The organism is Massilia pinisoli, assembly GCF_024753285.1.
Lineage (GTDB): Bacteria > Pseudomonadota > Gammaproteobacteria > Burkholderiales > Burkholderiaceae_D > Telluria > Telluria pinisoli.
This window is the reverse complement of the sequence record NZ_JANUGW010000007.1, coordinates 1-57,671: the sequence shown is the minus strand read 5'-3', so window position 1 is coordinate 57,671 and position 57,671 is coordinate 1. Positions and strand designations below refer to the sequence as shown.

Here is a 57,671-nt window from a genome sequence, read left to right as displayed (position 1 = left end):
CTGGAACGATGGGATGCCAATTCTAACGGATGCGCATGAAAAAGCCGCCGCGGCCTCGTGGGCACGCGGCGGCTCCCGCAGGATAGCGGCCGCGGGTTACGGCCAGCCTACGGCCAGATCGCCTTCAAGAGCGCGGCCAGGTGATAGCCGCCCTTGATGATCTGCGTCTTCGCCAGCGCGGAGCTGGGCACCGGATAATCTCCCGGCACTTCCAGGCTCCACGTGTAATACGTTGCACCCTTCTTGTCGACTTGCGGCACGATGGCCCCCGCCGTGACGCCGGCGAACGCCGTCTTCGACACGGCCAGCGTGTCGTCGGCCCACTGGTAAGGCCACGTCGCGGGATCGCCCGCGCTCTTCGCGACGGCCGGTTTGGCGGCGATGACGGCCCGGGCGAACTGCTCGGGCGTCTTCGTGCGGATGCGGCGGAACGCATAGTCGACCGTCGTGCTGTCCCAGTACGAGTGGAACGGTTTCGTCAGCGCCTTCGGCACACCCGGCTTCTCCGGCTTCGGTTCGCCCGGCGGGATCAGGTTGGCGGACATCTGCTCGATTTTCGCGTCGTCCAGCAGGAAGTTGTTGCCGCCGCGCGAATCGAAGACGGCGGTCTCGTCGATCTCGGCCTTCGTCGTCGGCACGACGAAATGCCCGTCCTTGTCGACGAAGGCGGCGCCCACGTGCAGCGGCTGGACGATGTCGCCGGCCAGGTGCGTCACGAGGATCAGAGCCTGCCGCTGCGTGAAGTTGTGCGGGTTCGTCACCGGGGTGTCGTTGCCGCGCAGGACGGCGATGCACTCCTTCAGGGTCTGCACGATGTCGTCGTCGGCCGTGCCGGGCGCGCCGTCGTGGTAGTGGTCGAGCTGGAACGGCACGTCCGTGTAGTGGTACTCGCTGTGCTTCGGATTGGCGGCCACGTACGCGATCATCTCCGGCGTCTGCGGACCGCACCAGTTGCCCTTCACGCAATCGGGCCACGTGGAGACGGCTTCCAGCGATTCGCCCGGCAGCAGCATCGCCTTGACGCGGCGCTCGGCATGGGTGCCCTTGATCAGCTGGTCGGCGATGGCACCCACGGCGCGGTGGCCGTCCGTGCCCCACGCGGCTGCGTCCAGCGACACGGAGGCGCCCGCGAGCAGCAGCGCGCAGGCGATCGTTTTCATCAGAACTTTTCGTTTCATATCGTTTATATCGTTATCGGATTTTGCGGATACGCTGCTGTGCCACCATGCCCGCGGCGCCCGTCTCCGGATGCTTCTGCAGCCAGGCGACCAATGCGTCGAGGTCGCGCACGCCCGTGTCCGCACGGCGCGTGCCCTTGGCGAACGCGGGGAAGTTGTCGCCGCCGCCCGCCAGGAAGTTGTTGGCGACGACGCGGTAGACCTTGTCGTCCGCGAGCGGCACGCCGTCGACCTTCACGCTGCCCGGCACGACGCGCCGGCCCGGCGGCTGCGTGCCGTCCCAGTCGTACGCAAGGCTGCCCGACACGGCGAGGATCGATGCGCCGGATGACGCGGGCCGGTCCCACTGTTGCTCGAGCAGGGTGCGCAGCTGCGCGCCCGTGAGGTCCATCACGACAAGGGTGTTCCCGAACGGGAGCACGGCCTGGGCCTGGCCGAACGTGACGACGCCGCCCTCGCCCGACTCCAGATCCTTGCGGATGCCGCCCGCGTTCATGAAGCCGATCTGCACGCCCTGCTCGCGCGTGGCGGCGACGGCCGCGTCGGCGATCGCGTCGCCCAGCGGCGACTCGCCCGACGGCGCCTCGTGGCGGGACAAAGCGCCCGCGATGCGCGCCACCGGCTTGCCCAGCTCCGCGCGACTCTTCGCGCGCACGTCGGCGAGATAGGCGGACAGGCCGACGTCCGGCTTGAATGCGTCCGGTGCCATCACGACGTTGCGCACCTGGATGTCCTCGACGTCCTTCGTGACGGGATTCAGCGTGAGCTTGATGCGCGACAGCAGGTGGCCGTAGGCGTCGGCCTGCGTGACCACCTTGCCGTCCACCTTGCACAGATAGCCCGTGTGCGAATGGCCGCTGATGACGAGGCGGATCGCGGGGTCGAGTTGCTTCGCGATGGCGACGATGGGACCGTGCAGCGTATTGCAATCGGCCTTGTCGTACGGCTGGTCGGCGAAGCCGCCTTCGTGGATCAGCACGACGAACACCTGGGCGCCCTGCGCGCGCAGCGCCGGCAGCTGGGCGTTGATCGAGGCCGCTTCGTCGCGCACGTCCAGGCCCTGGATCGCCGCGGGCACCGTCACGGACGCCAGGTCGTGCAGGACGGCGCCGATCAGGCCGACCTTGACGCCCTTGACGTCGACGACGCGCGAGCCGGGCACGAGATTCTTGCCCGTGCGCGCATCGACGACGTTGGCGGCCAGGTACGTGAAGCCGGCGCCCTTGAAGTCGGGCGAGTAGCGGCAGGCCTTCGCGGGACGCGGCGAATCGCAGCCGCCGTGCTGCTGGCGCAGCAGTTCTTGCGGGCCCTGGTCGAATTCATGGTTGCCGAGCGAGCTGGCGACGAGGCCCATGCGGTTCAGCGCCTCGATGCTCGGTTCGTCGGCGAACATCGACGACACGGCAGGGCTCGCGCCCACGAGGTCGCCGGCGGCGACGAACAGCAGATCGGGGTCCTCGTTGCGGAAAGCGTCGAGCGCGCCTTTCAGCACGTCGATGCCGCCGGCCTGGATCGTGCGCGGTGCGGTGGCGCCGGGCGGCGTGTACGTGTACTTGCTGGGTTCGAGGTTGCCGTGGAAGTCGTTCAGGGCGACGAGGTTGATCTCCAGCGGACCTGGCGGCCGGGCCGGCGTGCCGGCGCAGCCGGACAGCAGCAGTGCCGTGCCCAGGGCCAGCAGGGACGGACGGATTACGATCATGGATAGCCTTTTAGGGTGCTGACAGCAGTCGTCGATTATGGCATCGGCGCTTCTGCCCCGGGTCTTTACGGACGGCGAAATTACAACGAAAAAAACGGCCGGTGTCGCCACCGGCCGTTTCGTCACGTCATGCGACGGCGTTCAGATCGAAACGATCAGAACTCGTACTTGACGGTGACCTGTGCCGACCACTGAGATTCGCCTTTGACCTGGCGGATCTGCAGCGGATCGACGGTCGAGCGCACGGCGTACACGTAGTGGCCGTTCGCATCCAGGCCGGCATAGTCGACGAAGCCGCGGGTCTGGCCACCTGCCGAGAAGAACGGCGCTTCGTTGATGTGGCCCCACTTCTTGTTCAGCAGGTTGCCGAAGTTCAGGATGTCGAACGAGATCGATGCCTTGTTACGCTTGAACATGCCCGGGATTTCCTGGCCGAGGCGCAGGTCGAAGCTGTTCGTCCACGGCGAGAAGTCGCCGTAGCGGGCCACGACGCCGCCGGCCGCCTGACGCAGCGACTTGTTGGCGTTGACGATGTCCCAGAAGCGCTGTTCGGCGGCGTGGTTGGTCGCCGTATCGCCCGCGAACACGACCTCGCCCGAACCGAACGCTTTCGGGATGTACATCAGGTCGTTGCTGCTGGTGCCGTCGCCGTTCGCGTCGTTCTTGAAGGTCCAGCTGTACGGCTTGCCGGTACGGCCTTCGTAGAACACGCCGAAGCGGGTCTTGTACGTGCCGAAGAAGGCCTTCTCGAAGTTCACGAGGGCGTTGATGCGGTTCTTGACCAGGTAGGCCGAGTTGGCCGCGACGTTGTCGTTCGGGTTCAGTGCCGAACGGGCGCCGTAGTTCGAACCGGACGTCGACGACGTCAGGTTCGACACTTCCGTCGCGTACGTGTGGCTCGCGGCGATCGACCAGCCCAGGCCCTTCGTCATCGGATACGACAGCGCCAGCGTCGAGACGCGGTTCTCGCCCTTGTCCGTGTTGGTGACCTTGATCACGTTGCCGAACGCGGAGTTGGACAGCGACTTGTTCGTGTTGGTGCAGCCCTTCGTCGTGCTGACGGTGTTGTTACCCACGCTCCAGCAGTTCTGCGACAGGCCGTTCGCGTTCCAGAACAGCTGGCGGCCGTCCTGGCCGATCTTGGTCGGCTGGCCCAGGTTCAGGTTCTGGAAGAAGATCGCGTCCTTCGTGTGCGCGTACAGCACCTCGGCGCTGGCGACGAGGCCGTACCACGGCAGTTCCGTCTCGAAGGCCAGGTTGGCTTTCCACACGGACGGCTGCTTCACGTTCGGATCCAGCAGGTCGACGCTGGCGACAGGCGGCGTCGAACCGCCCAGCTTCGGCTGGTTGTTGACGTCCGTGCTGAACGCACCGGTCGCCGTGCCGGCAACCGCCGGGCACTTCGTCGTGGCGGTTGCCGAGCAGGTGATCTGCTGCGTCGTCATGCCCGTATTCTGGTACGGGTTCGCGAGCCAGACGGACATCGCGGCGCCCTGGAACAGGCCGAAGCCGCCGCGGACCTGCATGCGGCGCGGGGTGTCGAAGTTGTAGTTGAAACCGAAGCGCGGCTGGAACAGCTTGGTGCCGTCGATGGTCTGCTGGTTGTTGTAGCCGAAGCCGCCGGTCTGGCGGGCGTTCGGGTTCAGCACGGCGGCCTGGGCCACCTTCGGATTGGCGATCGGCTGGCCGCCTACGCCCACCTCATCCACGCGGAAGCCATAGTTCAGGGTCAGCTGGCGGTTGAACTTCCAGGTGTCCTGCAGGAACAGGCCCGTGTTCGTCATGTTGAACTGGGCGACGGCGTCGTTCAGCGTGAGGCCCGGTGCGGCGACCTGCAGCGTGTACGACGTGTAGCGGCCCGTGCGCAGGTTTTCCAGCACGGCGGCTTCGACCTGGGCCTGCGACGCGGTCGTGCAGTTGATGCTGCCGAACGAGTAGGTCAGGTTGTTGTCGCAACCGAAGGTATAGTTGCCGTATACGTTCTGCAGGAACGCGTTGTAGATCTTGTTCTTCTGGTAGTCGGCACCGAACTTGATCTCGTGATCGCCCAGCGTCCAGTTGGCGCCCGTGTAGTAGTCCTGGGTGCGGGTGCGCAGCACGTTGAACTGGCGCGAGTTGTCCGTGCCCAGGAACAGAGTGCGCGAACCGGTCGTCACGCCGCTCGGGGTGCCGGCCGGCACCGCGCCCGTGAACTGCACGCCGATGCTCGGCAGGGTCGAGTTATTGGTCGGGACGGAATCGTAGTTACGTGTCGAGGCCTTGATTTCGGTCGCGAAGGTCGGGGTCCAGTCCGAGAACAGCTGGGCCACGGTCGTTTCGATCTGCTTGCCCTGCGACCAGTAGGCGGAATCCAGGCTCAGGCCGGTGGCGCTGAACGTGGAGTACTGCGGCTCGGCCTGCGTGGTGCGCTGGTAGCGGACGTTGGCGCGGTGGTTGTCGCTGATGTTCCAGTCGACCTTCAGCATCTGCTCGCGCGACACGAAGTTGCCGCCGCCTTGCGCCAAGTTGCCGGCGTTGACGCCGTAGCGGGTCTTCATGATGTCCTGCACCGCGGCGATCTCGGCCGGGGTGATGGCGACGGTCGTGCCATTGCTCGAACCGACCGGGCCAAAGTCCGGCGCACTGCGCGAGGAATTCGTCTCTTCCGACAGCGCGTACAGGAACAGCTTGTCCTCGACCAGCGGGCCGCTGGCCCACACGCCCTTCGTCGTTTCCTTGAACGGCACCGGATCCGAATACGTGTTGTTCGCCGAGTTGTAGCGCTGGCCGGCCAGGCGGTCGTCGCGGTACACGTAGTACACGCCGCCCTTCCACTGGTTCGTGCCGGACTTCGTGACGGCGTTGATGTTACCGCCCGTGTAGCCCTTCTGCGTGACGTCGTAGTTGGCGACGTTCACCTGCGTCGACTGGATCGCCTCGATCGAGATCGGCTGGCGCGTCGTCGGGCTGCCGTTGGCTTCCAGGCCGAACGTGTCGTTCACGTTCACGCCGTCGATGGTGATGGAGTTGTAGCGCGAGTTCTGGCCCGCGACGGACAGTTCGCCGCGTTCCTTGTCGGTCTGCGACACGCGCGGGTCCGCACGGGCGTAGTCCTGCAGGTTGCGGTTGACCGACGCCTGGATCTGCAGCTGGGTGTTGCTGATCGCGGTGCCGGCACCCATATTGGTGCGGTTGAAGATTTCGGAACGTGCGCGGCTGCCGGCGATGGTCACGGTCTGCATCGGTGCGCCGACGGTCGCGTCGACGGTGGCGGTTTCCGCCAACTGCAGGTAGATGCCTTCACGTTTTTCCGTGACGCCGTCCTTGGTGATAATGATCGTGTACGGACCGCCCGTACGCAGGCCGCGCGCGACATAGCGGCCTTCCGCGTCGGTGACGACGTTGCTGACCGAACCGGATTCGGTGTGGACGATTTGCACCGATGCCCCTGCGGCCGGACGGCCGTCAGCGCTCGTGATACGACCGCCGACTGCCGACGTGGTGTTCTGCGCGAGCGCCGGCGCTCCGGCGAGCGCGATCGACAGAGCCAGCGCCAGCTTGGTCAGCTGAATCCGTTTTTGATAGATCATTGGAAACCCCAAATAGACTTGATGTTATGGTCGGGAACGGACGTTCCCCTCTCTTAGTACTGCAAACACTCAACGGGCGCGCTTGTGGCGGCCTGTTTTTATTCGGTCGATCTGCTGTTTCGTGGTGCGGTCGTTGATAAGAATGCACCGGCAAAAAGCAGCGCAGGCGAGTCTAGCGGTTAATTATTTCCAGGCTATTACACCCAAAATCCGCTCTTTTTATCCGACGTTGGCTTATTAAAAGGCCAATATGCATGAAGGTTCTTTTACAGACAAATACGTTTTCTTTTTGGAATTTATAGCTTGCGCGTATAAGTCGCTTAAAAACCATGCATTTAGTCGCGTGCTGACTGCCTGTTCCCTACAAAACGGACACGGGCGGATTATAAATGCGGCATTCCGTAATGAAATTCTTTCGCTTGTTTTTTAGGCAAAGGGAACGCGAATTCGCGGATTCTGTAGCGAGTTGGCCACAGCTTCCACATATGCATGGCTCATTTCGGCGTGCCGGGCGGGCGCCGATCGGCAGGAGGGGGAACGCCGGCGGCGGGGCCGCCGCCGGCTGGAGGGATGACGCGGCTGTGTTCAGTGCTTCACGGTGGTGCGGTCGAGGGCCGCGATGTTCGCCTCGAAGCGCGCATAGCGGGCGTCCAGCTGGTGCATCAGGCGCGCCTTGTCCGCTTCCGGCAGGAAGCTGTAGCGGATGCCGTTGTACGACGCCTTCTTGATTTCCGCATAGGTCGGCTTGTAGCGGCTGGCGAACAGCACGTACTCGTTCGCCAGGTTGTGGCGCGTGACGCCGGCGTCGTCCGTCGAGATCACGTACGGCACGCCGTATTTGCGGTACAAGGTGATCGGGTGGTTCTCGCCCTGCACGCCTTCGATGAACGCGTTGGACGTCAGGTTGATCTCGACGGGGATGTCCTTCGCCTTCATCGTCTTCATGATGCCGATGGCGTTCGTCTCGTGCGCGAGGTCGATGCCGTGGCCGATGCGCTGCGCGCCCGCCACGTTCAGCGCCTGGTCGATGTGGTACTTGAGGTCTTCCGGCGGCACGTCGCCCAGTGCCAGCTCGCCCGCGTGCATCGCGACGTTGACCTTCGGGTACGCCTTCTTCAGGAAGCGGAACATCTGCATGTGCAGCGTGTAGTCGCGCATCGAGACCATCTGGCTTTCCTGGCCCACGATGTTCACGCCGACGATCTTGCCGCCCCGCGCCGCCGCCTCGAACGCCGCGAGCATCGACGAGAACACGCGCGACGGCGAGAACAGGCGCACGACATAGGTCTGGTAGCGCATCGTGAAGTTCTCGTCGTCGATGCCCTGCGACGCGTCGTCGACGGTTTTCACGAACGCGTCGACAGACGCCTTGAACGAGGACGTCGCGTCGAGCTTCTGGCGGGCGGCCTCCAGCAATTGCGCGAACTTCGCGTCGTCGCGGGCGCTGTCCCATGCGCGCTTGTCGAACTCCGGATCGGACACCGTCTCCGGGCTCTTGAACATCGTCTCGATATAGCTCACGTTCTCGGCCAGCGCGCGGTTCTTCAACTCGAGCAGGCCGTCGTGGAAGCTGTGGTCGGAGACGGGGCCGAAGTAGCCGAAGGTCTGGAAGAACTGGCGGTCCGGCGGCGGCTGGATCGCGCCGTGGTTGTTGAAGTCCTTGCTGGACCAGCGTTGCAGCAGCTCGCGCCACACGGCATCGTCGGCGTACACGTCGGCCGACGACAGGCACGTTCGGTCCTTCGCCTGCTTGGCGCGCTCGCTGTCGACGACGCTCTTCTCCGTCTCGATGCGGTACGTGACCTTGTTGACGCAGGCGCCCTGCTTGTCGAGCCAGTCGACATAGGTCTCCGCATAGATCGCGCCGGAATAATGGTGGTGCAGGTCGCCGCCCTTGGGCATCTGCGAAAAGAACAGCACCAGTTCCGCCGTCTTCGGCCTGGTGCCATCGATCAGGGCGGCATAGTGGCGCGCGGTGGCCGCCTCGTTCGGGCCGGACGCCGGGGTGCGCGCGGAAGCGGCGGCCGCGAGGGCCGCCAGGGTGATCAGCAGGCTGCTGCTCAGGGTTTTCGTCATCATCGTCTCGGCTGTGAAAGGGATTCGTTCAGGCAGCCGGGGCGCCGGGGCTCAGCGCGCCCGCTCGTGCACCTGCTTGCCGGCCGCGTAGGTGGCGCGGATCGCGCGGTCGTCGCCCAGCAGCGCCAGCGCGAACAGGGTTTCCTCGAGCGAGTCGCCGTTCGCCGTACGGCGCGCCAGCAAGGGCGTCGCCTTCGGGTCGAGGACGACGAAGTCTGCCTCGGTGCCGGCGGCAAAATTGCCGATCGTCCCTTCGAGCTGCATGCTGCGTGCGGCGCCCAGCGTGGCCAGATAAAACATGCGCAGGGCCGGGAGATAGCTGCCTTTTAGTCGCGCAACTTTATACGCTTCATTCATTGTTTGCAACATCGAGAACGACGTGCCCGCGCCGACGTCCGTCCCCAGCGACACGTGCGCACGCGCGCTGTCGGCCTTCGCCACGTCGAACAGGCCGCTGCCGAGGAACAGGTTCGACGTGGGGCAGTGCGAGATCGCGGCGCCCGTATCGGCCATCAGCGCGAAGTCGACGTCGTCGAGCCAGATGCAGTGGCCGAACATGGCGCGCGGACGCATCAGGCCATAGTGCTCGTAGACCTGCAGGTAGCTGCGGTTGTCCGGGTACAGGCTCTTCACCCATGCGCATTCGTCGCGACTTTCCGACACGTGCGTCTGGATGTACGTGGTCGGGAACGCGCGCGCCAGCTCGCCCGCGGCGCCGAGCTGCGCCGCCGTGGACGTGGGCGCGAAGCGCGGCGTGATCGCATACAGCGCGCGGCCGTTGTTGTGCCAGCGGCGGATCAGTTCTTCGCTGTCGCGCAGGTCGGCCGTGTCGCGCAGGAAGTCCGGGCAGTTCCGGTCCATCAGCACCTTGCCGCCGGCCATGCGCAGGTTGCGCGCGGCGCTCGCCTCGAAGAACGCGTCGACGGATTCCTTGTGCACCGTGCAGTACACGAGCGCCGTCGTCGTGCCGTTGCGCAGCAGCTCGTCGAGGAAAAACTCCGCGACGGTGCGCGCGTGGACAGGGTCCTTGAACTGGCGCTCGGTCGGGAACGTGTAGTTCTCCAGCCAGGGCAGCAGATCCGGCGCGGGCGAACCGATCATGTCCGTCTGCGGGAAGTGCAGGTGCGTGTCGATGAAGCCGGGCGTGATGATCTGGCCGCGGTAGTCGACGATGGGCGTGTCGGGCGGCAGCGTCGAAATCAGCTTGTCGTAGTCGCCGGCGGCGAGCACGCGGCCGTTCTCGACGACGAGCAGGCCGTCTTCGTGCCAGGCGTGAGCGTTCTCGGAAAGCAGAGGATCGGCGTGGAAGTGCAGCAGGCTCGCTCGGTAGGCCTGCACGGTGCGGGTATCGTTGGACATCTCAGTCTTGTTCCAGTGGGACTTCGGTTGCGGCCTGCGGCGCGGCCTGCGCGGCCGCCTCCCAGACCATCAGCAGTTGCGCGACGACGGCGACGGCGATCACGGCGGGCTCCTTGCCCTCGATGCCGGGGATGCCGATCGGGCACACCATGTCGTCCAGGCGGGCGCGGGAGATGCCGCGGTCGCGCAGGCGGTGCTCGAATTGCTTGCGTTTCGTGTCGGATCCGATCAGGCCGAACCAGTCGTGGCCGGCGGGCCGGCGGAGGATCGCCTCGGTCAGGCGCTGATCCAGCGCGTGGTTGTGCGTCATGACGAGGAAGCTCGTGCCGGGTGCAGCCCGGCGCGCCAGGACTTCCGGCATGTCCGTCGCTTCGACGACGACGTTGGCCGGCACGGCGGACGGGAACATCTCGTCCCGTTCGTCGACCCATGTCACCTTGCACGGCAGGTCGGCCAGCAGGCGCACGATGGCAGCGCCCACGTGGCCGGCGCCGAACAGCATCACGTGCGCGCGCGGCGCCGGGACGTGGTCGACGAGCCAGCGCCGGCCGGTCGCATCCAGCAGCACGCGGGTGCCGCCGCTGCGCGCGAAGTCGGGCCAGCGGCCGCCGCGGCGCAGGATCGTGTGGCCCAGCGCGTCGACGAGCGCGAGGTCCGGTGCGCCGTCCAGCGCGACGGCACGCCACACGTCTTCATGGCGGCGCGCGGCCAGCTCGGCGCAATGCTCTCGGTCGGCCAGCTCGAACGCGAGGTGCACGACGCCGCCGCAGCATTGGCCGAGACTGGGGCCGAGCGGGAAGCGCTCCAGGCGGCGCGCTTCTCCGCTCGCGAGCATCGCACGTGCCGTCTCGACGCCGCGCAGCTCCAGGTGGCCGCCGCCGACGGTGCCCCACTGACCCAGGGCATCGACGAGCATGCGGGCGCCCGGTTCGCGCGGGACGGAGCCGTCGACCTTCGCGACCGTGATCAGCACGGCCGGCTGGTCGGTGGGGATCTGCCAGGTGTCCATGTCACGCTGCCTTGTGTTCCTGCACGGCCTGTTCGACGAAGGACACGGCGTCGAGGATCGCCTCGCTCGTCGCGGGCGCGCACAGCGGCGGGTTGACCTTGTGGTCGCCCACGGCCGAGATGGCGTCGCGGAGCGCGAGGAATACGGAGAACGGCAGCAGCAGCGGCGGTTCGCCGACGGCCTTCGACCGGTGGATCGAATCGGCCACGTTGCGGTTGTTGAAGAGCTTCACCGTGAACGCATCCGGGCAGTCGGACACGCCCGGGATCTTGTACGTCGACGGCGCATGCGTCATCAACTTGCCCTGCGCGTTCCACCACAGTTCTTCCGTCGTCAGCCAGCCCATGCCCTGGATGAACGCGCCTTCGACCTGGCCGATGTCGATGGCGGGGTTCAGCGAGTTGCCGGCATCGTACAAGGCGTCCGCGCGCAGCAGCTTCCATTCCCCGGTCAGCGTGTCGATGACGACTTCCGCCACCGCGGCGCCGTACGCGAAGTAGAAGAACGGATTGCCCGTCATCGTCTTCGGGTCCCAGTGCAGGTTCGGCGTCGCATAAAAGCCGTCCGACCAGAGCTGGACGCGCGACAGATAGGCTTTCGCCACCAGTTCGCCGAACGGGACTTCGTGGCCGTTCGCGAACACGGTGTCCGCGACGAAGCGCACGTCGGCGACGTCACCGCCGTACTGCTCGGCGGCGAAGGCGGCGAGGCGTTCGCGGATCTGGCGCGCCGCATCCTGCGCGGCCTTGCCGTTCAAGTCCGCGCCCGTCGATGCGGCGGTCGCCGACGTGTTCGCGACCTTACTCGTGTTCGTGGCGGCGATGCGCACGCGCGTGAGATCGACGCCCAGCTCGTGCGCGACGACCTGCATCACCTTCGTATTGACGCCCTGCCCCATCTCCGTGCCGCCGTGATTGACGAGGATGGAGCCGTCCACGTACACGTGTACGAGGGCGCCGGCCTGGTTCAGGTGCGTCACGTTGAACGCGATGCCGAATTTCACCGGTGTCAGCGCGAGGCCTTTCTTCAGCACGGGGCTCGTCGCGTTGTACGCATTGATGGCTGCACGGCGCGCGCGGTATTCGCTCGTCGTCTCCAGCTCGCCCACCAGTTCGTGGATCACGTTGTCGACGACGGGCTGGCCGTACGGCGTGATGTTGCGGTCGATCTTGTCGTAGAAATTCAGCTTGCGGATGTCGAGCGAGTCCTTGCCGAGATTCCTCGCGATCTCGTCGATGATGTACTCGATCGCGATGGCACCCTGCGGACCGCCGAAGCCGCGGAACGCCGTGTTCGACTGCGTGTTCGTCTTGCCGGCCGCCGCGCGGATGTCGCAGTCGGACAGGTAATACGTGTTATCGAAGTGGCAGATGGCGCGCGTGGCCACGGGGCCGGAGAGATCAGCGGAGTAGCCCGCGCGGCTCACCATGTCGACCTTCGCCGCGAGGATGCGGCCCGAATCGTCATAGCCCACTTCGTACAGGTAGTGGAAGCAGTGGCGCTTGCCGGTGACCATCATATCGTCGTCGCGGTCCGCGCGCAGTTTTACGGCGCGGCCCAGGCGTTTCGCGGCGATGGATGCAGCGGCGGCCCACAGCGCCGACTGCGATTCCTTGCCGCCAAAGCCACCGCCCATGCGACGGCACTCGACGACGATGTTGTGCGAATGGAGGCCCAGTGCGTGCGCGACGACGTGCTGCATCTCGCTCGGGTGCTGCGTGGAGCACAGCACGAGCATGCCGTCGTTTTCCTGCGGGATCGCGTACGAGATCTGGCCTTCGAGATAAAACTGCTCCTGGCCGCCCACGTACAACTCGCCCTGCACGCGCAGCGGCGCACGCTCGAAGGCCGTCTCGGCATCGCCGCGCGTCAGGCGCATCGGCGGCAGCACGTACGAACCGGCGGCGCGCGCGGCCTGCGGCGTGAGGATCGCGGGCAGTTCTTCATAAGTGACCTTCGCCTTCTTCGCGGCGCGGCGGGCCAGGTCGTGGCTGTCGGCGACGACGACGAAGATCGGCTGGCCGATGTATTGCACGAGGCCGTCCGCGAGGATCGGGTCGTCGTGGATGATGGGGCCGCAGTCGTTGGTGCCGGGGATGTCCTTCGCCGTCAGCACGGCGCGCACGCCACGGCTGGAAAGCACGTCCGCAAAATCGATGTCGAGGATGCGGGCGTGCGCCTTGCTGGACAGGCCCAGCGCGGCGTGCAACGTGCCGCGCACCTCGGCGATGTCGTCGGTGTAATCGGCCTGGCCCAGCACGTGCAGCCGGGCCGATTCATGGGCCTTGCCGAGGCCGACCTGCTTCCACTCGGCCTTGGTCAGTGCGGGGGATCCTGCGTCGTTCATGTCTGTCTCCTCAAGCCAGGGCGGTCGGTGTTTTGTTTGCGAACGGATTGACTGCGCTGGTCGGCAGGGGGTTGTCCTTGCGCGTTTCGAGCCAGTAGCGGCGCAGCAGGTTCTGCGCCGTCTTCATGCGATAGGCGCTCGACGCGCGCATGTCGGACAACGGTGCGTAATCCTGCGCCAGCGCGGCCATGGCTGCCGTCACGGCCGCTTCGTCCCACGCGCGGCCGTTCAGCAGGGCTTCCGCCTGCGCGGCGCGCTTCGGCGTCGCGGCCATGCCGCCGAACGCGATGCGGGCGTCGACGACGATGCCGTCTTCCAGGGTAAAGGCGAAAGCGGCGCAGACGGCCGAGATGTCCTGGTCGAAGCGCTTCGCGAGCTTATACGTGCGGAACGCCACGTTCTTGCGCGGCAGCGGCACGCGCACGGCTTGCACGAACTCGCCGTCGCGCCAGTCCTTGACCTGGTAGCCGAGATAGAAGCGTTCGAGCGGCATCGTGCGCTCGCCGTCCGGCCCGCGCAGCACCAGTTCGCTGCCGAGCGCGATCAGCCACGGCATCGAATCGCCGATCGGTGAACCGTTCGCGACGTTGCCGCCCAAGGTGCCCGCGTTGCGGATCGGGAGCGACGCGAAACGCTGCCACAACTCGCCCAGCTGCGCTTCGTAGTGCTTGCAGATGGCGCCGTACGCCTCTTCCAGGGAGATGCCGGCGCCGATCTCGATAAAACCGTCCTGCTCGCGCACGGTCTTCAGCTCGGCCACGTGGCCCAGGTAGATGATGTCGGTGAGTTCGCGCATCTGCTTCGTGACCCACAGGCCCACGTCGGTGGAGCCGGCGAGGATCGTCGCCTTCGGATGCGCGGCGCGCACGGCGACGAGTTCGTCCAGGGTGCGCGGGGCGTGGAACGTCTGGCCGTCGTATGCATAGGTGGCGCCCGCGTCGCGCTGCAGCGCGCGCAATTGTTCGGCGACGGCGGCACGGTCGAATTCGACGCGCGGCAACGTGACCATGCGCTTGGCGGCGTCGATGATGGGGCGGTAGCCGGTGCAGCGGCACAGGTTGCCGGACAGGGCGTCGTCGATTTCGCAGCGGCTCGGCTCGCGGCCTTCCTGCTTCAGGTACATGCCCCACAGCGACATCGCGAAGCCCGGCGTGCAGAAGCCGCATTGCGAGCCGTGGCATTCGACGAGCGCTTGCTGCACGGGATGCAGGTTGCCGTCCTGCTGCGCCAGGTCTTCGACGGTGAACAGCGCCTTGCCGTCCAGCGTGGGCGTGAACTGGATGCAGGAATTGACGGAGCGCATCTGCAGCTCGCCGTTCTCCAGCGATCCGATGACGACGGTGCAGGCACCGCAATCGCCTTCGGCGCAGCCTTCCTTGGTGCCGGTGCAATGCAGGTCCTCGCGCAGGTGCTGCAGGACGGTCTGCGTCGGCGCGACGTCGTTCACTTCATGGACGGCGCCGCGGTAGAAAAATCGGATCGGTGTGGACATCATTGCCTCGGACGGTGAAAGTGTGCTGACAGGATGCAAGAGTAGCACCGGGGGTCAGGCCAACTATATCGGGATACCGATTTTGAATATCAGATATTTTCAATATCGAAGCGCACACGGCGCCCGCACGCTCCAGCATGCCCCTGTTGGAGGCCGCATGCAATCCGTCGGGGACGCGGCCGTGTTGCGAAACTTGCTATCCTTGGGCCGTCACCGGGAGGCCTCATGGCATTGCACATCGTTCATTTCATCGGACCGATCAACGCGAATTCCGCGTGCACCGTGCGCAACCTGTGCCTGCAGGCCCTGCAAAGCGGCGCGACGGAACTCGAACTGCACATGTCGACGGAAGGCGGCAACATGACGGCCGGCTTCGCCCTGTACTACTTCCTCAAATCGCTGCCCCTGCCGCTGACGACGTGGAACGTGGGCAGCGTGGAATCCGTCGGCGTCGCCATCTTCCTGGCCGGCAGCAAGCGCTACGCCTGTCCCGGCACGCGCTTCCTCATCCATCCGCTGCACTGGGGCTTCGGCAACCTCGTCGCGGCGGACCACGCCCGCATCTCGGAATGGCGCGACTGCCTCGACTTCGACGCCGAGCGTTATGCCGCCATCTACGAAGACGCCACCCGCGGCGCACCCGGCGCCCACGACATCCGTTCCTACCTCACGGCATGCTCCCGCATCTACACGGCCGAGCAGGCGGTCGAGGCCGGCATCGTCCACGCTGCGCGCCAGGCCCGGCTGCCGGAAGCGGGTACGACGTCGCACTGGTGGAATTAAAACCGTCATTCAAAACTGACAGTAGATAGTGTCTGTTTGCAACAACACAGTTAGCCCTAACGTAACCAAGTAGAGTGATTATTCGCGCATTTTCCTTGCGGCAAAAATTCGTGGCGCTCTACAATTTATTACAGATTCGTTACGCGGCCTAAACCATCGCCACGGCAGTGTCTCTATAACAAAAATCGTCCACCCGCAGTCTTCAGCAGGTAAATCCCATGAAAAAACGCATCATCGCGAGTGCGCTCGCTATGTCTTTTGCCGTGCCTTGCGCTTTCGCGCAGGACGCTTCCGCCGTGCGCATCAGCGGCTTCGGTACCGGTGCCCTCACCTGGACCAACACGGATAAGGCCGAGTTCGCCCGTCCGAACCAGGCCAGCGGCGCCAAGAAGGACGTCACCACCGGTGTCGATTCCAACTTCGGCATCCAGGCCGACTATGCCGTCAACAGCTGGCTGTCCGTCACGGGCCAGGGCCTCGTGCGCAAGGACGCACAGGACGACTTCGGCGCCGAGCTGGCCTGGGCGTTCGCCAAGGCCAAGGTCTCGGATGACGTTTCCGTCCGCGTGGGCCGCATGGGCGTTCCGGCGTTCATGATTTCCGACTACCGCAACGTGGGCTATGCCAACACGATGCTGCGTCCGCCGGCCGAAATGTATGCGCAGATGCTGTTCAACACGGTCGACGGCGCCGACATCACCTGGCAGCACAGCTATGGCGACACCACGTACACCGCGCAATTTGCTGTCGGTAAGAGCGACGTCGACATCGCCGGCGGCCCGAAACTGGCAGGCCGCCGCCTGACCGCCGTGAACCTCGTGGCCGAGCACGGCCCGCTGACGGTGCGCTTCGGCCGCGTCGACGGTCACCTGAACCTGACCGGCTCGCCGTCGCTGACGACCTTGCTGACCTCGCTGAACACGTTCGGCGCCGGCTACCACATCCCGCAGGCCAACCAGCTGGCAACGGACATCGACGTGCATGACAAGAAAGCGTCGTTCACGTCGCTCGGCGCCACGCTCGACTGGAACAACGTCCTCGTGCAGAGCGAGTACGCGAAGCGCAAGACCGACAGCTACGTCAACGACACGACGTCGTGGTACGTGATGGGCGGCTACCGCTTCGGCAAGATCCTGCCGTACTACAGCCACGCCAAGCTGACCATCGACGACTCCGTGCACAACGGCATGCCGGCAGCCTGCCCGGCCGGCTACCCGGCCGCCTGCACACCGACGATCGCGGCACTGTCCGGCTTCGTCGCCGGCCTGCGCTACACCGGCGTGAGCCAGGGCGAGCAGCAGACCGATTCGATCGGCGTCCGTTGGGACTTCTACCGTTCCCTGGCGCTCAAGGTGCAGTTCGACCACGTGCGTCCGAGCCAGAAGGGTGGCCTGCTGATCAACTCGCAGCCTGGCTTCCATGGCCCCGTCAATGTCGGCGCCGTCGCGCTCGACTTCGTGTTCTGAAAGGGATGTCGATGAAACATCTGATCAAGAGCGGCATCGCCGCCGCAGCACTGCTCCTCGCCCTGCCCGCCATGGCGGAAGTGGTGGTCGTGGTGAACCCGAAAGCCGCCGAGTCGTCGATGACGAAGGACCAGGTCTCCCAGTTCTTCCTCGGCAAATCGACGGCGATGAGCCCCGTCGACCAGCCGGAAAGCGCCCCGATCCGCGCCGAGTTCTACAAGAAGGTGACGGACAAGGAAGCGTCGCAGGTCAAGGCCCTGTGGTCCAAGCTGGTGTTCACCGGCAAGGCCACGATGCCGAAGGAAGCCGCGGACAGCGCCGCCGTCAAGAAGATGGTGGCGAGCGACCCGAAAGCCATCGGCTACATCGAAAAGAGCGCGGTCGACGCATCGGTGAAAGTCATTTACACACCGTAAGCGCCCCCAACCTCCCTCCCCCGATCCGCCGGGTGGAGGGATTTTGAATTTAGAGGAAACGGCATCATGAGCATCAAGCGCAAGATCTGGGCACTCCCCGTCATCTCCACCATCATCTTCGGCCTCGGCGTGGCGGTGTCCGCCAGCATCGCGAACGGCGCCCTGAACTCGATCCACACGACCGAAGCCGTCGACTATCCGGCGCTCGGCACGGCGAAGGCATTGACGGCCGACCTGCAGGGGATCACCGACGGCCTGCGCGATGCCGTGTCCGAAGGCGACAAGAGCCGTGTCGCCCAGATCGGCGACCAGGCGAACAAGGTCCGCGCCAAGCTGGCCGAAGTCGCCAAGATCCCGGGCATGGATGCCACGGGCAAGCGCCTCACGAAAGAATTCGAAGATTACTATGCGCCGGCCCTGTCGTCGGCCAAGATCATGCTCGAACTCGAGCAGGGCGATCCGCAGGCCACCGTGCAGCGCATGCAGAGCGCGCTGACGGTGCTGAATGCCGACGTCGCGAAGTTCAATGATCAGGCCCAGCAGAATTTCAAGGACGGCATCGCACGCAGCGCCTCCAGCGTGAATCGCGTGTTGTCCGTCACCATCCTCACGGCACTGATCGTGATCGCGACCCTCATCGGCGTGTCATGGTTCGTCATCCGCACCATCTGGCACCAGCTGGGCGGCGAGCCTGAGTATGCCCGCGAGATCACGCGCGCCGTCGCGGCCGGTGACCTGTCGATGGAAATCCGCCTCGAGAAGGGCGACGAGCACAGCCTGCTCGTCGCGCTGCAGGAAATGCGCACGCGCCTCGCGACAATGGTGGCCGGCATCAAGACGTCGGCCGAGACCATCGCGACGGCCAGCGCCGAGATCGCCAGCGGCAACGCCGACCTGGCCGGCCGCACGGAATCGCAGGCAGGCAGCCTGGAGCACACGACGCGCGCCGTCGAATCGCTGACGGACACCGTCAAGACGAACGCCGCCAACACGAATCAGGCGAACGCCCTCGTCGTATCCGCCACCGACATCGCTACGCGCGGCGGCGAAGTGGTGGGCAATGTGGTGACCACGATGGGCGCCATCAACGCGTCCGCGAAGCAGATCGTGGAAATCATTTCCGTCATCGACGGCATCGCCTTCCAGACGAACATCCTGGCACTGAATGCGGCCGTCGAAGCGGCGCGCGCGGGCGAACAGGGCCGCGGTTTCGCCGTCGTCGCGGGCGAAGTGCGCAGCCTGGCCCAGCGCTCGGCCGCTGCCGCCAAGGAGATCAAGCAGCTGATCGGCGATTCCGTCGCGAAGGTCGATGCCGGCAGCGCACTCGTCGACGAAGCGGGCGCCACGATGGAGCAGATCGTCGCGTCGGTGCGCAAGGTGCACGACATCATGGCCGAGATCAGCGTGGCCGGCCAGCGCCAGGCCGAAGGCATCGAGCAGATCGGCCGCGCCATCGACGACATGGACCAGATGACGCAGCAGAACTCGGCGCTCGTCGAGGAAGCGTCGGCCGCGGCGGAATCGCTGGCGGAGCAGACCGAGCAGTTGTCCGGCGCGCTGGCGCAGTTCAAGCTGGCCTCGAGCCCCACGCTGGGCCCGTCCGCCGGCCACGCGCGGCTGGCGCTGGCGCGCGGCTGACGCAGCGGCACCCCGGCACGGGTGCCGCCCGTTCGAGGGCAACGGAAACCAAGCGCCCTGGCCCTATTCGGAGTATGCTTGAATCATCAAGCGCCGTACTGCACGCAGTGACCCATCGTCTGGTCGCGCTGATTCAACGGCAACGCACGGAACCCGGCCGTCGGTGACGGCCACTCGCCGGCACGGCGCGCGTGGTACAGGGTACCGTGCGAGGTCGCAGCCTGAAGCGGCCAGCTCGCTGATCCCCCTTTCGCCACGAGACCTCGGGGGGTTCATCATGCGACACACTTTGAAAGCAGTCTTCGATCACCGCAGCGATGCCCAGCACGCGCTGGACGAATTGCTCGCTTCGGGCTACCCGAGCGCCGACCTGGCGCTCTCGGATATCGCGCCGACAGGACCGGCCGCCGACGAGGGCCATACGGGCGTTGCCACGTCGATCCGGCACACGGCCGCACGGCTGCTCGGCGCCCTGCACCACAAGGATGCCGAGACGCACCGTCACGCCGTCACGCTCACCACCGACACGGATCCGGCCGCCGAACGCGCCGCCATCATCATCGCGCGTTTCCATCCGGCCGGGCTGGAAGACACTCGTGACGCGCCAGCCCCGCGTGCGGCACCGGAAGGCGCCCCGATGCGGCGGCGCTATCCGCCAGGCACCGCGCCCGGCGCGCTGCAACACCATCCCCACGAAGACAGCCGCTATTTCGGCACGCAGGACGCCTCGGCGCCACCGGCCGGCAACACGTACCGGGAAACGCTGGGCTCGATCGCACAATGGAGCGCCCCGGACGACGAGGACGCCCTCGCCTTCATCCCGGACGCGCCGACGGACCTGCGCCAGGACGACGCCATGCATGCCACCGAGGCGGGCCCGGGACAGGCCTGGGAAGACGTCGAGCCCGTCCTGAAGAGCGACTGGGAACGCCGGCATGCCGGCAGTACGGCGGCGGCGTGGGACAAGGTCAAAATGGCCGTGCGCCATGGCTGGGAGCGGGCAAGGCATTGACGACGGCCGGCCATGAACCCGGTCACATCATTCCTGGTCTGCGTCAGCCTCGGCGTCGGCGCGGCCCTCGTCTACTGGGTCTCGCCGGTGCTCGGATTGCCGTTCATCGTGCTGGCCGTGCTGCTCGCGTTCTCGCTGAAGATGGCCAACACGTGGCAAAAATTCGTCATCTTGAGGCTGGGGAAACTCCACAGCGTCAAGGGTGCCGGGCTGTTCGCCATCGTGCCCGTCATCGACAACGTCGTGGCCGTCATCGACGGGCGGATCCAGACGACGGCCTTCAATGCCGAGCAGGCGTTGACGAAGGACACCGTCCCCGTCAACGTCGACGCCATCATCTTCTGGCACGTGCACGACGCCGAGAAAGCCGCGCTGGCGATCACGAACTACCGCGAGGCGATCGACCGGGTGGCCCAGACGTCGCTGCGCGAAATGATCGGCATGTCGATGCTGGCGGCGCTGCTGTCCGAGCGCAAGGAGGCCGACGCGCAACTGAAGGAATCCATCGGCCGCAAGACGGCGCCGTGGGGTATCACCGTCGGGTCGGTGGAAATCCGCGACGTCGCCATCCCCGTCGTTTTGCAGGACGCCATGTCACGGCAGGCGCAAGCCGAACGGGAAAAGCAGGCACGGGTCATCCTCGGCTCCGCCGAAGCCGCCATCGCGGGGAAGTTCGTCGAAGCGGCAGGCATGTACGCGGGCCATCCGGAGGCCCTGCAACTGCGGGCGATGAACATCATCTACGAAACGACGAAGGAGCGCGGCGCCACGATCCTGATCCCGAGTTCGATGATCGACAGCCTGAACCCGTCCGCAGCACCAGTCTGGCCAAACTTGCAAGCCCCCTCCCCTTGACTTAGAATCGGCCTCTGACGATTCTTGACGGTGATCCTTGGAAACCGTACCACTCTGGGTGCTCATCCTCGCACTCGCGCTTCTGATCCTTTGTTCGGCCTTCTTCGCGATGGCGGAAACCGCCCTGATGGCGGCCAATAAATATCGCCTGCGCCATCTCGCGCAACGGGGCAATCGCGGCGCCATCACCACCTTGTGGCTGCTGGACCGCACGGACAAGCTGCTGTCCCTCGTGCTCATCGCCAACACGCTGATCAACGCGATGGCGACGGCGCTCGTCACCGCGATCGCCATCCTGTTCTTCGGCCACGAGGAAAGCGTGATCACGATCGCGACGGCCGTCGTCGCCTTCCTGCTGATCGTGTTCGCGGAAATCTCGCCGAAGATCATCGGCGCCACGTACCCGGAGCGCATCTCGCTCGGTTCCAGCTTCGTGCTGCGGCCGCTGATGAAAGTGGCGAAACCCGCGATCTGGTTCGTCAACCTGTTCGTCAACGGCCTGCTGCGCCTGCTGCGCATCCGCGGCGTGGGCGTCGGTCACGCGGACGCCCAGCAGCGCCTGTCGCCCGAAGAATTGCGCTCCGTCGTGCTGGAGGCCGGCAGCTACATCCCGCAAAAGCACAAGAGCATTCTCTTGAACCTGTTCGACCTGGAAAAGATCTCCGTCGAGGACATCATGACGCCCCGCAGCCAGATCGAGGCGCTGAACCTCGCGCTGCCCGTCGAGGAATTGAAGGCCGAGCTGACCACCTGCTACCACAACAAGCTGCCCGTGTACGAAGGCGAGATCAATCGGATCGTCGGCATCCTGCACGTGCGCAAGGCCGTCGCGCTGCTGAACGAGGAAGACGACCTCACGACGGAGCATTTCCGCGAACTGTTGACGGAGCCCTATTTCATTCCGCAAGACACGGGCGTCTTCACGCAGCTCCAGTATTTCCAGGAAAACAAGGAGCGCCTGGGCATCATCGTCGACGAGTACGGCGAGGTGCAGGGCCTCGTCACGCTCGAGGACATCATCGAGGAAATGATCGGCGACTTCACGACGTCGACCCCGGGCGCGGCGCGCAGCGAGGCGATGGCGTGGGATGCGCAGGGCGAGGTGCTGCTCGAGGGTACGACGCCGCTGCGCGACATCAACAAGAAGCTCGGCCTCGACCTCCCCCTCGACGGCCCGAAGACCGTCAACGGCCTGCTGCTGGAACGGTTGCAGGAGATTCCGGAATTCCCCATCGCCTTCAAGATCGGCAACTGTGTGATCGAAGTCGTGCAAGTGCAGAACCAGGCCATCAAGGTCGTGAAACTGTTGCGGCCGGTCGCGGTCAAACGCTGGCTGGCCGCCTGATCGGGCGTCGCCGGCCCAGCGCCGCCGGTCACGATCCGGCGGTAAGCCCTTGTTCTTGCACGAGGAATAACGATGTTGTCGACCCGGCATTGCTCTTCGGTTACATGCCACTTCGTCCACGTGGTATGTATACCTCTTTCCCCACGACAAACTCTTGACCGATTTAATGCCTACGGGCATCATCGAGAACATCCGCCGGGACCGTCCGCCCTGTCCGGCTTCTTGTCGCCCTTCCGACCTTAACCATATGGCAGCAGTCCTCCCCAACACCACCCCTGGCACCGCGTTGCCCGGGTTGGCGCGTGCCCTGCTGCAGGCCGGACGGCTCACGCCCCCACAGGCGGACGTGCTGCAAAAGAAGGCGTCCGCCGACAAGGTCGGGTTCATCGATACCTTGCTCGGCAGCGGCACCATCGATCCCCGCTCACTGGCCGCCTTCTGCGCCGAGACGTTCGGCTATCCGCTGCTCGACCTCGCGTCGTTCAGCCCCGACTGCCTGCCCGTCAACGCGATCGACCCGAAGCTGATGCAGGCCCAGCGCGTCGTGGCGCTGGCGCGGCGCGGCAACAAGATGTCGGTGGCGCTGTCCGATCCGACGAACACGCAGGCACTCGACCAGATCAAGTTCCAGAGCGAATCGACGGTCGAACCGGTGATCGTCGCGCACGACGCGCTGCTCGCGCTGCTGGCCAACCTCGCCAAGAGCGCCGACCAGGACTTGAGCGAGCTCGTCGGAGAGGAAGGCGACATCGAATTCGCCGACGAGGAACCGCCGCCGCAGGGCCAGGAAGCGGCCGCGGCCGCCGCCGAAGTCGAGGACGCGCCCATCGTGCGCTTCCTGAACAAGGTCTTGATGGACGCGATCAACCTGGGCGCGTCCGACATCCACTTCGAACCGTACGAAAAGCAGTACCGCATCCGCCTGCGCGTGGACGGCGTGCTGCGCGACCATCTGGCCCCGCCGCTGTCGATCCGCGACAAGCTCGTGTCGCGCATCAAGGTGCTGGCCAAGCTCGACATCTCGGAAAAGCGCGTCCCGCAGGACGGCCGCATGCGCCTCGTGCTATCGCCCACGAAGACCATCGACTTCCGCGTCAGCACGTTGCCCACGCTGTTCGGCGAGAAGACCGTGATGCGTATCCTCGACGCGACGCAGGCCCAGATGGGCATCGACGCGCTCGGCTACGACCCCGACCAGAAGGCGCTGCTGATCGACGCCATCACCCGTCCGTACGGCATGGTGCTCGTGACGGGCCCGACGGGTTCCGGCAAGACGGTGTCGCTGTACAGCTGCCTGAACCTGCTGAACAAGCCGGGCATCAACATCTCGACGGCGGAAGATCCGGCCGAGATCAACCTGCCGGGCGTGAACCAGGTCAACGTCAACGACAAGGCGGGCCTCACGTTCCCCGTCGCGCTGAAGGCGTTCCTGCGCCAGGACCCGGACATCATCATGGTCGGCGAGATCCGCGACCTGGAAACGGCCGACATCGCCATCAAGGCGGCGCAGACGGGCCACATGGTGTTTTCCACCTTGCACACGAACGACGCGCCGTCGACCTTGACCCGCCTGATGAACATGGGCGTGGCGCCGTTTAACATCGCGTCGTCCGTCATCCTGATCACGGCGCAACGCCTCGCGCGCCGCCTGTGCACGTGCAAGCAGCCGCTCGAGATCGGGCGCGACACGCTGAAGGCGGCCGGCTTCCGCGACAGCGACCTCGACGGCGACTGGAAGCCGTACGGCCCCATCGGCTGCGAACGCTGCCTCGGCTCCGGCTACAAGGGGCGCGTGGGTATCTACCAGATCATGCCCATCTCACCGGCGATCGAAGCGCTGATCCTTGGGCACGGCAACGCGATGCAGATCGCCGCCCAGGCCGAGGCCGACGGCGTGAACTCGCTGCGCCGGTCCGGCCTCCTGAAGGTCAAGCAAGGCCTGACCAGTCTCGAAGAAGTGCTCGGCTGCACGAACGAATAAGGATCCACTATGGCAACGACATCCGTCCCGGCGCGCCGCGCCGCCAGCACCCAGGTCAAGGAACACATCTTCGCCTGGGAAGGCAAGGACAAGACCGGCAAGACCGTGCGCGGAGAAATGCGCGCGGGCGGCGAAACCATCGTGAACGTGACCCTGCGCCGCCAGGGCATCATGGTCACGAAGGTCAAGAAGAAGGTTTATCGCAGCGGCAAGAAGATCCAGGACAAGGATCTCACCTTGTTCACGCGCCAGCTGGCCACGATGATGAAGGCCGGCGTGCCGCTGCTGCAATCGTTCGACATCGTCGGCAAGGGCCATGCGAACCCGTCGATGTCCAAGCTGATCATGGACCTGCGCGCCGACATCGAGACGGGCACGAGCCTGAACAACGCCTTCCGCAAATACCCGCTGTACTTCGACCCGCTGTTCTGCAATCTCGTGGGCGCCGGCGAGCAGGCCGGTATCCTGGAAGACCTGCTGACGCGCTTGGCGATCTACAAGGAAAAGACGCTTGCGCTGAAGAGCAAGATCAAGGGCGCGCTGATGTACCCGTGCGCCATCATCGCCATCGCGTTCATCGTCACCGCCGTCATCATGATCTGGGTGGTGCCCGCGTTCAAGTCGGTGTTCTCCAGCTTCGGCGCCAACCTGCCGGCCCCGACCTTGATCGTGATGGGCATCTCCGACTTCGTCGTGCAGTGGTGGTACCTCATCTTCGGTTCGATCTTCGCGTCGTTGTACTTCTTCTTCCAGACCTGGCGCCGGTCGCTGAAGATGCAACAGACGATGGACCGCGTGCTGCTGCGCATCCCCGTGTTCGGTGACGTGGTGCGCAAAGCAACGATCGCGCGCTGGACCCGAACGCTGGCGACGATGTTCGCGGCCGGCGTGCCCCTCGTCGAGGCGCTCGACTCCGTCGGCGGCGCGTCCGGCAACAACGTCTACCTGGACGCGACGAAAAAGATCCAGACGGAAGTGAGCACCGGCACGAGCCTGACGGTCGCCATGCAGAATGCCAATGTCTTCCCGAATATGGTGACGCAGATGGTCTCGATCGGCGAGGAATCCGGCGCGCTGGACGGCATGTTGGGCAAGGTGGCCGACTTCTACGAGGAAGAAGTGGACGAGGCCGTCAAATCGCTGTCGTCGCTGATGGAGCCGATGATCATGGTCATCCTGGGCGTGCTGATCGGCGGCCTCGTCGTCGCGATGTATCTGCCTATCTTCAAGCTGGGGTCGGTGGTCTGATTGCACGTCGAGGCGTTGAAGGCGGTGCGTTACCGGGCGCGCATGGAGGACAACGCTGTCGACAGTACTGGGTAGCGATGCTTTTGAATGCCTTGCTGGAGACGGCCGGGCATCGTCAACGACACGAATACGAGCGATCCTGTCGCGGCAGTTCGCCTCCTGCAGCCGGGGGCGCCGTCCCGGCCCCGGTAAACACCTTTCTCAGCGTGCCGATTTCTCCAAGAGCCACTGCTGTCTTTTCCTTGTCATCGCAATAGCACGTCGCTCCCGTAAGATCGTCCTGGAGCGCCACCAGTTTCGGCCGCAGCTGGGACTTCAGGCAGGCTGGAACTGAAAGCCACACGCCTGCAAGCGCACGCAGAGCAGTCACGACTGCGGAAGGACGCCAGCAGCCGGCGACATCGGTGCTGGGCTCAAAAGAAACGGGGCTTCCGGACGGATCGGGCCAGATGCCGCCGACAAGCCGGAGGGCGCGCGCGGCTGGCGAACCATGCGGCGCATAGAGCGACAGTGCGTCGTACCTGACGTAATGGTAAATGGTCTCCGCCCCTACGCTCAGGCCGACACCCGGCAGCCGGTCCGCCGCTCCGGCAACATCCACGTCCAGGCGCTTCAGGGCAGCCACATCGTCCGGGGAGCGCTCGTATATCTTGTCCCGTCGCTGCTGGAACTCTTCGCCAATGGCTTGCTGCAGTTGTTCGGAAGATGAGATCACGGCACACAGCGCCTCGTCGGCATGTGTCTTCGCCAGGATGCTCAGCTTATCGAGGTGACCGCGCGCCAGCCGCGCCTCCGCGGCGCTCGCGGAGGCGGCGGCAGCGCCGGCCCGGGAAAGGGCCGCAGCTCCCGCAGGGGGCGACATGGCGACTGCACTCCATGCGACGCAGAGAGCGCCGGCAAGCAACGCCCTCGATCCGTGCGCGGCTGCGTGCTGCGGCCGCCGATGCATGCATTGTTGTTCCGATCGGTACATTGCTTGTCCGCTTCAGTGTCCGTTTGCCGACCAATGGGGCGCGTCGCTGGTCAGTTTCAAGACTCCATAGCCGGCGCCCACAGTCTGCAGATCCGTATTGCCCGCGCCAGTACGTGGCGTCGTCGAAATCGTCACATTGTTACCGTCAGCCGCCCTGATCGTCAGGGTGTTCGACCATGTGATGGTCATGTCCACTGCCTGGCGTTGCGTGTGCTGGGACTGCAGGGCTGCGGCATGTGCCATATGGTACCCGTTGACCATGGCCTGCGCAGCCGCCTTCGATGCCTGCGCATCCACTTCCCCATCGGCGTTGTGATGCACCCAGCAGATATCGATGCCTCCATACTCGGGCACGTTAGCCGGATCGAAGCCGTTCTTCGCGATCTCCCAGGCGTAGTGCATCAGGAAAGCGCGTTCGGGCGGGCGGTACGTCGCCGAGATGGCAACACTGGCGCCTGCGGTTTGCAAGGCATTGTAGAAATTGGTCGCGTTAGCCTGGAATCCAGGTGCCAGGTCTGTCAGTGATGTGCTGGTCGGAAACTTGGCGACCCATGCGGCACCGCTCGACTCCTTGATGTGCACGGATTGCTGTGCGGAGCTGCTCTTAGCCGTAGCTGTGACCTGGAAGTCGCCTTTTGCCGTGAAACGCGTCTTGAACGTGCTGCCTGCCCCCGTCGCCGGCGAGTCTCCGCCGCTCCAGGCAGCCAAATTCGCCGAGTCGCCGGTTGCGTGGAATGTGACCGTCTGGTTCACGCACGCGGAGGCAAGGTCGGTGGTCACGGCCAGCTTGTCGACCCCGACGAAATCGACCACCACCTGAGAGTCGAGCAAACCATCGCCAACGTTGGTCACGGTCGCGTCGACCTGTACGGTGTCCCCTTGCGACGACACCGGCAGCGTGAGCACGCGCCATTTGGTAGAACCATTGGCGTCGAACGCTGCGAGTCCCATGCTGTTCATGCTGTTAGCGTCCGACGCCATGCCTCCACCGGCCTGGCTGCGAACCTGGACGGAGTAGGAATCGTTGTATTTGCTTCCGAAGTAGCCGCCTGGCACCTCGCTCGTGATGAATCGGTAGCGGATCGTGACCGTCGAATTTCCGGGAGGCACGACGAAAGTCCGGGACACCGACGACGGGCCCTCACCCGACGTTGTCAGCATGAGGTCCGTGTCCGCCGCGGCACCCGCGAGCGCGCGGGCGCGGATTGCGTTCAAGTCGCTAGCGCCGGCCTGCGCGCTTTTCATTGCCTGCCACAAAAGCAGTCGATTTGCGGCTCCGGCCACAGTCTGCGACGCCGGTTTCGCAGTGGACGATTGCCCGACGGGGACGATCTCTTCCACGTGCGGCACAATGCTTAATACGCCGCTCTTGCTGCCATCCCATCCAGACGTGCCCTGGCTGAAGTCGTTGTTGTCGATCGAGCTGGGCGTATTGAATCCTTGCAGCTTGAGCTGTACGTTTCCGGCCGTGCCCACGGTGGTCAAGGTCGCGGTGAGATTGCTTCCGGACTTAGCGTTCAGTTGAATCGTGCGGTCAGGTAAATTCTCAAGTGTCAGCTGACCGTTCGTGGTGCTCTGCTGGCTCACCAGGCCCTGCGCGTCCATGATGGCGACGCCGACGTCCGCCTGATCCGGCACCGAGCCGTCGGGATTCACCACGACGACAGTCAGCGTATGGGCCCCGGCCCACAGCGTGGTCTTGAAACTCAGCGCCCGGTTCTGGGTGTCGCTTGCCAGCAGTACGATGTCGTTGCGTCCGTCTTGCAGCGCGGTCGACACGATGATGCTGTTTCCTTGCACGTCGATATCAGACAACGGCACCTGGGTGCCGCCATTGAACACGCTGACGCCTTCCTTCGTGGCAGTTTATCTGCGTACCGGTCACGTCGAATCGCAATGGCGTAGCGAGCCCCACCGGCTTGCTGGGGTCGACGGAAACAAGCGTCACATTACCTGGGGAAACCGCCTCCGTGTGTTCCCCCTCGCTGAACGAAAACTGTAGTGTGAACGATGTACTGCCGCCCTTGTTGGTCGCAGTCACCACATAGGACTTTGCATCGACCTCCTCGTTCGGCGTGCCGGAAATGACGTCGGTCTTGGCATCGATCGTCAATCCATCCGGCAGCGACGGCGACACGGAATGGGCATCGACAGTCCCTTCGACAGTCGGTTCGAGTTGCGGGATCGGATCTCCGACGAGTTGCGCCGGCGGCTGCTGGTACAAAAGATTCTTTGGCGTTGCGACTCTGTCGTCTCCGCCGCAGGCAGTCAGCGTGGCCAGCGCCGCAAGAGCGATGAACCCGCGCCGACAAGGGAATTCATCTAATGCTCGCAACGCAGTTGCAAACCTCCGTGCCACCGTCTGCAGAACGCTTTCCCGAACCGTTCGAACTGTAGTTCCCCACATAGGATCCTCCTTGTCTCATCGGCAAAGACCACGCTGCTTTCGACGAGTATGTCGTGCCGAAAAGTAGGAGCTCTGACGTATGGCAAGGGCGCTCGGAAGGAAAAGTACGGGCTGCGCAATATAAGGCTGTCCGGGGAGCCGCGACGCTTACGACTGTTCGATAAAATCCTTATTAAAAAATAATAGGGAGTTGGCGCGAGGTATGAAGACATTCGGCAGCGCATGACGGCCCCGGCCCGGCTACCCCATCCTCCACGGGTAGAACTGTGCGCTACCGCACAGTGCAATGAGGCAATAACTGATAAGTTCGAAAAGCTCGTTTTCAACTCATCGGTTTATCATGGCCTCTTGTCCCGAATGTGGTTCCACCTACGTGCGCCGGGTCGCGCGCACGCCCTCCATGCGTCTTCTGTGGGGCAGCGAGCTCCTGCTTTGCAGCGACTGCGGTGAACGCTCCCTCGTGTTCCCGAAACTGCGCCAATTCGTCGCGCGCCACCCGAACATCCACCAATTCCTGAAGCGCTTGCCGGACAGCAGCGCCGTCGCGCGCATCATTCCCGAACGCCAACGCTCGTCCTGAGCGCGCCGGCCATCCATTCCCGCACGCGCTCTCGCGAGCGTCGCGCCTCGCCGCCTTCGGCGGTCCGGACGCGCTCACACCATCTGCCGCACCGTCACTTGGCGCAAGTCTTCCCGCCCACGCCGTGGAAGCCCTTCGCCTTCGCATCGGCCTCCGTCATGTACTCGCCCTTCTTGGTCTTGCCGTAGTACTTGCTGCCCTCGCAGTGGTAGACCTTGCTCGAGCTGTTCGCCCAGACCTTCCCCGGGCCGCCGCCCGGCGCCTGTTCCTTCTGCGCCACGGCCGGTTTAGATGTCTTGCCGGCAGCGGGTGCGCTCGCCGTGGCCGGGGCAGCGCTCGGGCCGAGCGGATTCGGTACGGTCGTCTGGGCAAACGCCGCGACGGCCGTCAATGCGCCCAACAGGCCTACGAGATATTTTTTCATGATCGCTCCATGTGGTTGTGCTGATGTATCGGCCGCAGCCGGCGTTGAATCATATTCTCAGACAACATGTCGAACCGGAAAATAACCAAATCGTAACGTGTGCGCGCCCGGCGCCGAGCTAACATTTTATTCATTGTAAATACTGCCGGTTCACTCTCATTCGGACGGACCTTATGAACGGCCCCAATCATTTTGCCGCTCGACAATTGCTGGACGAGCGGCCCGGACTGCGCGAGCATATGGCAGACGTGCGGCTGGGCCGTGTCGTGTCCACGGCCCCCTTGCCGCCCGGATCGCCCTAGGCCGCCATGTCCAAACCGCCGCCCGAGCTCGACGAGATCGCCCCCCTGCTGCGCGCCGACGCCGCGGGGACGGTGCGCGACGAGACGGCCGCCGCGGAGGCCTCCCTGTCCCGTCGCTTCATGCTGGGCACCCGCACGTGGGCCCTGCTCGTCCTGCTCGCGCTATACCTCGGGCCCGGCCTCGTCGGCCACCAGCCGTGGAAACAGGACGAGACCTACATCACCGACATCGTGCGCACCATGCTGACGACGGGCGACGTCGTCGTGCCGCGCATGGCCGGCGAAGCGTTCATGGAAAAGCCGCCGCTGTTCTACTGGGTCGCAGGTGCGCTGGCGACATGGACGGCACCCGTGCTCGCGCTGCACGACGGCGCGCGCCTGGCCACCGGCGCATGCCTCCTGCTGGCCTGCGCCGCAATGGCGCAGTGCGGCCGGCGCTGGGTCGATGCGCAGTTCGGTCGCACGACCGTGTTCGTGCTGCTCGCCTGCCTCGGCCTCGCCGCGTACGCGCACCTGATGCTGACCGACACAGCCCTCCTCGCCGGCATCGCGCTCGGCATGGCGGGCCTGCCGCGCTGGCGCACGCGCCCCGTGGCCAGCGGGCTGCAGGTGGGCACCGGCATCGGCATCGGCTTCCTCGCCAAGGGCCTGCTCGCGCCTGGCGTGTTCGGCCTGTCCGCCCTGCTGCTGCCGCTGTGCTTCAAACGCTGGCGCGCGCGCGCCTATGCGCAGACCGTCCTCGTCGCGCTGCTCACGGCGCTGCCGTGGCTGATCGTATGGCCGGTCGTGCTGTGGTCCAGGTCGCCGGCGCTGTTCCACGACTGGTTCTGGATGAACAATATCGGGCGCTTCGTCGGCTTCGCGGTGCCCGTGCTGGGCGCGGCGAACGATCCGGGATTCTGGGCCAAGAACCTGTGGTGGCTCACATTCCCGGCCGCGCCGCTCGCCGTCCTCGCGCTGTGGCGCGACCGCGCGCTGCTGGCCACGGACGAACGCATGCAGTCGGCCGCCGTGCTCGCCGCCGTCGTCCTGGGCGTGCTCGTCGCGTCGGCATCCGCGCGCGACGGCTATGCGCTGCCGCTGCTGCTGCCCCTCTCTCTTCTCGGCGCGCGCACGGCGCTGACGCTGCCCCCAATCATCGAGCGCATCTGGCGCGCCGGTGCGCGCGGCCTGTTCGGCGGCATCGCCCTGGCGTTCTGGTGCATCTGGGCCTACGTCATGTTCACGCACGATCCGCTGCACGTGCACGCGCTGTACCGCCTGCTGCCGCCCGATCCGGACCGTCACATCGGCACCCTGCACCTTGCCTGCGCGCTGGCCGCGACGGCGGCTGCGACGTGGCTCATGGCGCGGCGCCAGGCGGCGCTGCAGACGTGGGTCGTCGGCCTCGCGCTGTGCTGGCTGCTGGCGGCCACCTTGTTCATGCCATGGGTCGATGCGGTGAAATCGTATCAGCAGGTATTCCAGTCGCTGCAGGCGGCACGCGGCGCCGGCACGGGCTGCGTGGCCAGCTACGGCCTGGCCGAAAGCGAGCGCGCGATGCTGCACTACTACGAAGGCATCGTCACGGAGCGGCTCGAGACGCGGCCGTCGTCCGCCTGCACCTTGATCCTGCTGGAAGACCCGAACGGCCGGCGGCCCCGCTGCAGCGACGACGCGTCGTGGCGGCCCGTCTGGGACGGCGCCCGTCCGGCCGACCGCGACGAACGCTTCTGGCTGTTCCGGCGTCCGCCCGGCACAGCAACGTGCGCCAGCGAATGACCGGCACGCAAATTGCATTAACTCCCAGCAACGCAATCTTGCGATAGCGACCAGCCGTCCGGCACTACCCGCGTGCGGACGTGACGAGCTTTCGGTGCAAATCGGACCTATCCGTCCGGTTCTGGTGCAAACCTGTCGAACATTCGTGGCATTCATGGACATCCAGAACATCAAGATCACCTCCCTTCCCGCGCGCGCCCGCTGGCGCCGCGCCCTGGCCGCGGCCGAACGCTTCGATACGGGCGACCATGCCGCCGGCCTCGGCCGCTGGTGGCTCGACCGCGCCGGCGGCCGCGTCGCGCTGTCGGCCGTGGCCGCACGTTTCTTCGGCACCGACCGACATCCGAGCCCTGCCGCGTGCCTGGCCCGTATCGAAAGCGAAGACCGCGACGCCGTGCACGCCGTCCTCGACCGCATCGCGGCCGGCGACACGGGCGCCGAGTGCGAATTCCGCGTGCGCACGGACGGACAAGGCCTGCGCTGGCTGCGCCTGCAGCAGGTGGCGGTGTCGGGCACCGTCGCCAGCGGCATCCTCGTCGACATCACGGCGGCCAAGCAGGCCGCGGCGCGCGAGCGCTTCAACTTCGCGCTGACCCAATACCTCGTCGGCACCGACAGCATCGACGACGCCGTCGCCGGCATCCTGCAACTCGTGTGCGAAGAACTGGGCTGGGAATGGGGAGCGTTCTGGGCGCTCGAGGACGATGCGGGCGACCCGGCGATGCTGCGGTGCCGCTACGCGTGGCACGCGCCGAGGCAAGCGCTCACGCCGTTCCGCCGTGCGAGCGCGCGGCTCGGGATGGCGCCCGGCGAAGGCCTGATCGGCACCGTCTGGGCCAGTGGCGAGGCGCGCTGGATCGAAGACGCGAGCGGTGCGGCCGACCTGCTGCGCGCAGATGGGGCGCGCGCGTGCGGCCTGCAATCGGCGTACTTCTTCCCCGTGACCTTCGTCGCGTCCGACGGGCGCCTCATGCGGCCCGGCGTGCTGGAATTCTTCAGCGTGCTGCAGCGCCAGCCCGACGCCCAGCTGCCGGGCCTCGCCAAGTCGATCTCGGCGATGATCGCCCAGGCCATCGAACGCATGACGCAGCAGGAGCGCATCCGCGTGCGCGCCCAGACCGACGAGATGACGGGCCTCGCGAACCGCGCCCATTTCTACGACCAGCTCGACCGCCTGTGCCGCGACATGCCGGCCGGCCAGACGTTCGGCGTGCTGTTCGTCGACCTCGACCAGTTCAAGCCCATCAACGACGCGTTCGGCCACGACGCGGGCAACGTCGTGCTGACGACGTTCGCGCGGCGCCTGTGCGCGCTGGCGCCGCCGGGCTGGCGCATCGGCCGGCTGGGCGGCGACGAATTCGCGCTGCTGTCCGCTCCGGGTGCGACCGCGGACGAGCTGGGGCGCGTGGCCGAGGCCGTGCTGGACGCGGCGCGGCGCCGCTTCGTCTACGGCGAGCACCGGTTGGCGATCTCGGCCAGCATCGGCATCAGCACGTATCCCGAGCACGGCACGTGCACGCGCGAACTGCTGCACGCAGCGGACGCCGCGATGTACGCGAGCAAGCGCAACGGCCGCAACCTGGCCAGCCACTTCAGCGTCGACGGCACGCCGGCCGACGCGGGGCAACGCATCAGCCTGCTGACGGACTTGCACTACGCAATCCGGCGCGGCGAATTCTTCCTCGAATACCAGCCGATCCGCACGAGCACGGACATGGAGATCGACGCCGTGGAGGCGCTGATCCGGTGGCGCCGGCCGAACGGCGAGATCGTGCCGCCGAACGTGTTCATCCCGCTCGCGGAACAGAGCCGCCTGATCGTCGACATCGGCAACTGGGTCGTGCGCCAGGCGTGCCACGACCTCGCCCGCCTGCGCGCGGCCGGCATGGACGGCGTGCGCGTGCACGTCAACATGGCGGCGCCGGAATTCATCGACGCGAACCTGCCGGAGCGGCTCTCCGGACTGGCCGCGGCCGCCGGCGTCGATCCGCGCCGCATCTGCCTCGAGCTGACGGAAGGCGTCGTCATGAAGCATGCGGACAAGTCGATCGCGATCATGCGCGAGCTGCGCCGGCGCGGCTTCGGCATCGGCCTGGACGATTTCGGCATGGGCTATTCGTCGCTGTCGCTGCTGAAGAACCTGCCGATCGGGTCGCTCAAGATCGACCGCCTGTTCATGGCCGGCGTACCGTACGACCGCAACGATTGCGCCATCGTCCGCTCGATCCTCGACCTCGGCCGGCACATGAAGCTGCAAGTGGTGGCCGAAGGCGTCGAGACGGACGCCCAGTTGGGCTATCTGCGCCAGTTCGGCTGCCCGCTCGTGCAGGGCTGGCTGCCGGGCAGGCCAGTGCCGCTGGCGCGCCTGTTCGACCTGATCGCGCAGCCGCAGGCCGCGTGAACGAGGGCGCCGTCAGTGCACGGCGATCGCGGAGATCTCGACGGCTGCGTCCTTCGGCAGGCGCTGGACCTGCACGGTGGCGCGGGCCGGCGGCTTGTCCTTGAAGTACGTGCCGTAGACGGCGTTCAGCTTCGCGAAGTCGTTCAAGTCCTTCACGTAGACCGTTGTCGACACGACGTTATCGAGCGTCATGCCGGCGGCGGCGAGCACGGCCTTCAGGTTCTCGAACACCTGCGCCGTCTGTTCCTCGATGGTCCCGAGATTCGTCTGTCCCGTCTTCGGATCGATGGGGATCTGGCCCGCGAGGAACACCATGCTGCCGGACCGTATCGCCTGCGAATACGGGCCGACGGCGGCCGGCGCGTCCTTGCTTGCGACCACTTCCTTCTGCGGCACGGAGGTGGCGCCATGGGCCGCGCCGAGCGGCAACGATGCGACAAGGGCAATGCCCAGGCAGTGCTGGATCTTCTTCATGATGTTCCTTTCGTTATCGTGGACGGGGGAACGACGGAAGGCAGCGCGGCGCCCACCATCCGGCCGGAGGGAAGCACGGAACAACTGGCAGGCACCACCGCGCCAGCCCAGTCTAGCGGGCGTAAGTACGCCGTCAAACCACAGAACGCATAGGGCCAGGAATACCACACATTCGGCCATGGTTGCGCCGGCGCCTCATGGTGCTGCCCAAAGGACGGGAAAACCCCTAGAATAGTTGATTCACGGAATCAGCCACCCATCGGAGCATCATGTCACCGGATTTCCTGCTCTTCGCCGCCCCTGCGACCCTCGCCGCTGCGCTCGCCGCCCTTCTGTTCGGCCTGTTGATCGGCAGCTTCCTGAACGTGGTCGTGTACCGCCTGCCCGTCATGGCGCAGCGCGAGCTCGACAATTACATCGCGCACGAAGCGGGCAAGGAGCTGCCGCACCAGGACCGCTTCAACCTGATGGTGCCCCGCTCCGCCTGCCCGCACTGCGGCCACCAGATCACGGCGCTGGAAAACATTCCCATCGTCAGCTGGCTGTTCTTGCGCGGCAAGTGCAGCGCGTGCAAGGCGCCGATCTCGCCCCGCTATCCGATCGTGGAAGCCGTCACGGGCCTCCTGTCGGCCGTGGTGGTCTGGCATTTCGGCAGCGGCTGGATGGGCCTCGCCAGCCTCGTGTTCACGTACTTCCTCATCGCGATGACGTTGATCGACTACGACACGAAGACGCTGCCGGACGACCTCACCTTTCCCCTGCTGTGGCTGGGCCTGCTCATCAACCTGGACGGCACCATCGTCCCGCTGCGCGACGCCGTCATCGGCGCGATGGCCGGCTATATGTCGCTGTGGGCCGTGTACTGGCTGTTCAAGCTGGCCACCGGCAAGGAAGGCATGGGCTACGGCGACTTCAAGCTGCTGGCCGCGCTGGGCGCGTGGATGGGCTGGGCGATGCTGCCGACGATCATCATCCTGTCGTCCGTCGTGGGCGCCGTCGTCGGCATCAGCCTGATCGTGTTCGCGCGGCGCGACCGCAACAATCCGATCCCGTTCGGACCCTATCTTGCGGCGGCTGGTATGATCGCGCTGTTGTACGGCATCCCGCTCACCCGCTACGCGCAGGGCTTCCTGGCCTAGTCCGGCCGCGCCCGACGATCGCATGGAATCTTCCGGTCACACAGTGTCCACATCTCACGCCGGCCCCCGCTTCGCAGTGGGCCTCACCGGCGGCATCGGCTGCGGCAAGACGACCGTGGCCGACCTGTTCGCCGCGCGCGGCGCCGCCGTCATCGACACCGACCAGATCGCCCATAGCCTGACCGCCCCGCACGGCGCCGCGATGCCGGCGCTGATCGACGCGTTCGGTCCCGACTACGCCACCGCCGACGGCGCGCTCGACCGCGCCCGCATGCGCGCCCTCGTGTTCGCCGACCCCGACGCACGCGCCCGGCTGGAAGCCATCCTGCACCCACGCATCCGCGACGCGACTGCCGCGGCGGCGCTGCTCGCGGACGGTCCGTACACGATCTTCGTCGTGCCGCTGCTGATCGAATCGGGCACGTGGCGCGCGCGTGTCGCGCGCGTGCTCGCGATCGACTGTTCGGAAGCGACGCAGGTCGCGCGCGTGATGGCAAGGAATGGACTGGCGGAAGACCAGGTGCGCGCGATCATGGCCGCGCAGGTGACGCGCGCACGCCGCCTGGAGGAAGCGGACGACGTGATCGTCAACGACGCCGGCATCGACGCCCTGCTGCCGCAGGTGGAGCGCCTGCACCGGTTTTATCTTGACGAAGCGGCAAGATTGGCAGAGCAACCAAGCCAGCGTTTGTAATTTTGTGCATGATGGTTCAGAATCACGTGGTTACCCGCCAGCCTACATTCAGAGGAACGAGAGGAATGTCATTTTGATCGTCTATGAATACCCATTCAACGAGCGGATTCGCACGTTGTTGCGGCTGGAGGACCTGTACGAGAAGTTCAAATTCTTTGTAGCGCAGGAACATCCTCTGCAGCATCATGTCGCGCTCGCGACGATCTTCGACATGCTGGAAGTGGCGGGCCGCGCCGACCTCAAGTCCGACCTGCTGCAGGAACTGGAGCGCCAGAAGCAGAGCCTGCTGGGCTACCGCAGCAACCCGGCCGTCGCCAAGGAAGCGCTCGACGCCGTGCTGGCCGAGCTCGACACCGTCAGCAACGCCCTCGTCAACGCGCAGGGCAAGACGGGCCAGAACGTGCGCGACAACGAATGGCTGATGAGCATCCGCGGCCGCACGATCATCCCCGGCGGCGCCTGCGAATTCGACCTGCCGTCCTACCACGCATGGCAGCGGCGCTCGGCCGAGCAGCGCTACGCCGACATCATGGGATGGTTCACACCGCTGGCCCCGTTGTTCGACGCGCTGGCCCTCGTGCTGCGCCTGCTGCGCGACTCCGGCGGCCCCGTCAAGATGATCGCCTCGTCCGGCAGCTACCAGCAGATGCTGCAGGGGAAGGTCTACCAGATGCTGCGCCTGTCCGTCGACGAGGCGCTCGGTGCCATCCCCGAGATCTCCGCGAACAAATACATGCTGTGGGTGCGCTTCACCACGCAGGGCGGCGACCTGAAGCCGAAGCCGCTGGAAGAAGACGTCCCGTTCGAGCTCACACTCTGCAATTTTTGATCCCGTTTTTTAGAAGCACACCATGACCGTCGTATCCTGCCCCACCTGCGGCAAGAAGGTCGAATGGACGGAAGCCAACAAGTTCCGCCCGTTCTGTTCCGACCGCTGCAAGCAAATCGACCTGGGCGCCTGGGCCGAAGAAAAGTACACGATCCCCGGCGCGCCGCCCGGCGACGCCGACGACGATTCCGTCTCGAAGGAATAACCAGCGCAAGGAGTCCGCATGCCGTTCGTCACGCTCACCGTCCGCAAGCCGAAGACCGCCGAGTTCAAGGACAAGGTCCTGGCTGCCGTCCACGCCGCGCTCGTCGCGACCGGCGTGCCCGACACGGACCGGTTCCAGCGCGTGCTCGAACTCGACCCAGGCGACTTCCGCTACGACACCCACTATCCCGACGTCCAGACGACGCGCACGGACGACTTCGCGCTGATCGAGATCGTCTGGTCCGTCGGGCGCAGCGTGAAGGTCAAGAAGAAGCTGCTGGCCGACCTGATGGACCGCCTGCGCGCGGACGGGTTCGATCCCGAGAACGTGATGGTCGTGTTCAAGGAAACGAACTGGGAGAACTGGTCGTTCGCGGGTGGACGGCTGCTCCACACGTGACGCTTGCCGCCGCGCTGGCGCTGGCCGCGATCCGCTTCTACCAACGTGTCGTCTCACCCTACAAGGGCTTTTCCTGCGCGCTGCGCGTGGCCACGGGCGGCGCCAGTTGCTCGGCCTATGGTCACGCCGTCATCGCGCGTTTCGGGTTCTCGCGCGGGCTCGGGTTGCTGCAGCGGCGTTTCGCATTGTGCGGGCACGTGCATCGGCGCGCACACGCCTGCCCGCCACCGCATCCGCGGCTGAAATACCAGCGGGGCTTTTGCGATGCGCCGTGCGACCTGCCCTGTGACGGGCATGGGGACTGCCTATCCGCCGATACCATCGCCGACGCGGCAAGCTGCGCGACGGACGCGGGCGACTGCGGACGGCCGTCGCGCAACGGACGTCGGCACCGCGAGCGGGCACGCCGCAGCGAGCAGCTCGACGCGGCGGCGGAGCGGGTCAGGCGGCGCGAAGCGCGGATCAGGGAACAGCGCGACCGCTGAATCCGTCAGCCGCCGATCAGCGCATTACAGTTCGGGTTCCATGGGAAATTGTGGATGTCCCGCGTGTCGTTCACGCTGATCGTGCCCGGTGCCGGCGGCACATTCGGGTACAGCAGCGTGTAGTTGTAGGTCGCCGCATCCGACCCGTCCGCATTGACGGTGCCGCCGACCATGATCCCGACCGGCCGGTTCACCGTGACGATGCCGTTCGCGGGTACGGTCACGGGCCCGCCCATGCTGCCGAGGTTCGATTGTTCATCTGAGGGCGAATTGACCTGCAGGGCGCCAGGGTTGAATTGCCAGGTGACCGGCGGCGCGGTGTTGTCGATCGTCTTAATGCGGAACAATACGATCGCGTGCCCCGGTGGTGCCGTGATCGTACCGTCGGGTAGCGTCGCCGTATGACAGGCGCCGATCTGGTCGTAGTGGATGACGGCGATCTTGATGCCGCCCGGTGGCAGCGGGCAACCGGCCAGGCCCGCGCCGAGAAGGACGATCGCGACGACCCGCTTGGCGGGGCTCCAGAATATGCGTTGCATCATATGCCTCCATCGTCATGCGGCAGCCGGCAGGTTGCGACGCCAGCGTGCCAGGGCGGCCAGCGCCAGGGCGCTGGTCATGGTCCCGTCGTCGCGGTGCGGGCCGCGCGGCAGGTCGTTGTTGCCGCCCTGCCCTTGCGGCGGCACGAGCAGGCTGCAACTGCCCGGCCAGCCCGCGCAGGTGGCCGCCGCGAGCAGGCGGTGTGCGTGCCACGCGGCGAGTTCGGCGTGCCGTGGCGCAATGCTGGCCAGCGCCAGCAACTGCAGTGCATGGTCGAACACGCTCGCGTCGCGTCCGCCCTGCCCCAGCAGCCACGTGTCCAGTTCTTCGAGCACGGCAGGCGGCACCCCGCCCGTGCCGGCCAGCGCGACCGCCCGCCAGGCGTGGCCATACGCGGCCGTCTCCCACCAGAACGGCACCGGCGCGCGTGCGCACAGCGCGGCACGCAGCGGCGCCAGCGTGGACGGCGCGCACCCGGCCGCGCGCAGGGCCAGCAAGGCGACGGCCGTCACTTCCGCATGCGCATCGCACCAGTCGCCGAAGCGCGGCTCGTCGAACGTGTGCGCGTTGCCGGCCGGGTCCACGTAGCGCAGCAGGGCGTGCACGGCCGCGCGCGCGCGCGCGGGGGCCGTCGTGGCGAGCAGCAGCGTCGTCCAGGCGGTGCTGTCCGCGTCGCAGCCGGTGACGCGGTTGTAGCCCCAGCCTTGCGGGCGGGCGCAGCCGAGCAGCGCGCGCGTCGCCTGTTGCAGCGCGTGGCGCAGTGCCGGCGTCTGGCCTGCGTGTGCCAGGCACCATGCGATCCAGGCCGTGCTCCAGGACTCGGACGCACCGGGCTGCAGCGCGAACTCGCGCCAGAAGCCGTCACCGTGCTGGCGCCGCGCCAGCGCATCGGCGACACAGACCGTCAGTTCGGCGGCGTCGGCGGCAAGCCGACCGGGGGCCGGGCCTCTCACCAGTCCGACGGGTCGCTGATGCCCACGCAAATGCCGCACGGATAGGGTGTCTTGGTCTTCTCGTAGCCCTGGATCGTGTTGTTGCGGCATACAAAGACTTCCTTGCACCACAGGACAAGCCCCGTGCAGAACGTATCGGTGCGCGCGAAGCGACAATCTTCGCCGCTGGGCGTGTCCCAGGCGCCGGCGGCCGCAATCGGCGGCGGGGTATCGGACAGGGCAGTAAAACCGGGCAGCATGGCAATCTCCTCGTGTGGGTCAGGGTTCAGTAATGGGGCATCCGCAGCGCGGCGGTGCCCGGCGTGTCGATCAACAGCGCCGGCTGGCCGTTGCGCGCCGCCCCGTGCGGGCGATAGGAAAAATAGAGGCGCCAGCCGGCAAGGCCGCTGCGGTCGTATTTCACGCCGACGTAGCTGAGCGTGCGGGCGCGCAGCGCGCGGCACAGCGACAGACAAGCGTCGATGCGCTCCGGGCTTGCTCCCTGCTGCTGCAGGAAAGTGAGCGCGCGCGCCAGCGGCACGTTGGCCGGGTCGCATTTGAGGGCGGCGATGTCCCCGTCGTCCGCGACGTCGACGCCGATCACGCCGACGCTGCCACCGGGATGCAGCGCGCGCAAGTCGCGGGCGATGGGGCCGCAGGCATCGTCGGGCCAGCCGAGTGCGCCGGCCAGCTGCTGCAGCGCGGCGGCGCCGAACCCATGCACGTCGCGCTCGACGCGGAAATACACCGCCAGGCGTTGGTCGCCCTCGGCACCGGTCCGGATGCCAATGCCGCGGGCGCCGGGACAGCCCAGTGCCTGCGCCAGCGCGGCGAGCGTGTCGGGCCGTACCTGCAGACGCGACGTCGCACCGAGCAGGGCCTGCAGCGCAGGCGCGGCCGGCTCTTGTGGAAAGCGCAGGTAGGCGGTCAGCGCGCCGATGCGGCGGCCGTCCGTGTCGATGCGCAGCAGGATGGCGTTCGGCAGCATGGCCGCGATGAGCCGCTGCACGGTGGACAGCCACGTCCCGGGCAGCCGTGCCGCCGCCGCGACGCGGGCCAGCGCCGTTCCCACGTCGCCGCGCAGCGGCACCGTGATGCCCTGCACGCCCTGGCGGTGATCGATGCTGTATTCCACGTTCGCGGCGGATTCGCCCAACAGCGCGAGCACCGCCGCGGGCAGGAGCGGCGGCAGGAGGGTCATAGCGGCATGCCCAGCATCGAGTTTTCCAGCCACGGCTGCAGCCCGAGCGGACCGCGCTCGCCATCCGCATCGGAGACGAACGGCCATTCCTCGGTGATGTCGACGCGGGTGAACATGCGCTCCGTGATGCCGGTGGAACGTTCCGTGAAGCCGAGGATCACCGCCACTTGGCGCCGGGCGGACACGCCCTGCACGAGCCGCGTCTCGATGCGCTCCAGCACGTGCCGTTCGCGCTTCTCGGCGGCCGCCAGGAAGATGCCCGGGTGCTGCATGATCAGGTAGTTCAGCGCGCGGTGCACGTCGGTCGCGCCGACGTTCTCGGTCGACTGGACGATGCGGTTGAACAGGGCGCGCGCGGTTTCCGTGAAGGCGTCCACGGGGATGTCCCGGTCCTTCAGCGCCGCGTCCAGCGTGTGCGTCAGCGTGCCGCTCCACTCGTCGAGCCGGAACGTGTACAGCTGGTCGACCAGGAGCACCGGGGCCAGCACGCCGCCGCATGCCTGCGGCGGCGCCATCGGTCCGAGCCGCCCGACCGCCACGGCATAAGCGTCCTGGGCTTCGCCGGCAGCCAATGCCTCGAACAGGGCGCCGCGCAGGTAATTGCCGGCCGGCGCCAGGATGTAGGCGGGGCTGCCGCCCACGGTGAACAGGTAGCAGGCTTGCGCGGCCAGGTGCGGATTTTTTTCCAGTACCGCGCACAGGCGCGCAAGCCGACCGCCCGGCGCGTGCCCCAACGCACGTTCGCGCTGCTGGTACTCGCGCTCCAGACCCAGCGACGGGAAGCGCACCTCGATCCGGCCAAGCGCGTACACGTACTGCTGCGGCGGCGCGCCCGCCTGTGCTGCGGCACAGCTGGGGCAAGGCGCGTGGGCTGGGGCGGGCGGCGCGCTGATGTGGTCCGGAGCGGCTTCGGTCATGATGGCTTCCTTTCAGGACGGGGGCAAATGCTGGAATGCACGCCAGACGTCGAGGTCGGGCGGCAAGGTGCGGGTGGCCGGGCCGGTACCGCGACGCAGCGCGGCACACAGGTGGGTAGCGGGCAAGGGACAGCGTGCCGCAAGTGACGCGAGCGCGGCGCCCGCCAGCGCCGCGGCGAAGCTGGTGCCGGCCGCGGTCGTGGCGCGTCCACCGGCCAGCACCACCGGCACTGCGTCGCCCGGGGCGCCGATGCCCCGTGCGGCCTGCGGACCCCAGGCGCTGCCGGGCGTGGTGACGGGCACCAGTGCCGGGTGCGCATACAAGGGATGGGTGATGGCGCCGCCATGGTTACCGGCGGGCGCCAGTACGGGTATGCCGGCAGCGTGTGCAGTATCGAGCGCGGCCATTGCAGCCTGCAGGAAGCTGGGCGCCGTACCGAGGAATTCGAAGCCCAGCAGGATGAAGTCGGGCCGCGCCGCGCAGGCTTGCTGCAGGTGCTGCGCACAGCGCGCGCCCGCTGCATGCGCGTCGCCGAGCGTGGGCCAGCACAGCAGGTGGATGCGGTCGTCCGCGCCCGGAACCACGAGCAGCGATGCCATGGCCGTCGCGTGGTCGGACGGTGTCTGCGTCCACGCGAGGTCGCCCTGAGCGACGGCCGAGACGCGCGCAAAGTGAGGCGCCGTCGCGTCGACGGGACCATCCAGCAACGCGACAGTGGCGGCACGCATCGCACACTGTGCCCGCAGCAGTCGCGGGAAACCCAGCCGCGCGTACAGCAACTCGCGCTGCATGGTGAGGTCCAGACCCGTCATCGCGATTCCTTTTGGTAATCGGAGGGGTGCTACAGGCAGTCAGGTTAGAAGGTTAGCAGGTTTGCACGCCGTGTCCAGTCCGATAGCAGCAATGGCGACGAGGGCCCGGGTCTCTAGTCAGTTTCGACTCGATGTCGCAACAGTTTTATACGGATGGTATCGGGCGTGGCGTACACCACAAACGCTTGGGCAATTTCTGGAAGACCCCGACATGGTCGAAGCGCTGCTGTATCCGGACAACGATAGCGAGCCGCTGAATTCCATGAATCTGGGCAAAGCCTGGCAGGGCCTGCATTACCTGCTGACGGGTGACCCCGTGGGCGGCGAACCACCGTTATCGCTGGCGATTCTCGATGGAACCGAAATCGGACCGGATCTCGATTATGGACCGGCTCGCTATCTGACTCCGGACGAGGTCAAAACTGTCGCGCAAGCGCTGGCCGCGCTCGCGCCGGAGACGTTGGCGCAACGGTACGATCCGGACGCGGTGGAAGAGAAGAACATCTACCCCGCCATCTGGGCAGAGGAAGGGGCAGAGGGGCTCGAGTATCTGCTCAGTTACTACTCGGCGTTGCAGCGGTTCTATACGGATGCGGCCGCGCGCGGTGACGTGGTGATCCACTGGCTGGCATGAGCGTTTCGTGTCGGCGCACGAGGCTCAAGCAGCCTCGTCGCGCCCCGCATACCGTACCTGATCCAGCCACTCGAGCAACGGAATCGTCGCCGGCAGCAACGGACTGACGGCATACGCGCCCTGCCACGCGAACGCCTGCCCTTCCAGGCTTTGCGGCTCGCCTTCCCATTCGCGGCTGATGTAGAAGTACAGGCGCACGTGCGCGTGCTCGTACACGTGTTCGACGCAGCACCAGGGCTCGGCGGAGATCACCTTCACGCCCAGCTCTTCGACGAACTCGCGCTGCAGCGCGTGGAAGATGTCTTCTCCCGGCTCGACCTTCCCGCCCGGGAATTCCCAGTATCCGGCATACGGCTTGCCGTCCGGGCGCTGGCCGAGGAGCACGTCGCCGTTCGGGCGCATCAGCACGCCCACCGCCACATCGACCGGCTTCTTCTCAGACATCGACCTGTTCCTGAGCAGGTGCGGGCGGCAGCTTGCCCGCGTAGTCCTTCGCGAACTGCCACGCGACGCGGCCCGAGCGCGAGCCGCGGCCCAGCGCCCAGCGCAGCGCGTCGCCGCGCGCGGCCGCGATCTGCGCCGGCGTGCAACCGAAGCTCGTCAGCCAGTGGCCGACGATGTCCAGGTAGTCGTCCTGGCGGAACGGATAGAACGACAGCCACAGGCCGAAGCGCTCCGACAGCGAGATCTTTTCCTCGACCGTCTCGGCCGGGTGCAGGTCGTCGTCGGCCACGTGCTTGTAGCCGTCGTTGTCCGAGAATTTTTCCGGCATCAGGTGCCGGCGGTTCGACGTTGCGTAGATCAGCACATTGTCCGACTGCGCCGCGATGCTGCCGTCCAGCGCCACCTTCAGCGCCTTGTAGCCCGCTTCGCCCTCTTCGAAACTGAGGTCGTCGCAGAAGATGACGAAACGCTCCGGGCGGCCCGCCACGAGATCGACGATGTCCGGCAGGTCCGCGAGGTCGGCCTTGTCGACTTCGATCAGGCGCAGGCCCTGCGGCGCGAACTGGTTCAGGCACGCCTTGATCAGCGACGATTTGCCCGTGCCGCGCGCGCCCGTCAGCAGCACGTTGTTCGCGGGACGCTTGCCCACGAACTGGCGCGTGTTCTGCTCGATCTGTTCCTTCTGTTGGCCGATGTGCTGCAGGTCGTCGAGGCGGATGTGCGATGGATGCGTCACGGCCTGCAGATACTTGACGTTGCCCGCGCCCGGCCGCTTGCGCCAGCGGTACGCGTAGCCGTGACGGAAATCCGGATCGCGCGGCGCGGCGGGCGGCAATAACGCCTCCACGCGCGCCAGCAGGGCCTCGGCGCGGTGCAGGAAATTCTCCAGCTGGTTCATCGAATCAGGAACGGTAGTCGGCGTTGATCGAGACGTAGTCGTGCGACAGGTCGCACGTCCACACGGTGGCATCGGCCTCGCCGCGCGCGAGCACGACGCGCACGAGGATCTCGGCCTTCTTCATCACGCGCTGGCCATCCTCTTCCTTGTACGCCGGGTTGCGGCCGCCCGCCTTCGCGACGAGGACGTCGTCCAGGTACAGGTCCAGCTTGGCCGTATCGAGGTCGTCCACGCCAGCGTAGCCGATGGCCGCGAGGATGCGGCCCAGATTCGGGTCCGATGCGAAGAACGCCGTCTTCACGAGCGGCGAGTGGGCGATGGCGTAGGCGATCTTGCGGCACTCGTCCATGTCGCGGCCCTGCTCCACCGTGATCGTGATGAACTTGGTGGCGCCTTCGCCGTCGCGGATGATCTGCTGCGCCAGGTGGCGCGAGATGCCGGTGACGGCGTCCCGCAACGCGGCGAAGTCCGGGCTGTCGGTCGAATCGACGACGAGCGAACCGGCGCCCGTCGCGACGAGGATGAACGAATCGTTGGTCGACGTGTCGCCATCGATCGTGATGCTGTTGAACGAGCGGTCGGCCGCATACTTCACGAGTTCGTCCAGCACCGGCTGCGCGACCTTCGCATCGAATGCGAGATAGCCCAGCATCGTGGCCATGTTCGGCTTGATCATGCCGGCGCCCTTGCTGATGCCCGTCATCGTGACGGCGTGCCCGCCGATCGTCGTCGTCAGCGACGCCGCTTTCGGCTGCGTGTCCGTCGTCATGATGGCTTCCGCCGCGTTGAACCAGTTATCCGCCTTCAGGTTCGCGATGGCGGCCGGCAGGCCCGCGACGATCTTTTGCACGGGCAGCGGTTCCAGGATCACGCCCGTGGAAAACGGCAGCACCTGCTGCGCGTCGAGGCCCAGCAGGCGCGCCACTTCCGCGCACGTGGCCTGCGCGTTCGCGAGGCCCGGCTCGCCCGTGCCCGCGTTCGCATTGCCCGTGTTGACGACCAGGGCGCGGATCGGCTTCCCGCCGCCCTTCACTGCCTCCAGATTCGCCTTGCTGACCTGGACCGGCGCCGCGCAGAAGCGGTTCTTCGTGAACACGCCGGCGACGGTCGCCCCTTCGGCGAGCTTCATCACCAGCACATCCTTGCGGTTCGGCTTCTTGATGCCGGCTTCGGCGTAACCGAGTTCGATGCCGGCGACGGGTTTCAGTTCGGCGGCGACGGGCAGGGGGGAATTGACGGCCATGGCGTTCTCTAATGAAAAGATGGAAAGAAGGTCCGGTATTGTAACGCCTCATCGGTGGGCACACCGGTGAGCGGCCGGTGTTAATACATGCTTAAGTCCATCACTTGATAATCGGAAACATCACGACCGCGGGCATGCCCATTTGGTAAGATGCCCCATCTCCCGGAGGACCGATGACCGACAACCAACGCGACGTAGTGAGCGCCGGCTTTTCGCTGGCGATCGTGCTGTTCGCCCTGTTCCTGACGCAGCGCTTCATCCTGCCGTTGCTGTGGGCGGCCATCCTGTGCATCGCCACCTGGCCGCTGTACGTGCGCGTGCGCATGGCGTTGAAAGGGCGCGCCATCCTCGCCGCGGCCCTCGTCACCATCGCGATGGCCATCGTCTTCATCACGCCGCTCACCTTGGGCGTCACGCAGGCCGCGCGTCAGGCGCCCGCGCTGGCGCAATTGGTCGCCAACGCCAACACGGAAGGCCTCGCGGCGCCCGAGTGGCTGCACCGCATCCCGTTCGCCGGCGACGCCATCTACAACTGGTGGCTCGCCACGCTCGGCCAGCCGCACGGCCTCGCGCACCTGCTGCAGGACGGTTCCGTCGGGCGCATGCAAACCGCGAGCGAAGTCCTCAAGCGCGTGGGCAGCGGCGTCATGCACCGCCTCGTCGACATCCTGTTCGCCTTCCTGTGCCTGTTCTTCTTCTACAAGGACGGCGCCGCCCTGCAACGCCAGACGGACGCCATCGGCGCCCACCTGATCGGCACGCGCCGCTGGACGCTGTTCTCGCTGAAGGTGCCCGTCGCCGTGCGCGCCACCGTCAACGGCCTGGTGCTCGTCGGCCTCGCGGAAGGCGTCCTGCTGGGCATCGGCTACCAGTTCGCGGGCGTGCCGTCGGCCATGCTGTGGGCCGCCTTGACGGGCATCCTCGCCATCATCCCGTTCGGCGCCCCCCTCGCCTTCGGCGCCGCCGCCGCACTGCTGGCGTGGCAGGGCGCGACGATCGCCGCAGTCGCGATCGTCGTGCTCGGTGTCGTCGTCCTGTTCGTGGCCGACCATTTCGTGCGTCCCGCGATGATCGGCAACGCCACGCAACTCCCGTTCCTCGCCGTCCTGCTGGGCATCCTGGGCGGTGTCGAGACGCTGGGCCTGATCGGCCTGTTCATCGGCCCCGTCGTGATGACCTTGTTCGTCACCTTGTGGCACGAGGCGCGCGCGCTGCGCGAGGCAAGAACCCTCGAGCCTGACGCCACGTGAGGCTTGCTACAACTGGGTGATCGTGCCAATGATGACGGTGATCGTGACCGCTGACAAAAGCGTCGTCCAGGTGATGATGGAGGCCATGGTTTCGGAATCCCCTCCCATTTGACGCGCCATGATGTACGCATTGCCGGCGCATGGCACCGATGAGTACAACAACGCAATATGGGCGGGCGTTCCCGATGCTCCCTGGATCTTCAACAGCGTCAGGGTGCAAAGCGGCATGAACAAGAGTTTGAGACCAACGGCATAACCCGTTGCGATTGCCTGACGCGCTTGCATGACCAGCATCAGGCCGGCACCCACCGACATCAAACTGAGCGGCGTTGCCGCATTGCCGAGATACGTCAGGAACTGCCTTGCGGCGCCGGCAATATGCAAGTCAGCCACATTGAGCGCGAGGCCGAGCATGGCGCCGATGATCAGCGGGTTCTGCACCATTGCAGCCAGCGTACCCTTGAAGGACTTCTTGCCGCCAGTGCCGTAATGATTCATGACGAGCACACTCATCACATTCGTCAGCACGATCATATAAGCGACGAATACGCCCGATATCGCCACGCCTTCCGCGCCGGCCAGCGACTGCGCCAATGCGACGAACACGTAGGAGTTGTAGCGCACGCCGCCCTGGAAGATCGACGTGAACAGATCGTTGCGCACCGTGACCACACGTTGGGCAACCAGGATAAAGATCGCTACCAGCACCGTGCCGCCCACGGTCGCCAGGATCGAACTGGACGTGTCGGCACTGGCGAAGTTCGCATCGCTTACATCAAGCAGCAGCAGCGATGGAAAGAAAACGTAATACACGAGTTTATCCGCGGCTTTCCAGAAGCCGTCGTCTCGCACGAAGCGGTTCTTGGCCACATAACCCGCCGTGATGAGCAGGAAAATCGGCAAGACCGACAAGAAGATATTCAGCATTCTACGGTTTCCCCCGGCTGGAACACACGAGACTTCACCAGATTGAGATTCCGGTGGTTCCATAGGTTGGCCGCGACGAAGACCCGCTGCACCCAGCGCATCGGGTTGCCAAACTCGTCATTCGTGCCGCTGAACTTGTCTCGGGAATGCAAGGTGAAGCGATTGTCGATATACACGAGGCGGCCAGGCGTGACATCGATGCCGAATGAACTTTCGCGTATCGCCGCATAGAAATTCGCCATTGCGGCGGCCGCAGCGCTCGATTGAGCTTCCACCATGTCCGGATAGAACACCGCGCTGACCTCGGGCAGGCTTGCGCTGCCACGCACCAGCGGTACGGGTTCGGTCTGAACGATATTGCCTCGGCGCCAGCGATAAGGGACTTTGATGCGGTAAAGCGGCATGCGCAGGCATTCGATGTCTTCCGCAGTCAGGTTCTGCAGGGCGATACGCGCATCCGCCAGACGGGTGAGCGGCCCTTCCGGGTCGTGACGGACTCCGGTCAGCAACAGGCCCAGCGGCGAGAAATTGAAGTCCCCCATGAACTTCAATGCGGCGTTCTCGATGTGAAAATCCAGTTCCACTTCGGAACCCAGGCCGGTGTATTCACGTTTTGCACGCCTGGTCGGGATGAGATTGTTCACGATGTCTCCCCCTTCGAACAGGATCGAATACGGTTCGCCGATCAGCGCCGCGAAAGCCATGATCAGGTTTTCACTGACGTGCCCGCTCTTGGATCCGGGCGTGAAGACGTCCGGATCCGGCGTCGTGAAGACCTGCTCGTCCGTCGGCAGGTTTTCAAAAACGAGATGCGAGCTTGGCTGGATGGATGCGCGCTGTTCGGAAAGCGCGTCGATGATACGTCGCGGTAGGGTCGAAATCGCTGTCATGCGCAAATCAGTGATATAGGCCAGGGAGCCGCTGGGATCGTACGCGATCTTGCTTAACGCGCTACCGAGGCGATCGCGTTCGGTGTCGGTCAATTTGAAAAGACAAGTATTATTCATTTTTTAGTATTGTTCTGCATGCTTCGGGTGAATGTGCGACAAAGACTTCGATGTATAAATTGCCGCACATGAAATCCAAATAATTGAAAGGAAATGCTGGCTGCATTACGAGAAATTGAAAATAGCCCCTGGACAATTGATTACAGGCGGCGCCGGCTCATTCTTTAGCGGCAGAATTATCTTGTTTGATAATCAACCGTGTCAATATAAAAAGAAATGACGTGCGCACAATAGGAATTTTCTGAGTGTATATTTGAGACATTCATACGGCACCCAACGTTTCCAATATTCGCGCCGCGCTTTTATTTACAATAAATCAAACGCCAGCCCCGGTGTTTTTCCAATTATTTTGTCCAATCGGAATAAAAACCTTGAATCGCCCTGCTTTGCCGGCGGCTTTATTGTTTGGCTGCGCCAGCAGGAGTGTGCTGCCAGCCGTCGGCCTCGACCGACTGGCAGCGATGAAGCGCGCGTGAGGGGGCGGAGCGAGAACTGCGCGAGGCGCGTGGGGCAGGCGAATCCTGCGTCTGGCGATGCCGCCCAGGCGGCGGCATGTCGATATGAAGGGAGAGCTCAGGAATGTTACGCGGGGGACGCCTCGAAGCTGGGGCGTGTGAGCCGATGAGGCCGACGTTTCAAAACGACCGCTTACAGTGGAGCATCAACCAGCAACTCCGGCCTCAAGGCACGAATTCGCAGTTCGGTGAAATAGCCGCCTGCCTCGTTATATTGCAAAAAATGACGTCCACACGCCTGACAATATAATACCTGGCTACGATTGCACGGGAAATAACGCGGCGCAATGGGCGCGTCTTCGCTCTCATACCGCGTGCCTTGCGGGTGATATTCCTTGAAAGTCGGTTCGTCGTACGGATCGTCGATGAGGGTCCCGATTTCCACAAGATCGTGCAGATCGAGCGAAAGAGGCAGTTTTTGCCAGGCGCGCAATGGAACGGCACTGCACTTGCAGGTCGCGGTCACGGCAGCCGATGCGGAGGCCAATTGCGACAATTTGGAGAAATCAATTTTATTCATGGTCAGGCATACTTTTCAGATGACCGAAATATCGGCGCATTTTGCGGAAGGGTAACATATATCGCGTGAATTGTAGAGGTTGTGCGATACTGTGCACCCGGCTTGGGCCACTGATATGAGCTGATAAACCTGATGGCAAAACAGGTCTACCCGATTTTCCATCTCGACTTGCGTCAGGCGGCGTTGGACCCGAATACGCATTATTCGCCTTCTGGCCCCGAATCCCCTTGACCCTCACGCCACGTGAGGCCTGACCATGGCATCACGCTGAAGAACGGAGAGGAACGATGCTGAAAGTAGGAGAGCTGGCCGCGCTGGCCAACCTGACGGTGCGCACCCTGCACCACTACGACAGCATCGGGCTGCTGCGTCCTTCGGCCCGTTCCGATGCCGGCTACCGGCTCTACGACCGCGATGACGTGGCGCGCCTGCACCGTATCCAGGCCCTGCGCGCATTCGGCATGAGCTTGTCCGACATCGGCCTCACGCTGGACAGTCCGGCCGGCTCGCCGCTGGCGATCATCGACCGCCAGCTGGAATCGCTCGAAGTGCGCTTGGCGGAAGCCAGGCGCCTGCGCGACCAGCTGCTGCGCGTGCGCGAACAACTCGTGCACGGCACCGCGCCGGACCTGTCCACGTGGCTCACCACACTGGAGAACACCATGGACATGACGAACGTGTACGAACGCTATTTCACGAGAGAGGAACTGGACCGCCTGCCGATGGTCCGCAGCGACGCCGCCCGCGCCCAGTGGCAAGGCATGGTCGAGCAGGCGCGCGGCCTCGTCGAATCGCAGGTGCCGCCGAACGCGGATGCCGCCAAGGCCTTCGCCCTGCGCTGGCTGCAGACGTTCGAGCGCGACACGGGCGGCGACCCGGTGCTCGCATCGAAGCTGAACATGATGGCCGCACGCGAGAAGGACGCCGTCGGGATGCCCGCGGCGGTCTTCGACTACGTAAAGGCGGCCGTCGGCGAACTCAAGTTCGACGCCTGGGCCAAACACATGCGTCCCGAAGTCGTCGAGCGCATGCGCCGCCACTTCACCGCGCGCGGCCACGAGTGGACGCCGCTCATCGCGCAGGTGCAGGCCGAGATCCAGGCCGATCCGGACGCGACGGGACCGCGCGCACGCGACCTCGGGCGCCAGTGGCTGGCACTGTTCCACGACATGGTCGGCAACGATCCGCACGACGTCGATGTCTTCCGCAAGGCCACCGCGACGGATCCCCTTCTGCGCATGGGCCCGGGCATCAGCGATGCGACGATTGCCTGGCTGCGCAAGGCGATGACGCCTTGAGCCCGGACGGCCCGCACCGGCGGACCGTTTATCAATGCCCGAGCAGCATCTTCGCGACGGGCAGCCAGGCGGGCCACAGATACAGGCTGACGTGCGTGACCTGCACGCCAAAGCTCCAGATCACGCCCGCCACGTAGGCGGGGTGCAGGCGGCCGCGCGTGACGAGGTCGCAGGCGCCGATGCCGAGCACCATGACGTCGTTCGTCAGGTGCAGCGTGAGGAACGTCGCCCAGAAACTCTGGCCCCAGTGGCCGAACGGGTACGCGGCGCCGATCGCCCCGCCGAGCCAGCGCGCGAAGCCCGCCGTGCTCAGTTGCAGGATCGCCAGCAGCATCAGGCGCCGGTGCGCCGCGGGCCGCCTGCGATACACGATGCCGGCCACGCTCAGGCCCACGAAGCCGATCAGGTCGCCCATCTGGACGCTGAAAAATGCAGGGTCGCTGTGCCCCGTGCCGAAGTTGCGGTTCTGGATCGTGTAGGCCGTCGCCGTGCCGACGATGGCCATCACGCCGATCCACCACGCCATCGCCACGCCGAGGCGCCGGTGCAGCGCCGGCCGCGCCGTCCGTATCAGCAGGACCTGCGCCGTGTACCCCACCAGCCACGTCACGAATACGGCGGAATGCACGTGCAGGATCAGCGGATAAGGCGGGTCGTCGTTCTTGAGGTGCCGCGCGATCTCGCCGCCGAAGCCGACGATCATGCCGACCCAGATCAGCGCGACATAGATGAGAATGAGCACGCCATCGGCCGGGTGGCTGGGCGCGAACGCCCGGCGCGGCGGTAGCGGCGGTGCGGCGGCATCGGTCAACATGGTCGGTCCTCGTTCAACGCGGATCCTCGATGTTACCCGGCTCGCGCCGCCGGGAAAATAATGAATATCGTTTATCCAGTTTATTAAATCCGACAGTGCGCCCAGGACGAAAAAAAAGCACCCCGCGGGGTGCTTTTCGTTGGGCGCTACGGCATCACGCCAGCTTGCCGTGGCAAGCCTTGAACTTCTTTCCGCTGCCGCACGGGCACGGGTCGTTGCGGCCGACTTTCATCCCGAGGTACGTGGTGGCCGGATCGTCCGCCATCGCCGTCGTGCCCGGCGTGACTGCGAGGGGCGCCATCAGTTCTTCCGGTGCCGCCGTCGGGTCGAAGTCGGCGTGCTGGTAGTTGACGTTTTCCAGGTGCGCGGCGGCGGCCTGCATCGCGGCTTCCGCCGCCTCGACTTCCTCGCGGGTCTGGATGCGGACGGTCATGATGGTGCGGATCACCTCGTTCTTGATCTGGTCCAGCATGGCGCCGAACAGCTCGAACGCTTCGCGTTTGTATTCCTGCTTCGGATTCTTCTGCGCATAGCCGCGCAGGTGGATGCCCTGGCGCAGGTGGTCCAGCGCGGCCAAGTGCTCGCGCCAGTGCGTGTCGATATTCTGCAGCATGACGTTGCGCTCGAAGCCGCCGAACGCGTCCTTGCCGACGATGCCGACCTTCGCCTCGTACGACGCTTCGGCGGCAGCCAGCACGCGTTCGAGGATGTCGTCGTCGTTCAGGTTCGGCTCGTCCTCCAGCATCTTCGCCAGCGGCACCTGCAGCGCCCATTCGTCGGCCAGCACGCGTTCGAGGGTGGCGATGTCCCACTGCTCTTCCACCGATTCCGCCGGCACGTGCGTGCGTACGACGTCCGTGAAGACACCGGTGCGCAGCGATGCGATCAGCTCGGAGATGTCGGCCGCTTCCAGCAACTCGTTACGCTGGGTGTAGATCACCTTGCGCTGGTCGTTGGCGACGTCGTCGTATTCCAGCAGCTGCTTGCGGATGTCGAAGTTGCGGGCCTCGACCTTGCGCTGGGCGCCTTCGATCGAGCGCGTGACGATGCCCGCCTCGATCGGTTCGCCTTCCGGCATCTTGAGGCGGTCCATCACGGCGCGCACGCGGTCGCCCGCGAAGATGCGCAGCAACGGGTCGTCCAGCGACAGGTAGAAGCGCGACGAGCCCGGGTCGCCCTGGCGGCCCGAACGGCCGCGCAGCTGGTTGTCGACGCGGCGCGACTCGTGGCGTTCGGTACCGATGATGTGCAGGCCGCCCTGCGCGACGACGTGGTCGTGCAGCGACTGCCATTCCGAACGCAGCGTCGCGGACTGCTCGGCCTTCTGTTCCGGCGACAGCGCTTCGTCGGCTTCGATGAACTGAATCTGCTTCTCGACGTTGCCGCCCAGGACGATGTCGGTACCGCGGCCCGCCATGTTGGTGGCGATGGTGATCATCTTCGGACGACCCGCCTGCGCGATGATCTCCGCCTCGCGTGCGTGCTGCTTCGCGTTCAGCACGTTGTGCGGCAGGCCCGCCTTCGTCAGGATGCCCGACAGCAGTTCCGAGTTCTCGATCGACGTCGTGCCGACGAGGACCGGTTGCCCGCGCTCGTAGCAGTCGCGGATGTCGACCAGCATGGCCTGGTATTTTTCCTGCGCCGTCTTGTAGACCTGGTCCTGGCGGTCCTTGCGCTGCGACGGCTTGTTCGGCGGGACGACGACGGTCTCCAGGCCGTAGATCTCCTGGAATTCGTACGCTTCCGTGTCCGCCGTACCCGTCATGCCGGACAGCTTGCCGTACATGCGGAAGTAGTTCTGGAAGGTGATCGAGGCCAAGGTCTGGTTCTCGTTCTGGATGCGCACACCCTCCTTCGCTTCGACGGCCTGGTGCAGGCCGTCGGACCAGCGGCGGCCCGTCATCAGGCGGCCCGTGAATTCGTCGACGATCACCACTTCGTTGTTCTGCACGACGTAGTGCTGGTCCTTGTGGTACAGGACGTGCGCGCGCAGCGCGGCGTACAGGTGGTGGATCAGCGTGATGTTGGCGGCGTCGTACAGCGACGCGCCTTCCGGCAGCAGGCCCATCTTCGTCAGGATGGCTTCGGCCTTTTCGTGGCCGGCCTCGGTCAGCAGCACGGTGTGCGCCTTCTCGTCCTTCGTGTAGTCGCCCGGGACTTCGACCTCGCCTTTGCCGTCCGGGGTCTCCTCGCCGATCTGCAACGTGAGCAGCGGCGGGACTTCGTTGATCTTGTGGTACAGCTCCGTGTGATTCTCGGCCTGGCCGGAAATGATCAGCGGAGTACGTGCTTCGTCGATGAGGATCGAGTCCACTTCGTCCACGACGGCGAAGTTCAGGCCACGCTGGACGCGCTCGCGCATCTCGTACACCATGTTGTCGCGGAGGTAGTCGAAGCCGTATTCGTTGTTGGTGCCGTAGGTGATATCGGACGCGTACGCCTTCTGCTTGCTGTCGTGGTCCATCTGCGACAGGTTCACGCCCGTCGTCAGACCGAGCCAGCCATACAGGCGGCCCATCTGCTCGGCGTCGCGCTGGGCCAGGTAATCGTTGACCGTCACGACGTGCACGCCCTTGCCGGACAGCGCGTTCAGGTACACGGGCAAGGTCGCCATCAGCGTCTTGCCTTCGCCCGTGCCCATCTCGGCGATCTTGCCGTAATGGAGAACCATGCCGCCGATCAGCTGCACGTCGAAGTGGCGCATCTTCATGACGCGCTTGGCGGCTTCGCGGCAGACGGCGAACGCTTCCACCAGGATGTCGTCCAGCGTCGCGCCCCCGGCCAGGCGTTGCTTGAATTCGTTCGTCTTTGCCTGGAGATCGGCGTCGGACAGCGCTTCCATCTGCGGCTCGAGCGCGTTGATGTCGCGCACGGATTTTTGGTATTGCTTGAGCAGACGCTGGTTACGGCTGCCGAAAATCTTGGTCAGGAATGACATGCTGTGTTCTTCAAAAGTACGCCGCGAAAAAGGTCCGAGGAGCCCAGGATGATAGCAAAAACATATCCTCCCGAGAGCGCCAATGGCAAAAAGCCACCGATTTTATCATGCGATCCGGCCACACTTGGGGGTCGCCCGGCGTATCACAAGTGCGGCTGGCAAAAAATGTTATCAAACTGCATTCGATTTCGCACAGCGCGCACGATTCTTCGCGGCAGGGCCCGCGGCTGTGGTATGTTCCGAGCATGCAGTCCTCGAATCAACGCCCCTTCCACATCTACGGCACCCGCGACCGCAAGACGTCGTTCGGCGCCACCGACTTCCTGCGCGCCAACGACCGCCTCGCCGCGCTGATGCCGACCGCCCTGCGCGTGGGAAACCTGCAGCGCGACGTCAAGAACATCCTGCCGCCGATGTACGCCGGCTGCGAGGTACTGTCGTTCCAGGACGGCGCGCTCACGCTCGCCGTGCCCTCCTCGGCCGTGGCGGCCAAGCTCAAGCAGCAGCTGCCGAAGCTGCAGGCGGGCTTGCAGAAGAAGGGATGGCAGGTGGAGAACGTGCGCATCAAGATCCAGATGCGCCCGAACGTGCCCGTGCGCGAAGAGCTGAAGCCGTCCTCGCTGACGTTGCCGCCGACGGCGGTGGAGGCGTTCGAGGAATTGGGAGAGAGTTTGCCGGAGACGCCGCAGAACGCGACGCTCATCGCGGCCATCAAGCGGCTGGCGGAGCGGCGCAAGAAATCGGGATGACCGACGTATTGTGATACGTCTACGTCAACGTTATATGCACGTCCGCTGCAATCATAGGGTGTGTAAAGGCAAAGTTAAAATGTCCGCTTTAAGCAAAGTTGAAATGACCGCTTTTGTAGGATTTCAAACACGCTTTTGAGCGGACGTTTTCTTTGCTGAGCTAACACCCTGAGCGATGACGGCGGCAGGCTGATTGTCGCGGTAGTGGCGGTTGCGCACCTTCTTGTCGACGAGATGGTGGAGAGTCTTGCTATCGACGTCGATTGCCTTGTTCATGCGTGGGATTTCGAGCGTGGTGTAGGCGAGGATGTCGCCATGTGCACGCAATTCCACGCGGCCATCGGGATAGGTGTAGATATCGATGGGTTGACCGATGAGTCCACGTGTACTGGGCCGGTCTTCGACGAGGTACTGCAATGCGGCATGTTGCAGGGTCAGTTTCGTAGAGAGCTTGCGGCGATCGTGCAGGGCCAGGATGAGTGCCAGGTCGTCACTTGGCTGAAGTGGCATGTGGGCGTCAAACTGGTTGCGCGGGACGCGGGAAAAGCCTGCGTTGTAGCGTTGAATGAAGTTGTGACTCCATGTGTTGGCAGTCTCGATGTCACTGATCGCTTCCAGTCGCAAGCCCTTGACCAGCCGATCCTGCAATGTGCGGTTCAGGCGTTCCACGCGACCTTTCGCCTGAGGCGAGTTCGCGCAGATCAGTTCGATTCCAAGCTCGTCGAGTGCGCGCTGAAACTGGGTCCGGGTGCGATTCGTTGCTGATGGCGAGCGAAAGACTGCCGCCCGGTCCGCATAGAAGGCTTGCGGCTTGCCATGTTGTTCGAGGTAGCGTCGGGTGGCCTCGAAATAGCTCGCGGTCGTCTCGGTCCTGGCAAAGTGCAGATGCAGGATTCTTCCCGTCGCGTCGTCGACATACGCCAGCAATGTACAGGGATCGGCGCGCTTTTCGAACCAGTGGTGTCGGCTGCCATCGATCTGAACCAGTTCCCCGACGCAGGGGCGTCGCTCGCGCGGTTGATACAGTCGGGAGCGTCGGGCCGCTTTCGGAATCCAAAGTCCGGCTTCGATCATCAAGTTGCGCAGGGTTTCCTTCGACAACGCCAGCTGATGCCGTTCCCGCAGCTGTTCGCATGCCAGCGTCGGTCCGAAGTCGGTATACAAGTCACGCACCAGCTCCAGTGCTTTCTGCGCCACCTCGGGAGCAAGCCGGTTGTTGCTCGGCTTGCCCCGCTGCCGGGAAATCATTCCGCTCTCGCCTTCCTGCTCAAAGCGCTTTTGCAGGCGGCGTACCTGACGTGTCGTCAGCCCAAGGCGCTTGGCCGCAATAACTGCCGTGATCTCGCCCCTGATACTGGCGTCGATGATCTCGGCGCGCTCCAACTCCTCCATCGTAATGCTCCCGACTTTGCCCACACTCGACTCCAAACCATTCGGAATCAACAGCATGAGCTATCTAGCAAAAGCGGACATTTCTACTTTGCT

The 57,671-nt window shown here is 65.3% G+C and carries 50 protein-coding genes; 22 read left to right on the top strand and 28 right to left on the bottom strand.

Annotated features, from left to right (window positions below; translation table 11 throughout):
* Nucleotides 1-107 precede the first annotated feature (107 nt).
* From NX784_RS11525 to xdhA, 8 genes are all read right to left on the bottom strand, one after another.
* Complete coding sequence (locus NX784_RS11525) at nt 108-1,160, bottom strand: S1/P1 nuclease (protein ID WP_258816802.1); 1,053 nt, start codon at nt 1,158-1,160, stop codon at nt 108-110.
* A gap of 31 nt (nt 1,161-1,191) precedes the next feature.
* On the bottom strand, nt 1,192-2,877 hold the full coding sequence (locus tag NX784_RS11520) for a bifunctional metallophosphatase/5'-nucleotidase (RefSeq protein WP_258816801.1): 1,686 nt from the start codon (nt 2,875-2,877) through the stop codon (nt 1,192-1,194).
* 155 nt (nt 2,878-3,032) lie between these two features.
* Nucleotides 3,033-6,446, bottom strand: coding sequence for a TonB-dependent receptor (locus tag NX784_RS11515; protein WP_258816800.1), 3,414 nt, complete (start codon nt 6,444-6,446; stop codon nt 3,033-3,035).
* 585 nt (nt 6,447-7,031) lie between these two features.
* Nucleotides 7,032-8,522: an adenosine deaminase family protein gene (locus NX784_RS11510; RefSeq protein ID WP_258816799.1), complete on the bottom strand. Its 1,491-nt coding sequence runs from the start codon at nt 8,520-8,522 to the stop codon at nt 7,032-7,034.
* Nucleotides 8,523-8,573: 51 nt separating this feature from the next.
* On the bottom strand, nt 8,574-9,881 hold the full coding sequence (gene guaD, locus NX784_RS11505; RefSeq protein WP_258816798.1) for a guanine deaminase: 1,308 nt from the start codon (nt 9,879-9,881) through the stop codon (nt 8,574-8,576).
* Between the two features lies 1 nt (nt 9,882).
* Entirely contained in the window at nt 9,883-10,890 is a 1,008-nt protein-coding gene (gene xdhC / locus NX784_RS11500) for a xanthine dehydrogenase accessory protein XdhC (protein WP_258816797.1), read from the bottom strand.
* Between the two features lies 1 nt (nt 10,891).
* Nucleotides 10,892-13,237 (bottom strand): xanthine dehydrogenase molybdopterin binding subunit, encoded by a 2,346-nt coding sequence (gene xdhB / locus NX784_RS11495; protein WP_258816796.1) that lies wholly within the window; start codon nt 13,235-13,237, stop codon nt 10,892-10,894.
* 10 nt (nt 13,238-13,247) lie between these two features.
* Nucleotides 13,248-14,729, bottom strand: a complete 1,482-nt coding sequence (gene xdhA / locus NX784_RS11490; RefSeq protein WP_258816795.1) for a xanthine dehydrogenase small subunit — start codon at nt 14,727-14,729, stop codon at nt 13,248-13,250.
* A 225-nt stretch (nt 14,730-14,954) separates the two neighbouring features.
* Between xdhA and NX784_RS11485 the strand changes: the two genes are divergently transcribed.
* From NX784_RS11485 to NX784_RS11445, 9 genes are all read left to right on the top strand, one after another.
* The gene (locus NX784_RS11485; RefSeq protein WP_258816794.1) at nt 14,955-15,512 is read left to right on the top strand and encodes a ClpP family protease; all 558 of its coding nucleotides are present in this window, start codon (nt 14,955-14,957) and stop codon (nt 15,510-15,512) included.
* A 218-nt stretch (nt 15,513-15,730) separates the two neighbouring features.
* Entirely contained in the window at nt 15,731-16,978 is a 1,248-nt protein-coding gene (locus tag NX784_RS11480) for a hypothetical protein (protein WP_258816793.1), read from the top strand.
* An 11-nt stretch (nt 16,979-16,989) separates the two neighbouring features.
* Complete coding sequence (locus tag NX784_RS11475) at nt 16,990-17,394, top strand: type 2 periplasmic-binding domain-containing protein (RefSeq protein ID WP_258816792.1); 405 nt, start codon at nt 16,990-16,992, stop codon at nt 17,392-17,394.
* Nucleotides 17,395-17,460: 66 nt separating this feature from the next.
* Nucleotides 17,461-19,032 (top strand): methyl-accepting chemotaxis protein, encoded by a 1,572-nt coding sequence (locus NX784_RS11470; protein ID WP_258816791.1) that lies wholly within the window; start codon nt 17,461-17,463, stop codon nt 19,030-19,032.
* A gap of 277 nt (nt 19,033-19,309) precedes the next feature.
* The gene (locus NX784_RS11465) at nt 19,310-20,044 is read left to right on the top strand and encodes a hypothetical protein (protein WP_258816790.1); all 735 of its coding nucleotides are present in this window, start codon (nt 19,310-19,312) and stop codon (nt 20,042-20,044) included.
* A gap of 12 nt (nt 20,045-20,056) precedes the next feature.
* The gene (locus tag NX784_RS11460) at nt 20,057-20,899 is read left to right on the top strand and encodes a slipin family protein (RefSeq protein ID WP_258816789.1); all 843 of its coding nucleotides are present in this window, start codon (nt 20,057-20,059) and stop codon (nt 20,897-20,899) included.
* Between the two features lie 37 nt (nt 20,900-20,936).
* Nucleotides 20,937-22,244 carry an HlyC/CorC family transporter gene (locus tag NX784_RS11455; protein ID WP_258816788.1) on the top strand — a complete coding sequence of 436 codons (1,308 nt, stop codon included), beginning with the start codon at nt 20,937-20,939 and terminating at the stop codon, nt 22,242-22,244.
* Nucleotides 22,245-22,491: 247 nt separating this feature from the next.
* The gene (gene pilB / locus NX784_RS11450) at nt 22,492-24,225 is read left to right on the top strand and encodes a type IV-A pilus assembly ATPase PilB (RefSeq protein WP_258816787.1); all 1,734 of its coding nucleotides are present in this window, start codon (nt 22,492-22,494) and stop codon (nt 24,223-24,225) included.
* 9 nt (nt 24,226-24,234) lie between these two features.
* On the top strand, nt 24,235-25,473 hold the full coding sequence (locus tag NX784_RS11445) for a type II secretion system F family protein (RefSeq protein WP_258816786.1): 1,239 nt from the start codon (nt 24,235-24,237) through the stop codon (nt 25,471-25,473).
* 115 nt (nt 25,474-25,588) lie between these two features.
* On the opposite strand, the gene NX784_RS11440 is transcribed toward NX784_RS11445, so the two are convergent.
* From NX784_RS11440 to NX784_RS11430, 3 genes are all read right to left on the bottom strand, one after another.
* Nucleotides 25,589-26,335, bottom strand: coding sequence for a hypothetical protein (locus tag NX784_RS11440; RefSeq protein WP_258816785.1), 747 nt, complete (start codon nt 26,333-26,335; stop codon nt 25,589-25,591).
* 123 nt (nt 26,336-26,458) lie between these two features.
* On the bottom strand, nt 26,459-28,288 hold the full coding sequence (locus NX784_RS11435; protein ID WP_258816784.1) for a hypothetical protein: 1,830 nt from the start codon (nt 28,286-28,288) through the stop codon (nt 26,459-26,461).
* Nucleotides 28,254-28,853, bottom strand: coding sequence for a putative Ig domain-containing protein (locus NX784_RS11430; protein ID WP_258816783.1), 600 nt, complete (start codon nt 28,851-28,853; stop codon nt 28,254-28,256). Before NX784_RS11430 ends, NX784_RS11435 begins: the two co-directional genes overlap by 35 nt.
* A 400-nt stretch (nt 28,854-29,253) precedes the next feature.
* Between NX784_RS11430 and NX784_RS11425 the strand changes: the two genes are divergently transcribed.
* Complete coding sequence (locus tag NX784_RS11425) at nt 29,254-29,433, top strand: hypothetical protein (protein ID WP_258816782.1); 180 nt, start codon at nt 29,254-29,256, stop codon at nt 29,431-29,433.
* Between the two features lie 94 nt (nt 29,434-29,527).
* On the opposite strand, the gene NX784_RS11420 is transcribed toward NX784_RS11425, so the two are convergent.
* Entirely contained in the window at nt 29,528-29,857 is a 330-nt protein-coding gene (locus NX784_RS11420) for a sunset domain-containing protein (RefSeq protein ID WP_370662927.1), read from the bottom strand.
* Between the two features lie 308 nt (nt 29,858-30,165).
* Between NX784_RS11420 and NX784_RS11415 the strand changes: the two genes are divergently transcribed.
* Both NX784_RS11415 and NX784_RS11410 read left to right on the top strand, forming a co-directional pair.
* On the top strand, nt 30,166-31,920 hold the full coding sequence (locus NX784_RS11415; protein ID WP_258816781.1) for an ArnT family glycosyltransferase: 1,755 nt from the start codon (nt 30,166-30,168) through the stop codon (nt 31,918-31,920).
* Between the two features lie 154 nt (nt 31,921-32,074).
* Nucleotides 32,075-34,321 carry a putative bifunctional diguanylate cyclase/phosphodiesterase gene (locus NX784_RS11410; RefSeq protein WP_258816999.1) on the top strand — a complete coding sequence of 749 codons (2,247 nt, stop codon included), beginning with the start codon at nt 32,075-32,077 and terminating at the stop codon, nt 34,319-34,321.
* A 12-nt stretch (nt 34,322-34,333) separates the two neighbouring features.
* Here NX784_RS11410 and NX784_RS11405 read toward each other — a convergent pair whose 3' ends face one another.
* On the bottom strand, nt 34,334-34,795 hold the full coding sequence (locus tag NX784_RS11405) for a RidA family protein (RefSeq protein ID WP_258816780.1): 462 nt from the start codon (nt 34,793-34,795) through the stop codon (nt 34,334-34,336).
* Between the two features lie 269 nt (nt 34,796-35,064).
* Here NX784_RS11405 and NX784_RS11400 point away from each other — a divergent pair, with 269 nt between their 5' ends.
* From NX784_RS11400 to yidD, 6 genes are all read left to right on the top strand, one after another.
* Nucleotides 35,065-35,934 (top strand): prepilin peptidase, encoded by an 870-nt coding sequence (locus NX784_RS11400; protein WP_258816779.1) that lies wholly within the window; start codon nt 35,065-35,067, stop codon nt 35,932-35,934.
* 43 nt (nt 35,935-35,977) lie between these two features.
* The gene (gene coaE / locus NX784_RS11395) at nt 35,978-36,628 is read left to right on the top strand and encodes a dephospho-CoA kinase (protein ID WP_258816778.1); all 651 of its coding nucleotides are present in this window, start codon (nt 35,978-35,980) and stop codon (nt 36,626-36,628) included.
* 73 nt (nt 36,629-36,701) lie between these two features.
* Nucleotides 36,702-37,457, top strand: a complete 756-nt coding sequence (zapD, locus tag NX784_RS11390) for a cell division protein ZapD (protein WP_258816777.1) — start codon at nt 36,702-36,704, stop codon at nt 37,455-37,457.
* A 22-nt stretch (nt 37,458-37,479) separates the two neighbouring features.
* Nucleotides 37,480-37,662, top strand: coding sequence for a DNA gyrase inhibitor YacG (gene yacG / locus NX784_RS11385; RefSeq protein ID WP_056449657.1), 183 nt, complete (start codon nt 37,480-37,482; stop codon nt 37,660-37,662).
* A gap of 18 nt (nt 37,663-37,680) precedes the next feature.
* Nucleotides 37,681-38,061 carry a tautomerase family protein gene (locus NX784_RS11380; protein WP_258816776.1) on the top strand — a complete coding sequence of 127 codons (381 nt, stop codon included), beginning with the start codon at nt 37,681-37,683 and terminating at the stop codon, nt 38,059-38,061.
* Nucleotides 38,058-38,546, top strand: coding sequence for a membrane protein insertion efficiency factor YidD (gene yidD, locus NX784_RS11375; protein ID WP_258816775.1), 489 nt, complete (start codon nt 38,058-38,060; stop codon nt 38,544-38,546). The genes NX784_RS11380 and yidD overlap by 4 nt, the downstream gene beginning before the upstream one ends.
* A gap of 5 nt (nt 38,547-38,551) precedes the next feature.
* Here yidD and NX784_RS11370 read toward each other — a convergent pair whose 3' ends face one another.
* The 6 genes from NX784_RS11370 to NX784_RS11345 are packed head-to-tail and all read right to left on the bottom strand — an operon-like array spanning nt 38,552 to nt 42,949.
* Nucleotides 38,552-39,088, bottom strand: coding sequence for a hypothetical protein (locus NX784_RS11370; RefSeq protein ID WP_258816774.1), 537 nt, complete (start codon nt 39,086-39,088; stop codon nt 38,552-38,554).
* Nucleotides 39,089-39,100: 12 nt separating this feature from the next.
* The gene (locus NX784_RS11365; protein WP_258816773.1) at nt 39,101-40,039 is read right to left on the bottom strand and encodes a hypothetical protein; all 939 of its coding nucleotides are present in this window, start codon (nt 40,037-40,039) and stop codon (nt 39,101-39,103) included.
* Complete coding sequence (locus tag NX784_RS11360; protein WP_258816772.1) at nt 40,036-40,278, bottom strand: hypothetical protein; 243 nt, start codon at nt 40,276-40,278, stop codon at nt 40,036-40,038. The genes NX784_RS11365 and NX784_RS11360 overlap by 4 nt, the downstream gene beginning before the upstream one ends.
* A gap of 26 nt (nt 40,279-40,304) precedes the next feature.
* Nucleotides 40,305-41,219 (bottom strand): hypothetical protein, encoded by a 915-nt coding sequence (locus tag NX784_RS11355; protein ID WP_258816771.1) that lies wholly within the window; start codon nt 41,217-41,219, stop codon nt 40,305-40,307.
* Nucleotides 41,216-42,136 (bottom strand): cyanobactin maturation protease PatG family protein, encoded by a 921-nt coding sequence (locus tag NX784_RS11350; protein WP_258816770.1) that lies wholly within the window; start codon nt 42,134-42,136, stop codon nt 41,216-41,218. Before NX784_RS11350 ends, NX784_RS11355 begins: the two co-directional genes overlap by 4 nt.
* 12 nt (nt 42,137-42,148) lie before the next feature.
* Complete coding sequence (locus NX784_RS11345; protein WP_258816769.1) at nt 42,149-42,949, bottom strand: S8/S53 family peptidase; 801 nt, start codon at nt 42,947-42,949, stop codon at nt 42,149-42,151.
* Between NX784_RS11345 and NX784_RS11340 the strand changes: the two genes are divergently transcribed.
* Nucleotides 42,927-43,583, top strand: coding sequence for a YfbM family protein (locus tag NX784_RS11340; protein ID WP_307735954.1), 657 nt, complete (start codon nt 42,927-42,929; stop codon nt 43,581-43,583). The two genes, NX784_RS11345 and NX784_RS11340, sit on opposite strands and share 23 nt — an antisense overlap.
* A gap of 24 nt (nt 43,584-43,607) precedes the next feature.
* Here NX784_RS11340 and NX784_RS11335 read toward each other — a convergent pair whose 3' ends face one another.
* From NX784_RS11335 to argJ, 3 genes are read right to left on the bottom strand one after another with little or no spacing between them, the layout of a single operon-like run.
* The gene (locus NX784_RS11335) at nt 43,608-44,027 is read right to left on the bottom strand and encodes an NUDIX domain-containing protein (protein WP_258816767.1); all 420 of its coding nucleotides are present in this window, start codon (nt 44,025-44,027) and stop codon (nt 43,608-43,610) included.
* Complete coding sequence (locus tag NX784_RS11330; protein WP_258816766.1) at nt 44,020-44,925, bottom strand: ATP-binding protein; 906 nt, start codon at nt 44,923-44,925, stop codon at nt 44,020-44,022. The genes NX784_RS11335 and NX784_RS11330 overlap by 8 nt, the downstream gene beginning before the upstream one ends.
* 4 nt (nt 44,926-44,929) lie before the next feature.
* A complete protein-coding gene (gene argJ / locus NX784_RS11325) occupies nt 44,930-46,168 on the bottom strand; it encodes a bifunctional glutamate N-acetyltransferase/amino-acid acetyltransferase ArgJ (RefSeq protein WP_258816765.1) in 1,239 nt (412 codons plus the stop codon).
* Nucleotides 46,169-46,341: 173 nt separating this feature from the next.
* On the opposite strand from argJ, the gene NX784_RS11320 reads away from it, so the two are divergent.
* Entirely contained in the window at nt 46,342-47,418 is a 1,077-nt protein-coding gene (locus NX784_RS11320; RefSeq protein WP_258816764.1) for an AI-2E family transporter, read from the top strand.
* A gap of 6 nt (nt 47,419-47,424) precedes the next feature.
* Here NX784_RS11320 and NX784_RS11315 read toward each other — a convergent pair whose 3' ends face one another.
* From NX784_RS11315 to NX784_RS11305, 3 genes are all read right to left on the bottom strand, one after another.
* Complete coding sequence (locus NX784_RS11315) at nt 47,425-48,345, bottom strand: AEC family transporter (protein ID WP_258816763.1); 921 nt, start codon at nt 48,343-48,345, stop codon at nt 47,425-47,427.
* A complete protein-coding gene (locus NX784_RS11310; RefSeq protein ID WP_258816762.1) occupies nt 48,339-49,328 on the bottom strand; it encodes a TauD/TfdA family dioxygenase in 990 nt (329 codons plus the stop codon). Before NX784_RS11310 ends, NX784_RS11315 begins: the two co-directional genes overlap by 7 nt.
* 672 nt (nt 49,329-50,000) lie before the next feature.
* Nucleotides 50,001-50,387, bottom strand: a complete 387-nt coding sequence (locus NX784_RS11305) for a hypothetical protein (protein WP_258816761.1) — start codon at nt 50,385-50,387, stop codon at nt 50,001-50,003.
* 287 nt (nt 50,388-50,674) lie between these two features.
* Here NX784_RS11305 and NX784_RS11300 point away from each other — a divergent pair, with 287 nt between their 5' ends.
* Complete coding sequence (locus NX784_RS11300; RefSeq protein WP_258816760.1) at nt 50,675-51,685, top strand: MerR family transcriptional regulator; 1,011 nt, start codon at nt 50,675-50,677, stop codon at nt 51,683-51,685.
* Between the two features lie 31 nt (nt 51,686-51,716).
* Here NX784_RS11300 and NX784_RS11295 read toward each other — a convergent pair whose 3' ends face one another.
* Nucleotides 51,717-52,499: a hypothetical protein gene (locus NX784_RS11295; RefSeq protein ID WP_258816759.1), complete on the bottom strand. Its 783-nt coding sequence runs from the start codon at nt 52,497-52,499 to the stop codon at nt 51,717-51,719.
* A 154-nt stretch (nt 52,500-52,653) separates the two neighbouring features.
* Nucleotides 52,654-55,437, bottom strand: a complete 2,784-nt coding sequence (gene secA / locus NX784_RS11290; RefSeq protein WP_258816758.1) for a preprotein translocase subunit SecA — start codon at nt 55,435-55,437, stop codon at nt 52,654-52,656.
* Between the two features lie 245 nt (nt 55,438-55,682).
* Here secA and NX784_RS11285 point away from each other — a divergent pair, with 245 nt between their 5' ends.
* Nucleotides 55,683-56,186, top strand: a complete 504-nt coding sequence (locus tag NX784_RS11285) for a DciA family protein (protein WP_258816757.1) — start codon at nt 55,683-55,685, stop codon at nt 56,184-56,186.
* Nucleotides 56,187-56,309: 123 nt separating this feature from the next.
* Here the strand turns inward: NX784_RS11285 and NX784_RS11280 are convergent, their stop codons facing one another.
* Nucleotides 56,310-57,635 (bottom strand): ISNCY family transposase, encoded by a 1,326-nt coding sequence (locus NX784_RS11280; RefSeq protein WP_258816756.1) that lies wholly within the window; start codon nt 57,633-57,635, stop codon nt 56,310-56,312.
* Nucleotides 57,636-57,671 lie beyond the last annotated feature (36 nt).

Coding starts and splice junctions, on each gene's coding strand:
- NX784_RS11315 (WP_258816763.1), bottom strand. CDS start 48,345: ATGCTGAATATCTTCTTGTCGGTCTTGCCGATTTTCCTGCTCATCACG.
- NX784_RS11335 (WP_258816767.1), bottom strand. CDS start 44,027: ATGTCTGAGAAGAAGCCGGTCGATGTGGCGGTGGGCGTGCTGATGCGC.
- NX784_RS11410 (WP_258816999.1), top strand. CDS start 32,075: ATGGACATCCAGAACATCAAGATCACCTCCCTTCCCGCGCGCGCCCGC.
- NX784_RS11320 (WP_258816764.1), top strand. CDS start 46,342: ATGACCGACAACCAACGCGACGTAGTGAGCGCCGGCTTTTCGCTGGCG.
- NX784_RS11510 (WP_258816799.1), bottom strand. CDS start 8,522: ATGACGAAAACCCTGAGCAGCAGCCTGCTGATCACCCTGGCGGCCCTC.
- NX784_RS11475 (WP_258816792.1), top strand. CDS start 16,990: ATGAAACATCTGATCAAGAGCGGCATCGCCGCCGCAGCACTGCTCCTC.
- NX784_RS11355 (WP_258816771.1), bottom strand. CDS start 41,219: ATGACCCTCCTGCCGCCGCTCCTGCCCGCGGCGGTGCTCGCGCTGTTG.
- NX784_RS11430 (WP_258816783.1), bottom strand. CDS start 28,853: ATGTGGGGAACTACAGTTCGAACGGTTCGGGAAAGCGTTCTGCAGACG.
- NX784_RS11485 (WP_258816794.1), top strand. CDS start 14,955: ATGGCATTGCACATCGTTCATTTCATCGGACCGATCAACGCGAATTCC.
- NX784_RS11425 (WP_258816782.1), top strand. CDS start 29,254: ATGCGTCTTCTGTGGGGCAGCGAGCTCCTGCTTTGCAGCGACTGCGGT.
- NX784_RS11345 (WP_258816769.1), bottom strand. CDS start 42,949: ATGACGGGTCTGGACCTCACCATGCAGCGCGAGTTGCTGTACGCGCGG.
- yacG (WP_056449657.1), top strand. CDS start 37,480: ATGACCGTCGTATCCTGCCCCACCTGCGGCAAGAAGGTCGAATGGACG.
- pilB (WP_258816787.1), top strand. CDS start 22,492: ATGGCAGCAGTCCTCCCCAACACCACCCCTGGCACCGCGTTGCCCGGG.
- NX784_RS11295 (WP_258816759.1), bottom strand. CDS start 52,499: ATGTTGACCGATGCCGCCGCACCGCCGCTACCGCCGCGCCGGGCGTTC.
- NX784_RS11440 (WP_258816785.1), bottom strand. CDS start 26,335: ATGTCGCCCCCTGCGGGAGCTGCGGCCCTTTCCCGGGCCGGCGCTGCC.
- NX784_RS11520 (WP_258816801.1), bottom strand. CDS start 2,877: ATGATCGTAATCCGTCCGTCCCTGCTGGCCCTGGGCACGGCACTGCTG.
- NX784_RS11285 (WP_258816757.1), top strand. CDS start 55,683: ATGCAGTCCTCGAATCAACGCCCCTTCCACATCTACGGCACCCGCGAC.
- NX784_RS11400 (WP_258816779.1), top strand. CDS start 35,065: ATGTCACCGGATTTCCTGCTCTTCGCCGCCCCTGCGACCCTCGCCGCT.
- NX784_RS11370 (WP_258816774.1), bottom strand. CDS start 39,088: ATGATGCAACGCATATTCTGGAGCCCCGCCAAGCGGGTCGTCGCGATC.
- xdhA (WP_258816795.1), bottom strand. CDS start 14,729: ATGTCCACACCGATCCGATTTTTCTACCGCGGCGCCGTCCATGAAGTG.
- NX784_RS11405 (WP_258816780.1), bottom strand. CDS start 34,795: ATGAAGAAGATCCAGCACTGCCTGGGCATTGCCCTTGTCGCATCGTTG.
- xdhB (WP_258816796.1), bottom strand. CDS start 13,237: ATGAACGACGCAGGATCCCCCGCACTGACCAAGGCCGAGTGGAAGCAG.
- NX784_RS11280 (WP_258816756.1), bottom strand. CDS start 57,635: ATGCTGTTGATTCCGAATGGTTTGGAGTCGAGTGTGGGCAAAGTCGGG.
- NX784_RS11445 (WP_258816786.1), top strand. CDS start 24,235: ATGGCAACGACATCCGTCCCGGCGCGCCGCGCCGCCAGCACCCAGGTC.
- NX784_RS11465 (WP_258816790.1), top strand. CDS start 19,310: ATGCGACACACTTTGAAAGCAGTCTTCGATCACCGCAGCGATGCCCAG.
- NX784_RS11525 (WP_258816802.1), bottom strand. CDS start 1,160: ATGAAAACGATCGCCTGCGCGCTGCTGCTCGCGGGCGCCTCCGTGTCG.
- NX784_RS11300 (WP_258816760.1), top strand. CDS start 50,675: ATGCTGAAAGTAGGAGAGCTGGCCGCGCTGGCCAACCTGACGGTGCGC.
- NX784_RS11480 (WP_258816793.1), top strand. CDS start 15,731: ATGAAAAAACGCATCATCGCGAGTGCGCTCGCTATGTCTTTTGCCGTG.
- NX784_RS11460 (WP_258816789.1), top strand. CDS start 20,057: ATGAACCCGGTCACATCATTCCTGGTCTGCGTCAGCCTCGGCGTCGGC.
- NX784_RS11305 (WP_258816761.1), bottom strand. CDS start 50,387: ATGAATAAAATTGATTTCTCCAAATTGTCGCAATTGGCCTCCGCATCG.
- NX784_RS11515 (WP_258816800.1), bottom strand. CDS start 6,446: ATGATCTATCAAAAACGGATTCAGCTGACCAAGCTGGCGCTGGCTCTG.
- NX784_RS11380 (WP_258816776.1), top strand. CDS start 37,681: ATGCCGTTCGTCACGCTCACCGTCCGCAAGCCGAAGACCGCCGAGTTC.
- NX784_RS11340 (WP_307735954.1), top strand. CDS start 42,927: ATGGTGAGGTCCAGACCCGTCATCGCGATTCCTTTTGGTAATCGGAGG.
- NX784_RS11330 (WP_258816766.1), bottom strand. CDS start 44,925: ATGAACCAGCTGGAGAATTTCCTGCACCGCGCCGAGGCCCTGCTGGCG.
- guaD (WP_258816798.1), bottom strand. CDS start 9,881: ATGTCCAACGATACCCGCACCGTGCAGGCCTACCGAGCGAGCCTGCTG.
- NX784_RS11420 (WP_370662927.1), bottom strand. CDS start 29,857: ATGAAAAAATATCTCGTAGGCCTGTTGGGCGCATTGACGGCCGTCGCG.
- NX784_RS11415 (WP_258816781.1), top strand. CDS start 30,166: ATGTCCAAACCGCCGCCCGAGCTCGACGAGATCGCCCCCCTGCTGCGC.
- argJ (WP_258816765.1), bottom strand. CDS start 46,168: ATGGCCGTCAATTCCCCCCTGCCCGTCGCCGCCGAACTGAAACCCGTC.
- NX784_RS11470 (WP_258816791.1), top strand. CDS start 17,461: ATGAGCATCAAGCGCAAGATCTGGGCACTCCCCGTCATCTCCACCATC.
- xdhC (WP_258816797.1), bottom strand. CDS start 10,890: ATGGACACCTGGCAGATCCCCACCGACCAGCCGGCCGTGCTGATCACG.
- secA (WP_258816758.1), bottom strand. CDS start 55,437: ATGTCATTCCTGACCAAGATTTTCGGCAGCCGTAACCAGCGTCTGCTC.
- NX784_RS11350 (WP_258816770.1), bottom strand. CDS start 42,136: ATGACCGAAGCCGCTCCGGACCACATCAGCGCGCCGCCCGCCCCAGCC.
- NX784_RS11360 (WP_258816772.1), bottom strand. CDS start 40,278: ATGCTGCCCGGTTTTACTGCCCTGTCCGATACCCCGCCGCCGATTGCG.